The sequence below is a fragment of the Alicyclobacillus kakegawensis NBRC 103104 genome, assembly GCF_001552655.1.
Classification (GTDB): Bacteria; Bacillota; Bacilli; order Alicyclobacillales; family Alicyclobacillaceae; genus Alicyclobacillus_G; species Alicyclobacillus_G kakegawensis.
Window position 1 is genome coordinate 1 of sequence record NZ_BCRP01000015.1, and the last position, 57,671, is coordinate 57,671.

Sequence of the window (57,671 nt, forward strand, 5' to 3'; positions counted from 1 at the left end):
TTTTTTCTAGGCGGCAGATTGACATATTGGATACTGCCTCGTTGCCTAATTTTCCCGGTGGCGATATCGCCACAGATAGGCAATACACGCGACGATGACTAACCCAACTACAAAATCTTTAACAAATTCCATCTCACACACCTCCTCATCGCATAATTCTACAATGACCAAGCGGTTTCCTTCGTATCTTTCTGACACTCGTATACGCTGTTGTCACGTCCATTGTCCTAGGCTTATTCGCGTCAATTTGCGCTCCCCCCAATCCGGTCAAGATACGTGCTGAATTAGTTGCAATAGCCCCTTCTTGTAGGTATTCTACTAATAGTTGCAATAACATCCTATTTTCGCGGTGTGAGGACATGGAAACTAACCAAATGCCAATGTCGAACCTAGAAGTTGAGTCTTTTGGCAAATATATTTCAGCAATTTACCGCCATTCACAGATTCTCGTAAGTTCCAGGCTTAAGCCGTTTCAGATTGGTAGCGGTCAGTACATTTTCTTATTAACAATTGCCGCGAACGAGGGTATATCACAGAAGGCCCTGAGTCAGCAGCTCGCAATTGATAAAACCACCACGGGAAAAGCAATAGACAAACTGGAGGCACAAGGGTATGTGTGGAGAAAAGCCTCATCCTTAGATAATCGTTATAAGCTACTTTACCTTACCGACTCCGGTAAATTGGTAGTGCCAAAGGTAAAGGAAATATTAGATGAATTGACTAGTTTGATCTTGGCAGGGATAGACGATACGGAATATACGGTCATGATGAATATTCTACGGAAGGCACTTTTCAACATTCGCGAACTGGCTCGTACGGGAGGATTGGAATCCGTTTAGCAGGCCGGATGAACAAAGCTGTTTGCTCCATTCGTTCAACAATCATAACCTTTGCGAGGAAAGAAGGTATCCCCATGGCTCGTATTCGAGGAGTCTCAGCTCGCCAAGCAGGACCGTACGTGAAACTGGTTTACTTCTTTACTCGCCGGAATCTTCGTCGGTTGACTGGGCGTGAAACAGAGCAAATGATTGAGCCTCTTCAGATGTACGCGCACGTGCCAAGTTTTCTGAAAGGGTATGCCAAGCTAGAACAAGCTACGGCCAGAACGCATCGACTCGACAAGCGGTTGCGTGCCCTTGCAGAATTGAAGACCGCGTCCCTCACTCAATGCGAGTACTGCATCGACCTGGGCTCGCAAATCGCGCGACAGTGGGGTTTAAGTGACGATGAGCTACTGGCTCTACCGAATTACCGAAAAAGTCCTCTGTTCTCCGAACTAGACAAACTGGTTCTCGATTATGCTGTCGCCATGAGTCGCACGCCCGTCGCTGTGACCGATGATCTCGTCGCCAAGCTTCGTGAACACCTTGACAGCGAGCAACTGATCGAACTGACCCACCATATCGCGTTGGAAAACATGAGAGGTCGGTTTAATTTGGCCCTTGGCATTGGGGCGGCTGGTTTCAGTAAAGGAATGGTCTGCGCCATTCCGACCACAACGGATTAACACCAACTAACTCGACAAGTGAGGCATGGCAAGGGACATTCATGAAATTTGGCTAACGTAAGCGATTGTCGATACACTATGGCTTTTGGAAGAAGATGAATGATGTGCAAGCGATGCGGAACTAAGGGTAAGGGGGCCATCGTAATGGCTGACACGGAGAAAACGGAAGGGCAAAGGCCAGGCTTTGAGACATCGAACCGGATGAGATCACTACAGTAACAGATGAGGACGGGAAGACATATCTAGTTGAAGTCATATATGACGAGGAAGATGCGTTGGAAGTCATAGCTGACATCATTCGTCATCATTAATTGCCAAAATCAGTAATCAGGAAGGTGAATCAGAGTATCTAAATCCGAACTTGTCACTCGCGTCGCTGACGGTGAAGAATGGCCGGACCAAGAACCTATTCCCCTAACGTATGTCGATGACAAGGGCAAGGAATGGGAATTTGAAATTTAGAGGACTTGATTGAGATACTCGCTGAACTTGCTACAAGACTGTATTTGTAATTGTTAAACTCATAACCCGGGGCATGATAAATATGTCCCGGGCCTTATTTTGTCACACGGTTATCTGCTTAGATGAATCTACCCTACTGCTTTGCTTACCCACTTTCCAAAAGTAAACCGCCACGGCGACTTGTATGAAGACCATGATGAGATCGATGGGGATACCTTCATCGAACGGATCGGATGTGTTCACGAAGAACGAACCACCCTGGTAAAAGAAGAAGTTCAGATTCATAAATGCGGAGACAATCCCCGTAAAGACTCCCAGTTTCACCATTGCATTGTTTAATCGACCGGTTGCAGTGAGGAACGCCAAGAACAGGAACGAAAGTCCAACCAGAATCTCTCCAGTTTCGACTAATGCAGCGACGATTTCACAGTGTAGCATGCAGTACTTTTGCAACAAGCGAGCATAGAAGTGATATTGCATGTCTGGAATGGATTGCATCATTTGATTGTGCATGTCACGAACAAAGGTTCCGCTCAAGAGCTTGTCCAGTCCAGATACCAGCCACTCGTATGCGAGGATCACTAGGATCACGGGAAAAAAGAACCGCGTAGATTCTTGTGCCATCTCCATCCCCTCCTCATCCGATATCGTACTTCTATTGTTCATTAGTGGGACATAATCTAGATTCGTGTTCGTGAATCATTTTCGACACCCTTGGGGGCATTTATTTCCTTCTGTTGCGGCGGAAAGCTATTACAAAACGCCCAGGACAATCACCTGTCCTGGGCTTAGCGGCATGCCAACCCGTGAAAAACCGCAAGCCGGGCCACAAGCCCGTTCGGGTTCGAATCCCGCTCTCGCACCAAGCAGGACGCGGCTTTCCGGGTTTTCCGGAGAGCCTCTTGTTATCGTGAAACATTCGATTGCAAACGAATAGCTAATCTTTGTTTCTCAAAATGTTTCATCTCCGCCCATCTTCTGTCACCGTCAACACTGGTCTCAGCTCTGCTGCCACCGTCCGAAACACCTTGAAGGCATTGATGTTCATCTCGACCTCTCCTGTTGTTAATCACGAATCATGCTTCATTTTATTATTTTCATATGAAACTTAGAGTAGCATTAAAATGGAGAACAAGTGACAGGAGAGTGTCATCGATGAGAAATGTGAAAGTTTACCATGTAGATGCGTTCACGACCACCCCATTCAGCGGAAACCCAGCCGGCGTGGTGCCTGATGCTGCTGGTCTCACCAACCAGGAGATGCAAAGTATTGCCAGAGAATTGAATATGTCTGAGACAGCGTTCTTGCGTCGTGGCGACTCCGACGCTGATTTTCGCGTACGCTACTTCACACCGACCTCGGAAATCGACTTTTGCGGCCACGCGACGGTAGGTGCTTCGTGGTTATTGGCGACAGAATTCGGTTGGGCCCAACAGAAAGCTCAGTTGGTTTTCAAGACTAATGTCGGTATCGTCCCAGTGGAATGGACCACAAAGGAAAATGGTGATGTAGAGACAGTGTTCATGCGGCAAAGTTCACCCCGCGTTCAGCACATGGATTTAAGCGCCGAGGAAGTCGCTCGTTTGTTGGGAGTAGATGTGACTAGCCTAGACCGGAACCTTCCAATCCGACTTGGATACACGGGTAACTGGCACTTGCTCGTCCCGTTAACGTCACGTAAAGCGATTGACGAGGCAAGACCTCTTTTAACAGAACTAGCAGAGGTAAACATACGGCAGAACGCAGTGACCACCCATCTGTTTACATTTGATTGTAATCCTGATTTTTACGACCTATATACTCGAGATTTCGGCCCTGCGGTCGGAATTCCAGAGGATCCAATCACAGGTGCGGCAAACGGAGCCTTAGCAGGTTATTTAGTTCTTGAGGGTATACTTGATCGTGCACAACGGCACAAGCTGCGAATAGCACAAGGGGACGTGACGGGACGACCTGGGACAGTTCATGTAGATATTCTACCTGGAATGGAACCGGAAATTCGTGTCGGCGGATCAGCAGTCGTGACTATACAAGGTGAACTTCGACTGTGATGCTTGCCCAGAAGATGGCGTGGGCATTAGACTGTGGAATAGTTATGGACTTTGGAGGAAATGAATGATGTGCGAGCGATGCGGAAAAGAGCGATGTTGCTGCGCCGACGTCTGCGGATGTGATGATGAAGAAGTGCCGATATGCCCTGTCTGCGGCTTTGAGATGAAAGAAACGCGCGGCTGCACTCCCTTCTGCAGGAACTGCGGATACAAGGGAGTATGTGGGGATCCGACATCTTGAGCGAGTGCACCATTCTCCCGAATTGGCGCCATGCCGAAGAGCCATCCGGAGGTCGCAGGACGGACCGTGACCTTTTGACCTCACGCATGAAAAGAGGGACCAGAGGCCCCATCTCGACCCGAGCGTGGGCGGCGGAGCGAGCTTCGCCGCCGCCGACCTCTCATCACGGCTCATCCATCTACCTGGATGACACCGTGTGCGACGAGCCAGTCCACCGCCTCCCGGACCGCTTGCAGCGATTCGTAACGCGGCGTGTATCCGATGAGGCGCTCGGCTTTGGCAATGCTGCAGTTCGGGCTGTGGGCGATATGATCCCACGTCGCCTGCGCCTCCTGCGGGGAAACGGTCTTACGCCACTCTTCCCACGGCAGGTAGCGCAAGTTTGCTTCGCGGCCGAACCAGCCCGCCACCCCCTCCGCGTAGCCGCGCAGTGTCACCGCGGCCGGGGAAACAACGTGAAAGCTTTCGCCGACCGATGTGTTCCAATGGCGGATGGCCTGCTGGAACGCCTGGGCGACGTCGTCCGCGTGTACGTGATGCACCGTCTCCATCCCGAGATTGGGCAACACCACCTCTTCGCCGCGCGCCAGGCGGCTGAACACTTCCGGATTGAAGTGGCCCGCCGGATTGAGTGGCTCCCATCCTGGACCTACGATGTGCCCAGGATGCAAGACAGTCGCTGGCAACCGGCCTCTGCGCGCCTCTTCCAACAAATACTTCTCAATCTTCGCCTTGTGGATGCCGTATTCACCGAACGGCCGGCGCGGCACGTCTTCCGTCGTAGGCACGCGCACGCTCGGCCCATGCACCCAGATGGTGCCGCAGTGCAGAAAGTGCTGCACGTGCCCGCGCAGCGCCTCGGCCAGTTGCTGCGCGCTCGCGAGCGTAAAGCAGATGAGATCGATCACGATGTCCGGCTGCAGGTTGCGGATACACTCCCCGAACTGGCCTTGTGCCTCGAGGGCAGCGCGATCAATCTCCACCTGCCGCACCGACTTCCAGGCGCCGTGCGGCTGATACGGATCGCGCCGGCGGCGGCTGACGTTGATGACTTCGTGCCCGTCTTCCACCAGGCGTGGCACCAAGTAGGTGCCGATGTGTCCCGTGCCTCCGATGATGACAACGCGCATCCCGAAATCCTCCTTTATGGTTGTTTCACCTGGATGGCCACCAGCGGCAGCCGAATGAACCTGGACTTCATGCCTGCTCTTCTTGTCCCGATCCGCCCGCGACCTCCGACAGCATCCCGCTCAGTTCCGCTTTGCCCAGTTCCTCCATGTCTGTGCTCTCCCCCAATCACAACACCCGCGAACGGATGAACAGGTAACGAATCGCACTGGCCAGAGAATGACAAGGGATCCGTTCTCTCCACAGATTCCATATTCATACGTCATTGACCAGGATATATCATGAAAGATTTTCGTTAAATCTGTATATCAATCCTTTCTTCTTTGTTCCCGGTGACTTCTACGTATAGTGATTTTGCGGGATGTCCCGGTGCTGTAATCATCAAACTATATTTTCCGGTTGGAAGTTCTGTAAAGCGAAACTCACCATGTTCGTCGACTGAGACCATCTGCAACGTTACCCAGGATATATCCATTAAATGAATGGTTCCTCGCGTCACCTGTTCTCCTTCAGGGGTGCTCACGCGGCCGACAATTATCCCATTAGAGTCGCATGAAATCTTTACTCCTTTCCATTTGCTGATGAGCGGCTGTAACAACTCTGTATCCGGGATCGAATGATCTGCCGGTATATTCCTGTCCTGATTTAGAACTTGGCGATAGACTTTCAAAGTCTCGGAGACCATTCTCGTCACCGACCAACGTTTGACGGCCCACCTTTTTGCTGACAAGCCCATTTTGGTTCGTCGGCTGGGAAATTTCAATAAGTGGGCCAATACATCGGCCAACTCCACACTGTTTCCAGGATCAACAAGCCATCCAGTTTTCTCGGATTCAATCATTTCCGGAATTCCGCCTACTCGGCTAGCAACAATCGGTTTGCCCGCCAGCTGTGCCTCCATGACGGCAAACGGCAGTGTGTCATGAAGAGTCGGCAGAACGACAATGTCCGATTGCACCAGTAGATTGGGGACGTCGTTCCGATTCCCCAAGAAGCAGACGAACTGTTCCAGTCCCTTCTCTCGACAGAGTGCCTCCAAGTGGTTTCTCAGCACACCATCTCCAATGATCCAACATCGAAATGTGTATCCTTGAAGTTTGAGCATATATAATGCGTCCAATAGAGTAGAATGACCTTTAATCGGCACCAAGCGAGCGGGACAAACAATCAGCGGAATATCCTTATCTGTCGATACTTTTGGTGTCTGATCAAAGGAAAGATGAGTCCCATAGGGAATCACATGGGCATGGTTTACCGAAACATGCAGCCCGTCAAACGTGTCTCGTATCCACATACATGGAAAAATGACGGCGTCGGCTGCCCTAGCGCTCTCGGCTTCCTCGTGAACAACATATTCCATCTCGAATGGGTGCTTGGAAGGTTGGTTTACAAGCCATTCCTGCGATTTCACATTATGATACGTCACGACCAAAGGAATGTCGGGAGGCTTCACCCGGTATAAGCAACGAGCTGACAGAATGTCCTGTGCATGAATCAGATCGTAACCTTGTAACGGGAACTGTTGCAAAGCCAGTTCGATGGAATACCGCTCCATCTCCCGCCATCGCACCCAGTTCGTCACATGTGGAAAGTACTTATCAAAATAGCTGTTCACTATCGGCTTCACCTGTTCTCGCATGGCTTGTTTGTTTACTCTGTGCCCTGAAGAATGATATACCTCGCAGAGCCCCGGAGCGTGTGCCACTAGATCTACTTGGTGCCCTCGGTGCTCGAGTTCTTCCTTCAATCCTTGGATATACGTAGATCGTCCACCGACCCGTGGATAAGCTGAATACGTAGCGATTAATATTTTCATCAATATTCTTCCCCTTTCGCGACGCGGGTAACGGTTTCTGAAATCGTTACGTTACTATATGCAACGGAGACAAGCTCGGTACATGCATGCGTTTAGCATCCGCGTCTTGCTAAGTACACCGTTCACCCCAGGATCGACAGGGAGGCGTTGCGGCCATCGTTCAGAAGAATGCAACTTGCTAGTCAAAAGACGCGCAAGAGTCTACCTTGGAGAAGACTTGGGCACACTCATGGCACATCCATTTCCTGATTTCTGGGAATGCAGGAAACTACGGTGGATACCCGTGTACGAGAAATCCGCTCCTATTTATTCGCTAAGGCCGTGACTCAATGACGAAATAGGGCAAGTTCCCCAGGACATACACCCTTCAACAGGACAACCCCTCAGACATTATATGGACATCGGAGAAGTGAATACCGACGAGGAGGGAGTTTAATGTACGGAGTCTTTGGTGGCTTTACTCGTTGGGCCGTGGTGTTCCTCATCATCTTTGTCCTGTTCTTCCTGTTGGTCCCTGGATACGAGTATGGAGCAGGAGCAGCGACGGGTCCCGTGTGCTAACAGCCAGCCTGTGCAACAAAAGGGCGCCCATGTATCGGCGCCTTTTTCTTGCAAGTTGATGGACTGTGCTCTGCCTATCAATGAAGGAGGGAGACTGTGATTACACGTGCTCCTTGCCAATGACACGAACATCCATACGGCAAACATTGACGTATTACAGAACGTGCTCCAGCCCACGGATGACGTTCATGAGGTCTGGTTCCCATTTTTATTCTTTCCATTTTTCACACTCGAGGCACTCGGTGCATGGGACTGGTGGTGGTAAGCTGCGCAAGCAAGCCAAGCGGCAATCGAGTGTATAACCTGCACAGTACGGGCCAAACTCCATAAGTCCGATGTCACCGGCCCCACCTTCGCCGATGACCATGGCGGCCACGCTTGCCGCCCTACCCACGTTTAACTTTACGGAAGGTGCATTGATTTATGCTGAAAGACACACACGCTATCGTCGAGTCTCTGTGCTGCGGCCGGTGCATCACGGTGTTCCACGTTTCCAGCCGACCGCGGCCCCGTCCAATCCGCCCGATTCACCTTTCATCCCATAAATGGGCAGAAGACTTGGTCACGATGTCCAATTCTCTCGAACTTGTCCCTGCGTACCCTGGAAAACATCACGACCCGGGGGGATGAGCATGAACTGGTTGTCTTCGTTTATGATTGCCAACCTCATTGGAATCGGATCGAACCTCGACAATTGTGGCGTTGGTCTCGCGTACGGAACGAAAAACATCACGATACAAGGTTGGGTCAACGCCGTGATCAATGGAATCGGTTTTGGCACCACCCTCCTTGGGACGTACTCAGGCAGCTTGATTTCCCGCTACATTCCCGAAGCGGGTGCCAAGTGGGTGGCGTGCCTCGTGCTGTGCGCCATTGGCATATTCTCGCTCTATTCAGCTTATCTACAGCCTAGAATGGCATCACGCCCTGCCCCGTCTGTGAAGCTTTCAAGACCCGGCCTCAAACAGGCGGTCATGCTTGGACTGGCCCTTTCTTGTACGAATATCGCGAGTGGATTTAGTGCGACAGTTGCCCATTCTGCCTCTATCTGGACAACCGCGCTGAGCATCACAGGATGGGGATATATCATGATTTGGCTCGGAAACTCGGTAGCGATTCGATTCTTTTCACATTTATTGGGGAAATATTCCTCGCTCGCCGCTGGAGTCTTGTTGATTGGTGTGGGTATCCATCAGGTCATATGAGCAGCATGGAAGCCCGAGGATTTGATTGTTCAGACATTTTTCAGCGAGTACACCGGAGAATGTGGCTGTGAGATGATCGCAACCGCAGCCGTCTCCATTTACCTATTCCAATCGCTAATGTGTGGGCGCCAACGATGAGGCGGTCGGCATCAACGGCGAGGACGTGGCGAGATAGATGGGCTGCTATCCCCGCCGCCGAGTCGGACACTTGTCATGCCCATAAGCCGTTTTTTCGTCGCCAGGCACTGCACTAGCTGTGTCATTTCCAAGGGCGACTTGGACTGTGCCGCGAAGAGTGACCCTGCACAGACCATCCCCTACGCCTGGCGGCGTATACTCAACCCATGCTCGTGCTGGATGTGCTCCAGCAGACGGTCGCAGCCTCTGGTCACCAGCGCATATACCTGCTCAAAATTCCCCGTATAGTACGGGTCTGGCACGTTTTTGTTGTCCAGGTCGTCCACCAGGTCGAGCAGCCGCAACACACGTGCCTTGGCTCGGCCAAGGCGCCGGATTCCGGCCAGGTTTTCTTCGTCCATGGCCACGACATAGTCAAACTTGTCCAGATCCGCCCGTGACAGCTGGCGGGCGCGCAGTCCATCCGCACGAATCCCCTCCCGCGCCAGCACAGCCAAGGTGCCGCGATGGGGTGGATCGCCCACATGCCACCCGCCGATACCGGCCGAATCAACAGTGACCTGATCTGCCATTCCCTTCTCCTCCAACATGTGACGAAAGACGGCTTCCGCCATCGGAGATCTGCAGATATTCCCAAGACAAACAAACAACACCCGGATCAATCCCCATCACTCCCCCCAGTCCTTTCCGCTGTCAATCGCCGCCGAACGGACGCAGCATGATCTGAGCGGCTTCCAACCGCTATCATGGCACAAGCAGCAACTCCCTTGCAAAGGGCAATGATGGTGGCGTATGTGCAGCCTCTTCGCAATCACGGTGGCCCCCTGCCCCGGCCACAGGACAAGCCACGCGTGCGGCGCCGGCGGTTCATGAACCCGCTCCTTATGCATCCTATGCAGACACGGGTGGACAAGCAACGTCGCCGGGCGGTGGCTGAATGTCCCATGGATTTCTAGCATATTTCAAGCATCGTGCGTTATCGTTGCTGTCGGCAGGGCATCCTGCCCTTGCCTTATCCCCCAAGAGCTACCCTTTCCCTGATGGCCCGCGGTCCGCCGCGGGATTTTTGTGTTCAGACCCAATTTGCATCAAGCGAGGACGGCGTGGCAACACTAGAGCAATCAGGAGCACACAGCACGAAAGGCAGGGAGAGACCCGATGGCACGCAAAGACCACCCACTGCACGAGGAAGCCGCACAGGAAACTCGCGAAGCCGCCCGCACAGACGACACACGGCTGCAAGAGGAAGGGTTGTCCATCATTCAGCAGCAGCTGCGCGATGCCTACACGTCGGGTACAAGCGATGAGCTGTCTCCCGATCTCCCGGCGCCGAAGCAAGATATGAAGTAGCCCTCAGGGTCAGTCTTCTCCTCTGGCCCCTCCTCGGGCCCGTCCCTTATGCTCGCAGTCCAGAAGGGCCTGCCGGGCAGAACCCTCCTCTTGACACACAGCTCTGTATTGATTATAGTTTTGGGTGTTCCGCTTAACTGGCTCGGTAGCTCAGTCGGTAGAGCAGAGGACTGAAAATCCTCGTGTCGGCGGTTCGATTCCGTCCCGAGCCACCATATTCCTCGTGCGGTGCGGAAGTGGCTCAGGGGTAGAGCATCGCCTTGCCAAGGCGAGGGTCGCGGGTTCGAATCCCGTCTTCCGCTCCAGAGTGGCGCCATAGCCAAGTGGTAAGGCAGAGGTCTGCAAAACCTTCACCGCCGGTTCGAATCCGGCTGGCGCCTCCATATCCATTTGAGAGATTCATCGGCTTCCAGTCACGGAGGCCGCTTGTTGATTTGTCCCCGTCCTTTTCAGCCGCCCGTCGAGACGCTGAATCAGGATTTTCGTCTGCGCGCCACCGTCTCTTTACGGCGCGTTTTCCCATTCCGCAGGTGAAAACGAATGTACGACCCCGCCTTTTCCGCAGCCGCTCTCGCGTCACGCTCGGTCTCGGCTTCAGCAATGACATAGGCATACCGTTTTCCCATCGACAGCGGCGGCGTGAGGTACGCGTTCTTGCGCGGCTTGACAAACACCTCCCGCACGCCGGAGACCTGCCTGGCACGCCGACGCCCGGTCACCTTCTCCAGATACCCTGGTTTGTTCACCGTCAGGTAGCAGGCATAGATACATTTGCTGTTTCGAGACGACACGTCCGGTGTGTCACCAAACAGAGAGCGAAGGGTTTGCTCGGCAAGGTTGAAGCCGTGGGCGTACTCAATCAGGCGATTCATAGCCGCCCCGGAGATGCGTGGGTTGACCTCGATGACCCGGCAACCACCGCCACTCCAACGAAACTCAGTGTGAAACGCGCCGGTCTCCATGCCTGTGCGCTGGCAAATATCGGCCATCATGTCCTCCACCGCCGCCGCCAATTTCTCCGGGATGGACGGGCGTAGGGAGTAACCGGTGACAATGAAACGCTGCCCGAAGGTCACCACCTGTTCGACGATGGCTGCCACGTGCACCTGCCCTCGGTGCACCACTGCCTCGACTAAATACTGCGTCCCAGGCACGTACGCCTCGACGAGGACATCTCCATCTGGATAGCGTGCGCGCAACCTGGCCACATGCCGCTCAAACTCGTACCGGCTCCCGGCAAACAGGACATCCTTCGATCCGGTCGACCGAGGCGACTTGACCACAATGGGCAAATCGAGCTCAAGCGAGGGCACGTCGTGATGAGCCTGCACAATCTGGAACGGCACCGAGTAAGGGGCCTCGCGCAGACATTCGCGCAGGGTAATCTTGTCTTGCATCCGCTCTATCGCTTCCACAGTCTGGTAGGGCATGCCCAATTTACGAGACAGGCGGGCCGCCTCCCCCACGTGGGCGTCTGTGAAGCTCACGATCGCGCTGACATCCAGACCTGTTTCCATGAGGTTCCGGACCTGGTCCTCCACTCGCCGCGGATCTTTCAGGTCGACCAGCACCATGCGGTCCACGTGCGGGAAGTCGTCGCGCCTGTGCAGAAAACTGCGGCGGTCTGTCAACAACACAGTCGTAAAACCCAACCGCTTGGCCGCTTCGACGGCGTCCTTGCTGGAGCCAGACTGACTGCATCCTAGAAAGACCAACGACTTCACTTTTCCACCCCCATCCGCGAGTAAACTGGGCCGACTGGCGACCGCCCTCACCCCCCTCGTCCGACACCCACGTAGCGAAACCCAGCCTGCGCAACCCGCGCTGGATCTAGCGCATTGCGGGCGTCGAACAACCAGTTGCCCCGCGTCAGGGTCCTCAGTCCAGGCCAGTCCGCATCGACCAACTGTGGCCATTCGGTCACCAATACCAGTGCGTCCGCGTCCGTCACCGCTGCGGCCAAGGTGGCAGCCGGAATCAAGTCCGGGTGAAAGGGGGCGGCGCGCGCGGCCCCGGTCGGATCGTACGCGGACACCTCGGCGCCCTCAGCCGTCAGCTCAGAGGCCAGGCGCAACGCGGGGGCCTCGCGCAGGTCGTCTGTATGCGGCTTGAAGGTCAGGCCAAGCAGGGCGATGCGCCGGCCTTGCAAGTCGCCCATACGCCGCCGCATCACGGAAAGAAACCAAGAGACCTGCGTCTCGTTCACCGCGGCCGCTTCCGCCACGATAGATAGTTGAACGCCACAACCATCGGCCTGATGCAGCAAGGCGCGCACATCCTTGGGAAAACAGGAACCGCCGTAGCCGATGCCTGCCCGCAGGAAATCGCCGCCGATGCGAGGATCAAGCCCCATGCCGTGCGCCACCGTCACCACATCCACTTGCATCTGGTCGCACACTCGCGCCAGTTGGTTGATGAACGAGACCTTGCTGGCCAGGAATGCATTGCTGGCGTACTTTATCATCTCCGCGTTGCGCGGTGTCGTCACGACCCATTTACTGGCGAGGCCTTGATACACCGTCTGCAACAGGGCCAGCGCCCGCTGGGAATCAATCCCAAGGACGATCCGCTCGGGTGCAAGGGCGTCTGCCACAGCCTGGCCCTCGCGCAGAAACTCAGGGTTGGAGACGACGTCAAACGGAATCTGCAACCTGCGCCGCCCCAGCTCCCCCGCAATTTTGTCCCGCACCTGCTCACAGGTGCCCACCGGCACCGTGCTCTTGATGACGACGACCGTGTACCTGTGCATTTGCCGTCCAATCGCCTCCGCGACACTGAGAACAGACGATAGGTCACAACTGCCGTCGGCAGCCGCCGGCGTGCCGACGGTGACAAACACCACGGGACAATCATCCAGCGCATCGGCCAGCGTCGTCGTGAAGCGCAGGTGACCCGTCTGGCGGTACTTTTGCAGCCGCACCGCCAACCCCTGTTCGTAGATGGGTGGCCGGCCGGCCTGCAGTTGGCGGATTTTCCCCTCATCGATGTCGACGCCAACCACCTGGTGCCCATGCGCGGCCAAAGCCACCGCCGTACATACTCCCACATAGCCCATACCGACAATCGCCATATTCATCGCCCGCACCCCTGCTTTTCTGCCAAGCTCACGATTGCCGCCCATACAAACGCCGCATGTCCGCCACCTGCCGCTCGACACCTTCCGCCAGACCGACCCGGGGACGAAACGCAAGCCGCTCAGCCGCCTGCTCCACATCGGCATAGGTGCGCTGCACGTCGCCCGGTTGCGCGGGCCAAATCTGCCGTTGCAGGGTCACGCAGCAGACAGCCTCTATGGTGGTCAACAAGTCGTTGACGCTGGCACGATTGCCACCGCCGATATTGAACACATCCCCCGCCCTGCCAGACTCCGCAGCCGCCAGGTTGGCGTCCACCACGTCGCCGACATAGGTAAAATCGCGCGTCTGCTCCCCGTCTCCGTAAACGGTCACCGGCTGACCGCAAAGGGCGGCGCGAATGAACCGGTGCACGGCCATGTCCGGGCGCTGACGAGGCCCGAACACGGTGAAGTAGCGCAACGATACCGCCTGGATTCCGAATTCCGATGCGTATACACGGCACAATTGCTCGGCCGCCAACTTGCTGACCCCGTAGGGAGAGCGTGGGTAGGTGGGGGCGTCCTCCGCCAGCGGCCCCTCCATGTCACCGTACACGGACGATGAGGAGGCGTAGACGACTGTGGGCCGACGCGCGGCATCCAGGCTTTTTACGGCCTCAAGCAGCCGCTGTGTGGCCAGGACATTGCTGCCCAAATAGTCCGCGAAGGATGGCCCCCAACTGCTGCGTACCCCGGGCAACGCGGCCAGATGAAAGACCACGTCCGCTCCGCGCACAAGTTCCTCAAGCTGGTCCGCGCACAGGTTGACCTCCATGAAATGGAATTTGGGATGCCCCGCGGCAGAACCCAGGTTCCGCCGCTTCATCCAACGCGGGTAATTCCCGGTCATGGCGTCCAGGCCGATGACCTCGTGCCCTGAGGCGAGCAGCCTGTCACACAAGTGAGACCCGATGAAGCCGGCGCAGCCCGTGACGATGACGGTGCTCATGGTGTATTCTCCCAGACATCCAGGATCTCTTGGGCCACCCGTCGCCACCGGTATCGGCTTTTGGCCAAACGCCAGCCGTTTTTACCCATCCTTTGGCGGAGACTTGGATTCGCCAACAGCCGGCCAACCGCCTTCGCCATCGCACGCGGGTCTTCCGGACGCTTCAGAAGCAGCCCGTTCTCCCCGTGCACAATGACCTCCGGATTCCCCCCGCGGGCTGTGGTAACAATCGGCAGGCGGGCCGCCATCGCCTCGTAATGCACACGCGCCAGAGGTTCCTCCCACTGGGACGGGCAGACAAACACATCCCCCAGCCAAAACCAGCGATGAATTTCGTCGGCGGCCACAAACCCGGTTGTGACAACCGGAAGGGGGCATCTGTCCGCCAACGCCTTGACGTACGCCATGTAATCGCTCATCCCGTTGTCGCTGTACCACTTGCCGCCCACGAGCACCAAGGCTGCCTCGGGATGCCCCTGGGCCAGATGCCACATGGATCTCACCAGGACGTCCGCTCCCTTTTTCGGCGACAGACGGCCGACAAACAGCACCACATTGCGCCCTTCGATGCCGTACCGACCCTTCAGTTCCCGGCGCGCCTGCTCGACTTGATCACGATGACGCCGCGGATTATAGCGCTGCACGTCCACTCCCGAATAAATGGTGCGCAACCGCGACTCAGCCTGCGGATAATCCTGCACAACCCGCCGTCCCACGTAATCGCTTACGGTGACGATCCGTTCACACGCTTGTATCGCCGTATCAGCCTCTTCGTGAGATATCTTGCCAGGCAGAAACATATCGTTGTGCATGCTGAGGATGATGCGGGCCTGAGGCGCCTTCTGATGCACCCCCTGAACGAGACGCGGCCGGTTGAAGATGTGAATCAAGTCGTAACGGGATGACGCCTTGGCCAAGAACGTGAGGACGTGTTTTTCGTAGACCCCGAAAATCTTGCCCGGCACGCGCACATAACGCACATTGCCCACCCGTTCGTCTGCTGCCAATTCAGGGTCCTCCACGCCGAGCACAGTCACGTCGTGGACACGCGCCAGATAAGGCAGGACACCGTCGATGTAAGTCTGAATCGCCCCGCCGCGCACGGCTGGAACGGGCAACTTCTCGGTGACTATCAACAGCACCTTCATGCCTTGCCCACCCCCAGCGCCTGGGCAAGTTCTTGGAGCGCCTGCCACTTGCTCGTCTCGGAGGCCTCCACCTGGGCCAGCACCGGCTCTAATTCCGTCCCCATGAACTCTACCGGGCGGAAGACCATCTCCTTCACGTTTTTGTAGAACTCGTTGGGCAATGAAAAGTCCACCAACAAGACCTCCAACACCTGTCGTCGGACCGGGTTCGCTTCACGGTAAGCCTCTATCATGCCGCGCATCCATTCCACGTCCCAACGCCCCGCGTCTTCCATAGTCGAACTGATCAACTTCCTCAGGTCGCGGATAGGGAGGTCGTACGCCACCCCGTCTAGGTCAATAATCCACAGTCCACCCGGACCGCGCTGGCCGTTGGACCAACCGTAATCCTGATGGGCCAGACCCCAGGCAGACTCGCCGCGCTGGACCAGCTTATGATACGGTGATGCCTGAAGCCGTTGATACGCCTTGCGGGCCTGTGCCTCGAATTTGTCCACCACGTCGAGCAGCGCTTGACTGCCCGGGACGTCCCGGTACACCTCTCCCAGGTTGCGAAACCAACCAATCTTCACCGCCATCTTCCGGTACGCCTGTTCCCACTTGTACAGGCGAGATGCGTGCCGCGCGCGGCGCGGCACGAGGAATCCCCGAGAGCGGCGATGGAACTCTCCCAACCCGTAGCAAAGTTCCTGCGCGCCCGCCAAGTCCACCTTGGAGACAGGCCGCAGCGGTTCAATCCAGTCCGTGACAATCCACAGTTTTCCGCCCGCCTGGCTGTACAGCCGTCCTTTTTTCGACCTCACGAGCGCCGGGACCCGCGCCTTGCGGCGGACCAGATAATCCTGTGCTGCCACCGCAAAACGACTGCGTTCCGGGGCGCGGTGCAACAGCTTCAAGCTGCGTGGCCCCTGGTCGGTCTCCAGCTTCCATATCGCTCCGCCTTTGTCCGATTTCGCCGTTATCAGCGTCATGCCGGCCACGTTCATGTCATAGCGGGCCATCACACGTTCGGCAGCCGCTTGCACCTCCGGGGGAACCATCTGGTCTGGATTTGGGTATCCCCTGTCCGCCCATGGCCCAACTGGCATCGCCATTCCTGTCCCTCCTCCCTATGTTGCCACAGTGTATTGGCCGACAGGACGAACAGTACAGGACAAGGGACCAGTGCGCACCATCTATGGGCCGGAACCTGGAAAAAAGGCTGATGCGAGTCGAGAATCAACACTTGTCCGCGCCTCGGCCGTACAGCGGCAGTCTCCTCGCAAGAGAAAAGCGCCCTCGCCTTGCCATACGGCAAAACGAGGGCGCCGGCTCCTTTTAGATATACGTTCCGTCGAACCTCGGGCGCTCAACCAACCCATTCATTGAAGTAACCCAGAGTCCGCGCAAAGGCGTCACGGCTGGCAGCCGCATTGTAAGAACGGCGCGTGTCATTGAAGAAGGCGTGATGGGCGCCCGGATACACCTTGTATTCGAAATCCTTCCCGGCCTTGCTCATCGCCTCCGCCAGCGCGGGCGCGGTCGCGGTCAGCTGCGTGTCCAACTCCCCATAAAACGCCCGGACCGGGCATTGAATGGCGGCGATGCGCTCGTCTTTGGGCGAACGCCCGTAATACATGACCGCACCTTTCAACTCTGGATCATGGCTGGCCAAATGAGCCGCCAGCGCCCCGCCCAGACAATAGCCCACAGCAACCACGCCCTGGCCCTTGCTCAACTCGCATTGGTTGCGCAAAAAGTCAGTCGTCGCCCGCAGTTGATCCGTATAGTTGTCCACATCCAGACCGCTGAACAAGGCAGTCATCGTCTCGCTCACGCGCTGGGGCTCGTCCCCCGGCAGCTTCGCCAGCTCTGCATCGCGTTCAGCCGGATTGCCCCACGCGGTGGGCGGCAGCTTTTCCATAAACGCTTTCACCGCCTCCACCCGATCACGATGCAGGCTCTCCGGGCGTTCACCGTCAACCGCGTACAGGTCCGGGGCAAAGGCGACATATCCGGCCTTGGCAAACCGCTCGGTGACGTCCTCAATGTGCGGGTCCACCCCCCAGACTTCCTGCAGCACCACAACTGCCGGCAATGGCGTCTGCGCGTGATCCTGCACGGCCAAATAGCCCATGTAACGGTCGTCCGCGCCGTAGCGCACCCAGCGAGTATCCAGTCCCATGATGAAACCTCCTTCAGCGTTCAAATGTTTCGGTTGCAGAAACAGAGTACAAGATGAAGAGACAGGAATCAACCAGCAGTCTCGGTGCACGGATAGCCAAGCCCCATTTTCTCTTTCCAGATCTTCCTACAATACAAAAATATAAAAAGACCTGCCGCCAAGCAGGTCTGTCATGGTGGAACCGATGGGACTCGAACCCACAACCCCTGCGCTGCCAGCGCAGTGCTCTCCCATTGAGCTACGGTCCCTTACCGCAGCGAATCGGGAACTCCGGCGGCCTTTGGCCATCCGTTCCGAATCGGACAATGGCTATTGTAGCCGATGGTGACGGCGGAGTCAAGCGGATCATCAGAATACATAATTTGGAATGCGATGGGCAACGATAACGGTGTAGCCGTAGAGGAGGATGTTCACTATGAAAAAGTGGCTGTTGGCAACCAGCGTCGTCGTGATGATGGGCAGCGCCATCCCCATCGCCTGGGCAGGTGATGGACTTTGGCGCCACGTCCCCTCCACCCACACACAAGGGAGCGCTCGGGCTGTCGCGGGCGGACCGTTTGCGGGACCCGTTGACGTTCAGCATGACTGGCAACTCCGCTCCAGCGTACGTGTCAGCCGTCAGGTGCTGCGCGAAGCCTACATGGCCAGCCGCGCCGTGTATACAGAAAAGCTGCAGAAATACGCGAAGGTTACACCCAGCCAGGCCAAAAAAGCGATTGCCCAAGCCCATCCAGGCATGAAGGTGGAAGACGTGCAATTGCGCAACATTCGCACCGACTTGGTCTACACAGGTCTCGCCCGGGATGACGAAGAACGGTATTTGGTCATCGTGGATGCGGGCAACGGCAAACTGCTGTTGGACAGGCTGCTGCCCACCCATCACGAGCGCGTGTTCTCGGGCGGTTGAGTGCCTCGGGAAAGGCCCCCGCTCGGCGGAGCGGGGGTGGCCTCCCCAAATAAAAAATAAAAAAGCCGCGCTCCTGGCGCGACCCTGGTTCGACATGGCGATGCCTTCATTCAAATCGCATATAAACGTCTATGGGATACACGTGGGTCCCATTGGCCATGCGGTCCCTCACACGGAGACCGCGCGCACCTTCACATCGTCCAACGCGATGGGCCCAATGCCCCGCGGAACCTCGATGGCGTCCCGCTTGGTGGCCCCCAGCGCCTCTGTGATGTAGTCGCAGGCTACATTGGGATCTATGCGGTCCCCACATGTGTACACATCAATGCTTGCGTATCCGTGTTCAGGAAAGCTGTGAATCGTCAGATGAGATTCCGAGATGATGACCACCCCGCTGACTCCCTGTGGGGCAAACTTGTGAAACGCCACTTCCCGGATCTCTGCGCCCGCCTCCAGCGCCGCGTTGACCATAATGCGTTCGATGCTCTGCAAGTCGTTCAGGCTTTCGGGGTTACACCCCCACAGTTCCGCAATCACGTGACGTCCAAAAGTGTCCATAAAAAAATCCCCCTTTTAGCGCAAATGCCATGCCATTACGGCATGTGGAGCCCTGACCGTTCACCACGGGGGAAAGTTAGTCCTTCGAGGTCCTAACCCTTTAAGTGAAGGAGGGTTCCAAGTCTGCGGTTGTATCCTGTGGACGCGGCCAAAGATTACGAGTGACAGTATACGATGCAGCCTGTCATTTTGCAACCAGAACTTTCACCAACCGCGGAAAACAGTGCCGCTTACGCCGCGTCCCCCGATAGACTTGCATCAGGATTTATTTCTGTATATTCTTACATCCATCCCAGAGTTCACACTTGGAGCCCAAGCAAGGCCTGAAACCCACGCTCATAGGCCGCCAGCAGGCGCTGGGGTGTGTGGCTGGGGACCACCGTCTCTTGAAAGTGGACAGCCAGTTGCCGGGCGGTCGCCGGGTGGTCCAAAAGGCGGGTGATGCAGGCCGCGAGCGCATCCGCATCACCCACGGGAGCCAACAATCCGGTGGCACCGTCGGTGATCAATTGCCGGATGCCGGGAACATCGCTGCCGATGTTGGGAACGCCGTAAAATCCGGCTTCCAGGATGGACAGACCGAACCCTTCGCTCCTGGAGCAGAGCACGTGGCAATCGAGTCCGGCGTAAAACTCGGGCATCCAATCGCAATAGCCGAGAAAGCGAGTGCGCGAGGACAACTGCAGTTCACCGACCAAGCGTTTGAGTGCAGACTCGGACGGCCCCCAACCCGCCACCGCCAGGTACAGACGCGGTCGTTCGATGCGCGCCATGGCCCGGATTAGGGTGTCAATGCTCTTGCTGGGATGCAGCCTGGCGCTCACACCCACGACCGTGGCGTCCGTCGGAATGCCGAGCCGCTCGCGCAGCAACCGGCGGTAATGGCTGCGCGGCTGGGGCAGCGGGGTCAGAACGGCAGCGTTGGGGACATGATAGGAAGGGCGGTCTGGGCAGAGGGACTGGTAGTCGGGATTGACCGTGAACAGACCGTCCGCGCGATGCAAAAAACGGGTGTTGACGTGTGTCCACAGCCTGCCGCGCAGGCGCCGATGGGAAAAGTCATGGCGCGGATCGGAATGAACCGTCGACGTCCAGCGGCAGCCGCACCTGAGGGCGGCCAGAGCGGCCAAGGCATTCATACGCGGTCCGTGCGCGTTGAGCACCGCGTGTGGTTGCTGCGTCAACAACCTCACGAGCGCGGTGAGGGCTCGCAGGCGCCTGTCCGGCAGATCGATGACGGGGACGTCGATGGCTTGCAGACGTTCCCTCAGGTATCCTGAACCCATCAACACAAAGCGGTAGGCCATACGCTGCGGGGTTTGACGGACGGCACTGGCCAACGCCAGCAGGTGGCTGGCCGCGCCGCCTTGCTCCGCCCCCTTGGCCAAGACGAGAACGGTTGGGGTCGGCGGTGCATCAGGAGGGGCGATGCACCTGTTTGGTGTGTTCCATGACGTAGGTCGAAAGGTCGTGGTCGTCAAAGTGGATGCACTCTCGATGCAACAACAGATAATCAATGGAAGCGCCGGTCAGTTCGGCCGCAAAGGCGAGCACATGGTGGCGCCGCTGCGTAGGTTCGGGCCAGGCGGCCTGAAAGTACTCGTCAATGCGGCGAAACTGGTCAAAATTCAAGCTCGGCACCAAGTGCACAAACGCCTCAGGCGGTAGTTCTAATATGTCGTAATTCTTTCCTTCGTATTCAATCGTGAGTCCTAACCGCATGATTTTATCCACCCTCTCCGCTGCCAGTATAGCGAATCCCGGAACGGCAGACAATTTGACTGCCGCCCGGCCCCCTTGGGGCCGCTTTGTGGCTGAAATGCGACAAATTCGTCACGGAACCTTGGGACTTCCCCCTTTACACCCAATTTCCGCGACCGTTACCATGTATCTAGACGTGATTTCATCACATATATGGGGAAGGATTGAGGAAATGAACTCCATCAAGACCTGGTTCCTGATGGGACTGTTGACCGTCATCCTGGTGCTGATTGGCGAATGGGTCGGCGGCCACACCGGTATGCTGGTGTTTCTCTTGATTTCCATCGTCATGAATTTCATCGGCTACTGGAAGAGCGGAGACATGGCAATCCTGATGACCCGATCCTATCCGGTTTCGGAACACGAGTATCCGGAACTGTACGCCATCATCCGCCGGCTGGTCAACCGGGCCGGGCTGCCGATGCCGAAGGTGTACATCACCCCGTCGCCACAACCCAACGCGTTTGCCACCGGGCGCAACGCAGAGCACGCCAAGGTGGCCGTGACGGAAGGTATTTTGCGCACGCTGTCGGCGCGGGAATTGGAAGGCGTACTGGCGCACGAGATTGGACACATCAAGAACCATGACATTTTGATTGGATCCCTGGCCGCGATGATGGCCGGATTGATTACATCTATCGCGAACATGCTGCAATGGGCGGCCATCTTCGGTTTCGGGCGCCGCGACGACGAGGACAACGGAGGCATCTTGGCGGAGTTGGCGATGATCATTGTGGCGCCGATTGCCGCCACCCTCATCCAGTTTGCCATCTCGCGCGCTCGTGAATTTAAGGCGGACGCGACGGGCGCCGAACTCGTAGGGGACCCGAATCCGCTGGCAGACGCGTTGGAACGCCTGGAAGCATACGCCCAGCACATCCCCGGCGGTTTCTCGCCGGCCACATCTCACCTGTTCATCGTCAACCCGCTGCGGGCTGAAGGATTAATCACCCTGTTCAGCACCCACCCGTCGACGCGGGAACGAGTGCGCCGCCTGCGGGCGATGCGGGTGCTCGGTTGACCTGACAGATGACACAGAGGAGCCCCGAAACCGCGGGGCTCTTTTTGGTTTATTCGTACCGCAGCGCATCAATGGGGTTGAGGCGGGCGGCTTTGTTGGCCGGGTAGATGCCGCAGACGAGCCCAATGAATGTGGAGAAGACCAAGCTGACGGCAATCGCCCAGCCGGAGACGGTGGTGGGAAGTCCCGTCACGGCGCGCAGGACCAACGACCCCATTACGCCGAGCAGCACGCCGAGCACCCCGCCAATCAGCGTAATCAACACGGATTCAATGAGAAATTGCAGCAAAATGACTCGTTGGGTGGCGCCCAAAGAGACGCGGATGCCGATTTCCTGGGTGCGCTCCGTCACCGATACCAGCATGATGTTCATCACCCCGACGCCGCCCACCACCAAGGCAATCCCGGCGATGGACCCGATGACCAGGGTGAGAATCCGCGTCACCTGCCCTATCGTCTGTTCCAGCCCGGCGTAAAAGCGGGTGCTCTCCTCGAACGCGTTGCTGTCGTGCACGCGAATGTTCAGCGCGGTGACGATGCGGTTACCCAGATCGACCTTGTCGATCCCGGGCTTGACCTCCACATCCATCTCACTGATGCTCCACCAGGGAAACAGGTCGCGGCAGGTGGTCGCGGGCATGTATACATAATCGGTTCCCAAAAAGCTGCCCAATAGGTTGAACTGCGCAGGCGCCGCGATGCCAATCACCTGCAGCGGTTGCCCGCCAATCTGAACCGTCTGCCCAACACGGGGCGCTCCAGTGAACAGCTTCTCCGCCAACGAAGGACTGAGCAGCACAACGCGCCGGTGCGCCAACACGTCCGCATCCGTGAACATCCGTCCCTGCACCACCGTGAAGTGGGCAATCTCGTTCAAGTATTGCGGGCCGGCATCGAGCTCCGCGTTGACCACACGGCCGTCGCTGGCCACCGTGGCCTGACCGTACAGTGTATAATAAACGTCCTCCACGCCCGAAAACTGGCGCGCCAACTGGAAATCTTGGTCGGAAAATGAGAGAATTTGGTCCGGCTGCGGAAGTCCTGGCTCCAGTGTCTCCTTGGGCAGAATCTGTATCGTGTTTTGCAGCCGCGGACTCTCGATGGTGGCGATGACTGCCGCCTGGCCGCCTTGCCCTAACGCGACAATGGTGATGATAGCCGAAACGCCGATGAGAATGCCCAGCATGGTGAGAAACGAGCGCAGCTTATTGCTGCGGATGGCCGTCCACGCGGACAACAGCATCTCTCCCAGATTCATGGCCGTCCCTCCTCGCCAGCACCGGTCACCAACCGGCCGTCCTGGATGCGCACGATGCGCCTCGCACGTCTGGCCACATCGGGGTCGTGCGTGATCAAGACGACGGTCATGCCGTCCGCGTTCAAAGACAAAAACAGGTCTATGATCTCCTGACCTGTCGCTGAGTCCAACGCCCCCGTGGGCTCGTCGGCGAGCAGCAGCGCGGGGCGGTTGGCCAGCGCACGGGCGATGGCCACGCGCTGTTTCTGTCCGCCCGAGAGCTCGTTCGGCAGGTGATGGGCCCGGTCGGCCAACCCCACCTGGCCGAGCAGTTCGAGCGCTCGCCGATGCCGTTCACGGCGCGGCACCCCAGCATACATCATCGGCAGCTCCACGTTCTTCTGCGCGGTCATGCGCGGAAGCAGATGAAAATTTTGAAACACAAACCCGATCTCCTGATTCCGCACCCGCGCCAATTCCTGCGCCGACAGCCGCTCAATCGGCCTGCCGAACAACCGGTACGATCCGCTCGTCGGCACGTCCAGGCAGCCTAGGATGTGCATCAAGGTAGATTTGCCGCTTCCCGAGGGGCCCATGATGCTGACAAATTCCCCAGCCGCCACCGTCAGGTGAATGTCGTCCAGGACCGTCAGCCACTCCTCCCCGGAACGGTAGCGCTTCGTCACCCCAGACAGTTCAATCACCGGACGGTCACAGCCTCTCCATTATGCAGGCTGCCAGGGTTCAGCACCACCTGGTCCCCTGGTCGCACGCCCTTGGTGACCTGCACCTCGGTGTCATTTGACTGGCCCAGTTGCACCGCTGTCTGGCGCACACGCCCCTGGCTATACACGTAGACTGAGTAACCGTTGCCGGTCTGCACAAGAGCCTCGTACGGCACCACGACAACCTTTCCGGCCGTCGTGCTGGCAATCCGAACGTCGACTTGGTACCCGATGGGAACCGGGAAGGCCGCGGCAGGCGCAATGTCCACTTCCACTTGTCCGCCGCCCGAGGTTTGACTGGTCGCATAACCGGCCACCTGCGAGACGGTGCCCCGCCACTGTTGGTTGGGGTAGGCGTCACTGGTCAACGACGCGGTCATTCCCTTGTGGATATGTACGGCGTCCACCTCCGAGACGCTGGTGACTACTTGCTTGTCCGCTCCAACCACCTCGACCACCGGCACTGTTGTGCCATCCGTGGTGACGCCCGTTGGGTTCACCGCAAGCACCGTGCCCGAGAACTGGGCGCGCACGATGGTCGCATCATAAGCCGCCTGCGCCTGCGCCAGCTGCCCCTTCGCCTGCGCCAACGTGGTGCTCGCCTGGTCCAAGGTTCCCTTGAATTGGGGTTGTAACCCGGGCGGCGCAGAATCGTACTGCTGCTTGGCTTGTTCATACGCCTGTTGGGCGTTTTCCACAGCTGTCTGCGCCGCCTCCAATGACGCGGCTTGGGTTTGATTCTGACACGTAAGCAGGATATCCCCCTTCTGGACTCTCTCCCCGACCTTGACGCGGATCTGATCAATCGGAGCCGGCAACGCCGACGCCATCACGTCCTGCTGGTCGACCGGACGGACCGTACCGCTGGCGAAAATTTGATTGCTGAGCATCTTGCGTTCGACTTGCACGACCTGCACCGTGGGTTGACGCGGCCACGCCAGAGAGGTGGCGCAGGCCGCCGCGGCAAGGACGAGGACCCCTGCCACCCACCACCAGCGTCGAAAACGGCGTTGCGTCTCCTGTTTCACCCACGTCACTCCTCATTCGTCCCAGAAACGCAGATATCTCAACAATACATGACAACAGCGGATCGGAAAAGGGGGCCGCGCCATCCCATCCGTGGCCTCAAAGACACCCAGCGCACCGGTGTGTGTCGTCACACGGACGGATGCGGCCGCATGTAGTCAACATGCTCCGATTGTCTCCCGATGGCCCCGGAGGGGCTTACTGCGCCTACCGCAGTCCCCCGGGCACCTGCGTCCGTCGGCAGACCGGGCTTTGGCCAGGAGAGGTAGCGAGCCCCATAATCGGCGACGGAATGGGTCTGCCACGGCGTCCCGGATGCTGGCGCGCTGTGGCTTTCTGCCACCCCGGCATTCTGCAAGTACCGGCTCAGCCTCGCCTCCACCGCGGCCAATTGCGCCTCCACCTGGCGCAGCTCGCGCAGCACCGCCATCAGCTCCAGGTCCGTACCTCTCTCCCGCATGCCCATCCCTCTCTCGCATCAGGTTCACCATAATACCCATATCCTGCCCACACGCTCCGGGCCAATGCGCTAGGCATAGTTTGTCCGCGGGCCGCATAGCCATCATGGTGAGACCACGGCGGAGTGGCCGGAAAGCCGCGCCAAGCAAGGGAGGGCTGCCTGTGTACGCACGGGTCTATGACCGTCTCGTCGGCTGGCTGTGTCTTGCCTCCGCCGCCGTCGGCTGGCTGTCCGGACGTATCGGCGATTATATGCACATCTGGCCGCTGGAATCCTGCATCCTGTTGGGCATCGGTGTCCTGGCCCTGCTGGGCGCGCGTGCGCGGCTGCGCTATACCGTCGCCGTCGCGTTGGTTCTGGGTCTCGCGCTGTTCTTGTGGGGCGTGACTGGAAGCGTGCACCCCCACCTGCCCGGCGCCACGGCAGAGCCGTTGGAATGCGCGTTGCGCATCGTGGCCGGAGCCTGGGGAGTCTATACAGCGGTTGAAGACACCTTGAGCTGGCGCCGTCACCGCCAGACAGCATGAAGCGGCGCAACGGGCGCATACTAACCGGGCGGACCTGTCCGCACACTGCACCAAGGGGGCGATTGCATGAAAGTCCGGGACTTGATGACGGCCAACGTTTCGTATGTCCAGGAGTCCGACCCTGTACAGAAAGCCGCCCAAATCATGAACTCGGTCAACTGTGGATCGGTTCCGGTGTGCGACGCCAACAAGCGCGTCGTCGGCATCATCACCGATCGAGACATCGCCTGCAAGGCTGTGGCCAACGGTCAGTTCAACGCCCAAGTCCGCGACTGCATGAGCCGCCAGGTGATTACAGCCACCCCGGACACAGACGCACACGAAGCGGCTGACCTGATGGCCCAACACCAAATTCGACGCCTGCCGGTGTGCGACAGCGCGGGCACCCTCCAGGGCATTTGCGCGATTGGCGACCTGGCACGCCAAAACATCCACATCAACGAAGCGGGCGACGCGCTCAGCCGGATCTCGCAGCCGACGCAGGCACAGAGCCAGCTGCAATAACGGTTTTCCATTGGCCCGTGGGCGCTTCGGCCCGCGGGCTGTTTTATGGCTTTTGGAACCATCACTCAAACAAAGAGCCCCACGCCTGCGGCGTGGAGCCCTTTACCAACACAACCATTCGTTTGTCAGCCGCGGCCAGCCAGCTGCTGCTCCGCCAGCGCCACCAGTTTCCGCGTGATATTTCCCCCGATAGCACCGGTGTCGCGAGTGGCCATCGTGCCCCAATAGCCATCAGAAGGGGGCTGAATGCCCAACTCGGAGGCCACCTCATACTTCAACTGGTCCAACGCCTTCGCCGCGCTCTGCACGACCAGCGTGTTCGACTTCTGTCCTTGTGCCATGTTTATCACCTCCCTGGTGTAGGCATAGTGTGCCCGCATCAAGGAGGGATACGCTGTTACATTCTGGCTCACCCACGTTCGGCGAGCGGCACAAAGCGGCGATCCGTCTCGCCCGTGTACTCGGCGCGCGGGCGAATCAAACGGTTGTTCTGGTACTGTTCCAGCACGTGCGCGGTCCAGCCGGAAATGCGGCTGCACGCGAAGATGGGCGTGTACAGGTGGATAGGCAGGCCGATGCTGTAGTACATGGAAGCCGAATAGAAGTCCACGTTCGCGTTAAGCCCTTTCTTCTCGCGCATCAACTGCTCCATCCGCTGCGACATCTCGAACCACTTGGTCTCGCCGGCCCGTTCCCCGGCCTGTTTGCTCAACTGGCGCAGGTGCGTCGCGCGCGGATCCTCCGTGCGGTACACGCGATGGCCAAAGCCCATGATCTTGCGCTTGGCCGCCAACGCTTCCGTCAGCCACGCATCCACGTTATCTATCGAGCCAACTTCCAGCAGTGTCCGCATCACCCGCTCGTTGGCTCCGCCGTGCAGCGGCCCCTTCAGGGTTCCGATAGCCGAGACGATGGCCGAGTAGATATCCGATAGCGTACCCGCGGTGACACGGGCAGAGAACGTGGAAGCGTTCAGTTCATGATCCGCATGCAGGATGAGTGCCGTGTTGAACGCCCGTTCCGTAAACTCGTCCGGTTTCTCCCCTTTCAGCTGATACAAGAAACTGGCCGCCATACTGAGACTCGCGTCCGGTTCCACCGGCGCCAACCCCTGCCGCAGACGCTCTGCCGCCGCGACAATCGTCGGCACCTGGGCCACCAAACGCGTCGCCTTGCGGACGCTGGCCTCATACGAGTCGTCGGCGGCGTCCGGATCGAACAAGGCGGCGTAGGAAACGGCCGTCCGCAGAACGTCCATCGGATTGGCGTCCTTCGGCAGGCCGCTGAGCAATTCCATCACTTTTGGGTGCAGCGCCCGTTGACTCGCAATCGCTTGCTTCAACTCGGTGAGCTGGGCTTTGTTGGGCAAGTCCCCATGCCACAGCAGATAAATCACTTCTTCAAACGAAGCCCCGCCGTTCACCAAGTCGTGAATGTTGTACCCGCGATAAATCAATCGGCCTTCCCGGCCGTCCAAGTAGCAGATCTCGGACGTGTTCGCTACCACATCCTCTAACCCGGCTTTGAACGCAGCTTGCTGGCTCATACGATTTCCCTCCCAAATCACGCCACATGTGGCCACAGGGTCGATTATACTACAACCTGACGAGCAGGGAAAAACGCCGTGTCAGCGGCCCCAAACGTCGATGCGCCGTATCCGGGGCCGCGTGTCCTGCCGACCACTGGCGGTCCAGGGTCAGGATGGAAAGCGTGTGACCCCCTCCCGGCCATTAGCTTGTCTGGGAACACAGGTGTGCTATGATGAAATTGTGCCCACTAGTCGGGCAAATTCATCACCCATCTTTAAGAGAGGAAGGGAATATATGGAGCAGGAGCGCGCCGGAGTTGTGACCTTTGCGGGCAAGCCCGTTACCTTGATTGGCCCGGAAATCCGCGTGGGCGACAAGGCCCCGGACTTTGAAGTTCTGGCCAATGATCTGTCCCCGGTCAGGCTGGCGGATACCCGTGGCAAGGTCCGCATCATCAGTGTCGTGCCGTCGCTGGACACGGGGGTCTGCGACGCGCAGACGCGTCGATTTAACCAAGAGGCTTCCGCGCTGGGAGAAAACGTGGTGGTCCTGACCATCAGCGCCGACCTGCCGTTTGCACAAAAGCGCTGGTGCGCGGCTGCGGGCATCGACCGCGTGCAGACCTTGTCTGACCACCGAGACATGTCCTTCGGCCGGGCCTACGGAACCTACATGAAAGAACTGCGCCTGAACTGTCGAGCCGTCTTTGTGGTCGATTCCAATGACATGGTCACCTACGTGGAGTATGTCCCGGAGGTCACTCAACACCCGAACTATGAGGCCGCGCTCAGCGCCGCCAAAGCGGCCCGCTGAACCTCCGGGCGCGGGAATCCGCTCAACCCGCCCAGGGTGCTCCGACAGGCGTCCGCGTCCTACGGGCGTCAGGCCCCAAGCAGCGGGCGTTTGTATCCCCCAGACTGGCGCGGGTGGCCTCTGGGCGTGACAGGTTGGCCGCCAGTGTCTCGTGTTGGCGGCCAACCTGGGTCAGCAGGGTCGCCAAGGCGCTGTCCAAATCCTCGGTGTGCCAGGCTGATTCGGCCGGACGGCGAACGCCCGCCGCCTCGGGACGGGCGCACCTCGCGAAGCTCTATTCCGCTAGCGCCAGCGTCGAAACGGACGGAAGTTCACCTTTCTTTTCTCCGTGAAGGCGCGATTGCCCTCCATCGCTTCCTCGGTTCCATAATAGAGACTGACCGCGCTCATGGCAAGCTGGGCGATACCGCCGATGTGGGCCGTGTCGGCGTTGAACGAGTATTTGGCCAGCTTCAGCGCGGTCGGGCTTTTGTCCAAGATTTCCTCGCACCAAGACCGCACCTCGGTGAGCAAATTGGCATGCGGGACCACCTTGTTGACCAGACCCATCGCGTACGCCTCGGCGGCGCTGTAGCGACGGCATAGGTACCAGATCTCGCGCGCCCGTTTCTCGCCGACGACACGCGCCAAATAGGCCGTGCCGTAGCCCGGATCGACCGATCCGACCCTGGGCCCGACCTGGCCAAAGACCGCCCGGTCGGAGGCAATCGTCAAGTCGCACACCACATGCAAGACGTGCCCACCGCCGATGGCGTAGCCATTGACCGCCGCAAGCACCGGTTTCGGCATGTTGCGGATGAGCGCGTGCACCTCCTCGATGTCCAGTCCCAGGTCGCTGCGGCTGCGCCCACCGTAGCCGCCGCCGGCAGCGCTGCGCTCCTTCTGGTCACCGCCGACGCAAAACGCGCGGTCTCCTGCGCCCGTCAGCACCACCACACCAATTTCACGATCCGCCCAGGCATCGGAAAGCGCCTCAATCATCTCCTCGACGGTGCGCCACCGAAAAGCGTTGAGGACGTGCGGGCGGTTGATAGTAACGGTCGCGATTCCCGCATCCTTATGATAAAGGATGTCCTGAAAAGCCAACTCCCGCGCCCCCTAACACATGGTAAGCCCGCCGCTGACGCTCAACGTCTGGCCGGTGATGTAGCCGGCGTCCTCCGAAGCCAAGAAGGCCACCGCCGCGGCCACATCTTCCGGCTGCCCGAGCCGCCGCATGGGCACGGCTTTGGTCATGGCGTCTACGAGGCGCGGATGACCGGCCGCCACCTGCGTGAGCAGTGAGGTCTGCGTCGGACCGGGGCAGACCGTGTTGGCGGTCACGCCGTGCTGCGCCACTTCTCGAGCTATCGTCTTGGTAAAGGCAAGGATGCCTCCCTTGGCCGCTGAATACACCGCCTCGCCTGAGGACCCAACACGGCCCGCGTCGGAGCCGATGTTGACAATGCGGCCATACCCGGCCTTCATCATGATGGGGAGTGCCTGGTGCGTAAAGCGAATGCTCCCCAGCAGGTTGACCTCCAGAATCTTCCGCCATGTCGGCTCGTCGCTGTCCACAAACGGCTCCACCTTATCCCAGCCGGCGTTGTTGACCAATACGTCCCAGCGGCCATAGCGATCCATCACCACATCGCGGGTGCGCACCACGTCCGCTGTCTTGCAGACGTCGCACGCCTGCGCGACGGCTTCGCCGTCCGCCGCCCGGATTTCGGCGGCGGTCGCCTCCGCCAACTCGCCCTGGATGTCTGCGGCGACCACGCACAGCCCCGCTTGCGCCAACCGCAAAGCGATAGCCCGACCGATGCCCTGGCCGGCCCCCGTGACCACCGCCACCCTCTCCATCACACTCCACCTCCCGCCCTGCCGGAGTGTTGCGGACACCCCTGACGGCTGTTAATCGCCTTCCGCCAACAGCTGTTCACGCAGCTTGAACTTTTGAATCTTGCCGCTCGGCGTCCGCGGCAACTCCTCGACGAGCCGCAAAAATTCCGGCCAGTAGTGGTTTGCCACCCCCTTTTCGCGCAAGAACGCCTGCAGGCGCGACAGCGTCAACGGCTCGCTGCCCGGTTTTTGCACGATAAAGGCGCAGACCCGCTCCTGCAGCCGCGGGTCCGGCTTGGCGACCAACGCCGCCGCCTGCACGTCCGCATGCTCATGCAGGACGTCCTCCAGGTAACTGACCGGAATGTTTTCACCGCCGCGGATGATGATGTCTTTCGTCCTGCCTGTGATCTTGATATACCCGTCCTCATCCATCACGGCTCGGTCACCGGTCCGAAACCAACCGTCCTCCGTAAACGACTCCTGCATCAATTCTGGCTGATCTAAGTATCCGACAAACAGGGTGGCCCCACGGCACTGCAGGTCTCCCTCTTGCCCGGGCGGACACAGGCTGCCATCGCGGGCGACGACGCGCACCTCCAATCCGGGAAAGACAACGCCGTCGGTGGTGGTCAGCTTCTCTAGCGGATCGTCCGGTCTGGTCACGGTCACGAGAGCGTTCTCGGTCTGTCCCCAGCCGGCCAACACCTTGCAATTCGGAACTACCGCCAAGGCCTGGCGGATGACCGGACGCGGAATGGGCGCGCCGTAGCAGCCCCAGATGCGCAGCGACGAGACGTCGTATTCCCGCAGATTGGCGGCGTGAATGAAGTCGTACAAGAACGGCGTCGCTCCGTTGGTGACCGTGATGCGGTGAGCGGCGACCAGCCGGACGAACTCCTCCGGGTCCCACACGTCCTGATAGACCGCCGTCGCCCCGAGCATGGTCGGCAGCAGCACCCCATACAAGAACCCGGTCTGGTGCCCGAAGGTGGAGGCCATGTGAAACACATCGTCCACACCGACCTGCATCCGCTTCGCCCATGCCACGATGGGCCCGTTGAGCGTGTTGTGAGTATGAATCACCCCTTTGGGCATGCCGGTCGTCCCGGAGGTGAAGATGAGTTCTGCGGGGTCATCCGGGGAAGGCCGGAACGCGTCCAGGTCTGCGTCGTCTCTGCCCTCCTCAAAAGCGTTTTCCATGAACGATTCCCAGCTGTCGGGCTGCGTTCGGCCGACCACCAGGACGTTGTCGCCCAGTGGCACGCGCCCGGCGACCTCGCGGAGCATGGCTGGGTAATCAAAACCGCGAAACTCTCTCGGAATCACGATGAGCTTTGGCTGCGCCTGGCGGAGCATCACCTCCAGCTCGCGGCCGCGATAAATGGGGATGAGCGGATTGGATATGGCGCCGATGCGGGAACAGGCGTAATGCAAGATGATCCACTCGCACCAATTGGGCAATTGGAAGGACACGACATCCCCCGCGCGGATGCCCATTTCCAACAAGCCGAACGCGGCGCGGCGGACCTTGTCTGCGAGTTCCCGATACGTATACCGATGCAACGGATCCAAAATCGCGACCTTGTCTGGCAATCGCTGCGCCGCCTCGGCCAGAAAGTCGGACACCGTCTTGTCCGGCCAATGGCCTTCGCGGCGGTACACGTCCCGCTGCGCGGGCGGATGATGGAACCACCACGTTTGCACGTGCGCACACCTCCGTATGATGCTGCAAATTGCAGACCGCGAGATCGCCCGCCGCTGGGCATGCGGCCCGCTGAGGGCAATTGTTGGCGCGACCTCACAGGTTCACATCGGCAACGATTGCGCTTCTAGTGAACCATACACCCCATTCTCCCGAATTATGACGAAAAAATGAAGAGAGACAGGAGAAATTCTCCTGTCTCCCGCTCATTCCCACAACGGCCGACGCTCAGGAAGGGGCGTCCCTGTGTCTGCGTCCAGACGGCCCGCGGCGCCCGTCCAGCCAAATCACAGGCCCTGCGGTCTCCGCTCGCGGCCTCGGCGGCGGTGCGTCCAACGCCGATGGGGCCGCTTCTGCCCCTTGCTCATCGGCGGCCTCCTCAAGCCACACCCACTCGGGATCCACGCCCCGCCGGAGCCCTTCCAGCACGGCCACCGACTCCGGCGCCACGTCGCCGAGGTTTAGCTTCGTCCCCAACTCCGCGAGCAGGCGGAATTGCAGGAGCCGACTGGGGGTTTTCAGGATCAGCCGGTTCTGCAACGGACCGACGCCCTCCAGGATATTGGCGAGGCGACGTTTTTGCCGCCCCCACCACATATCGTCGGCCCCCCTGGGCCCATACGGCAGCGGCAGCAAAATGTAATCCGCCCCCGCCTGCAGGTCGGCGTGCAGGTGGCGGACGACCGTGTCCACGCTCGCGCCGGCCGCGCGCCGCGGCACCTGCGACAGCACCAACAGTCCCAGCGCGTGCGCGCGGCGAACGACGTCCCGGCGCTGACGCGGGCCCATACGCTCCGGTTCATCCGCCATGATCAGCGCCCGCAACCCTGCCTCAGCCACAGACTGGATATACGCGGGCAAAGCGTCCTGATCCCAGGCCGCGGCGAACGCCTGGCCGCTGGGACAGGCCAACACCCCGTACTCCTGGCACAAGCACACCTTATCCATAACCCATTCGGGCGCGCGCATCACGGCGTGGCACCCGGACAACAACCAGAAATCGATGCCTTCAGCGGCTGCCTGCAAGCAGTCGCGCATGCCCGCCGAGGTCATCCCATCGTCGAGCACCACTGTCAGCCCGGCAATCCGAGGTTTCCCGACTCGTTCGCGCAGCGACTGGCGCATCCAATCCGTCCAATGTGCACGGTCCACCGTCACACCTCCCGAGGCCCCAATTTGCCTACACCAGCATATGGGCGGGAAAAGGGGAAGGTGTCATTCCTCCGGGCGCCAGATGGTCCGCGTGTCGACAGCAAAGTGCTGCATCACGTCGGCCACAAAGGACTGGGTCCCCAACAACAGCAAGCCGTCCGCCGGCTCAACGCGAGCCCGCGCTGTGTCCAGCGCACGCGTCACGTCCGGCACCCACTCGCTGCGCATGCCGAGGGCGCGCGCTGCGCGGCAGAAACGGTCATCAAACCGCAGGTGCGGGTTGCTGGCCCGGGTCCACACCACCCACTGCACGTGCTCCCGGAGCACGCCCAGCACGCCCATCCCGTCCTTGTCCACAGGAATGGCGAGCACGGCCCCAAACCGCTGCACCGAGCCGCGGCGCTTGGCCGATGCGGCCCAGGCTGCGACGTGCACAGCCGTTTCGCGGTGTACTGTGCCATCCACCAGCACCAGCGGACGCCGGTCTATCACTTCCATGCGGCCCGGCAACCGAATGCGCCTCAGGTCAATCTCTTCCGGCAGCAACGCTCTCAGGCCCTGTCGCTGTTTCACCACCCGCCTGGCCGCTGCCGCGGCCACAGCGGCGTTGCGGGCGAGGAAATCGGGAACCACCGGCAGGCGGATGCAGGTTTCGTCTCCGGCGGCAAAACGCACCCGCACCCGTACCTCGTCCCTATCCGGCGGCACATCCACGCCGGCCGAAAAGTCGCGGCCCAGCAGCTGCACATCCGTCCCCTCTGGCCAACACCGGCGCCACACCGCCTGCACCGTCTCCGACTGAGGGTGGCTGACCAGCCAACGGGTCTCCGCCCGCAGGACCCCCGCCTTTTCCCGCGCCACGTCGGGCAACGTCGGCCCCAGCTCCCGCGCGTGTTCCAGGAACACGGGTGTCAACAACGCGCCTTGATGACGGACCTGATTCACATCGTCGTGCAACGCCCCGCGCCCGAGTTCAAACACGTTGACATCCGTCTGCTCGTCAGCAAACCACAGCGCGGCCACGCACGCCAACAGGCCCACCGGCCCGATGTATTGATTGGGAGGCACAGGCAACCGTCTCGCTTCGTCGTACACCTGTGTCATCCAGTGTACAAACGCCGCTTCCGGCATCACCTGTCCACCCAGACGAATCCGCTCCATGAAGTCGATCAGGTGCGGGCTGGTAAACAGCCCCACGCGCAAGCCCAGCAGCTGGAGAATGGCCGCCAGAAGAATCGCATTCGATCCCTTGCCCTTGCTGCCGGTGACAGCCACGTTGAACGCAGCCGCATCCGGATTCGCCAACTCCGCCAGGAGGCGTCCGGTCCACTCTGGATGGCGCACCACCCTGTCGGGCCCATCTGGCAGCAGCGGGCGCGCCCGGTTCAACCATTCGTAAATCAGCGCGATGGCTTCCCGTGTTGTGTATCGTTGCCCTGTTTCCAATCCCATCTGTTGTCTCCCCGTTCGTCTCGGCTGCGGTCAAATCTCCCGCCAGTGTACCACAACCTGCCGCGCCTGCCGCCCGCTGCACACAGTGGGCACACCCGCACCCGGGCAACTGCATGACATCTATCTATAAAGTCGTATAATACCTATAAACGGATCTTGACGAACGGCGGATAGGGGATCTCTCCCTGGCTGCGCCGTCCAGATAAGTGAGGAACGGGTGGAATGGTAAAACTGAAAGACTGGCATTGGCCGACTCACGGCGCGCGTGCCGTGGCGCTGCTGGTGCATGGAGCCGGCGAGCACTGCGGCCGCTATGAGTGGTTGGCTTCGCAATGGCAGCGGCGACGATACGCCGTCCTCGGCACCGACTTGCCGGGCCTGGGCCGATCCGGCGGTCGCCGCGGACACATCGATTCCTTCGAACAATACCTGCACGTGGTCGACAGGCTCGTCCGCCGGGCGGACGAACTGTACCCCAACGTCCCTCACATCCTGTTTGGCCACAGCATGGGCGGTCTGATTGTGGTGCGCTACCTGCAAACGCGCCCGCAGGCGCAGCACAGCCTGCGCGCCGCCGTCTTGTCCTCCCCCTGCCTGCAGCTGTCCATGACTGTACCCCGCTTGAAGGCGCGCATGGCCACCGTGTTGGACCGAGTCTGGCCGCGCCTGCAGCAACCCAACGGTATTCAGGCCGATGCCATCAGCCGCTCTGCGGATGTGGTCCACTCCTACGCCCGCGATCCGCTGCTGGTGCAAACCGTCAGCGTACGCTGGTTCATGGAGCTGCAACGCGCCATGGCGGCCGCGACCGCCCACCCAAGCCGCTTTTCCATACCGGTATTGATTCTCCAGGCGGGTGCGGACAAACTTGTCTCGCCGGAGGCGTCCCGGCGCTTTGCCGACCAGCTGCGGGCCCCCAACAAGCGGTTTCTCTTGTTCGAGGCGTGCTATCACGAGTTGTTCAATGAACCGGAGCGCGAGCTGGTGTTTGCGGAAATGGTCAAGTGGCTGGATGAGGTGATGGCCACGCCGCCCGCTGAAGCGGTGCAAACGTAGCGGCCGCTGCGAGGGGACGGGCGGCCGCTTGGGTGCCGTGCCATCCCGGCCGCAGCCGACGCCTCAGAACCGTCCGGACCTCAGGATGGACCAGATGAGCCAAACCAGCATGGCGAAAATCAGAATGAGGCCCACGTCCGTGGCCGGCACCCCGAGTACGGGGAGCTTCGGATCGGTCAGCGAGGAGGCAATCATCCAGGCTGCCACGAGGATACTGATAGCCAGAACCATCAGGCTGAACGAGAGTCGATTGCCAATCCTGTCCAGATTGCGCAACACCTGTTCCAATTCGGGCACGCGCAGGTTCAATTCAATCGGGCCGCGCCGCAGTTGCTGGAGCACGTCCTGGAGGACGCGGGGCAGCTCGACAGCCCATTCGGAGAGCACTCCCGCGCCACGCAGCAACCGTCTCGCGGCCGCCGCCGGGTTGGTCCTTTCCCACAGCAGCCGGCGCCCAAACGGTTCCGCAATGTCCATGATGCGGAAGCTCTCATCCAGGTTCTCCACCACACCTTCAATGGTCAGGAGCGTCTTGCCGACCAAGGTGAGGTCGGCCGGGATTTCGATGCGGTGCTTGTACGCCACCGTGAAGATGTCCTTGACAGACTCTCCCAAGGAAACCTCGGACAAGGGCACGTCGTAATACTTTTCCCGCAGGTCGTCAATGTCGCGGCGCACCTTCACCATGTCGACGTCCGGCGGCACCACCCCCATGCGCGTGAGCGCCCGCACAATCTGGTCGGTGTTGCGGCGCATCAGCGCAATCACAAGCGAGGTCAGGTGATCCCGCATCTCAGGCGTCAACCGGCCGACCATGCCGAAGTCCAGAAACAGGATGCGGCCGTCCGGCAGCGCTGCCAGGTTGCCGGGGTGCGGATCGGCATGGAAAAAGCCGCGAATCAGCAACTGCTCGAAAACGGCCCGTGAAGCCCGCGCCGCCAACTCCGATAAATCGAATCCCTGCTCGCGCAATTTTGCCACGTCACCGAGCTTTGTCCCCTGCACGTACTCCATCACCAACACGCGCGAGGTGGTGTAAGACCAATACACCTTTGGAATGTAGACCTCCGGGTTACCACGGCTTTCCCGGGCTATGCGTTCGCAGTTGCGGGCCTCCGCGCGGTAGTCCAACTCTTGCAGGACGGTGCGGGAGAGCTCTTCCACCATGTCGCTTACGCGGTAGTGTTTGGCCACACTCAGGTGCCGCTCCGCGCGCCAGGCGAGATCCGCCAAAATCTCAAGGTCGACACGAACCTGCTGCTGAACCCCGGGCCGTTGTACCTTGACCGCCACCACCTCGCCGCTCCGGAGCACCGCCCGGTGCACCTGACCCAAAGAAGCGGCCGCGACAGGTTCAGCCTCGAACATGGCAAACACGTCTTCCAGAGGACAGGAGAGCTCGTCCTCCACGATGGCCTTGGCATCCGCGAAGGAAAACGGCGGCACCTGATCCTGCAGCTTCTCCAGCTCGAGAATCAGCGGTTCCGGCAACAGGTCCCGGCGCAGACTCGCCACCTGACCCACCTTGATGAACGCGGGACCGAGCTCCTCCAGCATCCTGCGCACCCGCCGCGGCATGCTGGGCCGGGGCGTGGGCGGATTGTCACCGGAGGCAAACCATTTCCCGGGCAGCCGCAGCACGTCGTGTAGACCCAGGCGCGCCACCAGCCAAGCGAACCCGTTGCGCACCAGGATCTGCGCGATCGTTCGATAGCGGTTGAAATGCCGGACCTTGCGTGGGACCATGCTCTCCCTCCTCGACCCTCCCATTGTACCGTATCTTGCACAATCGCGCGGTGTGGCGCAGTGGACCATTCGGAACCAAAGCGCTCGCGTCAGTAGGCCGTCAGGAGATACGCAACCATGGCCAAGAGCATCAGGACGAGACACGCGCTCAGGAGGATGGGGAAGCGAAAGGCGGATTGAAACTGACCGGAGTTGATGCCGCGACGTTTATGAAGGTAGCTCCAACACGCGTAGATCGCGGCCACCAAGGCGATGAAAATCGTGAACAATCCGATCCCGCGAACCAGGGCATCGGAGAACGGATGCATCTCGCGCGCGAGTTCAAAGTGCAGGCTCGTGGTCACGAAGCCAATGCCCAAAATCGCGATGATGGTGCGAATCCAGGCCAGAAACGTCCGCTCGTTGGCCAAATGCTGCTGGACGTATTTGGATTCCTCAGGCCGTGGCACGCCATACCCTCCCATCCTCTGGTCGATTGTGGTATAAAAGAGAAGCAAGAGCGCAAAACAACGCGCCAACGCACGGTAATTCCGACTGCGGCTCACACAAGCCGAAAGGAGAAATTGCGTGGAAAGTCACGTCCTGCCCGTACTTCTCATCGTCATCCTCGTCGCGTTCGGCCTCTACCGGCGCGTCCGCCGCACCGTCACGTTCCAACCCATCCAGCGCCGGCGAATGATCATCCGCTCCCTGCTGTTCGTGCTCCTGCTCGTGTTGTTTGTGGGGACGGCAGCCAAGACCGACCTATCCTACGGGGTGATGGGCATCGGCATCCTGGCCGGGCTGGCCCTGGCCTGGGTCGCAGCGGCCACCACCCGTTTTGAAATCCGGAACGGGATATGGCATTATCGGCCCAGCGGCTGGGTGAGCGGTGTGGTGCTGCTGCTGTTCATCGGCCGCCTCGCCTACCGGTTGTTGGAATTGTACCACAGCGAAGACCTGGCCGCCGCGTCCAATGGCCAGCCCGCTCACTTGCAGGCGAACAACTATACAAGCGACCCTTGGACACTGCTCGCCTTTTTCATCTTATTCTCGTATTACGCGGCCTACTTCGCGTATCTGCTGTGGAAGGAGAGGCGGCTGGAGACGTCGGGGCAGGAGACCGGCGGATAGGCTGCGGCAGCACGCCCAGGCTTTCGCCCGGCGTGGCCTGCGGAATCGGCGCCGCCAATGCCAGACGGCATACAGGCCAAGAGGCGGCACGCGGACGATTGGTCTACCGAGTGGAAAGCGCCGCAGGTCAATCCTGCGGCGCCACTCGTTCTACACGGGGCTTGTTCAACCAAGGCCGAAGCACCATCGATACGCACTCCACATTGTATTCCCGCCAAGCGAGGGTCATCTCGTCGGCCACCCGCAAGGCCACCTTTTCGTTGTCGCACCAAGCCAGCAGCGAAGGTCCGGCCCCGCTCAACGTGAGTGCCTTCGCTCCTTGCCGCACCGCCGCGCGGCGCACATCCTCAAACCCGGGTATCAGCTGACGGCGGTACGGCTCATGCAGCCGGTCGCCAAAGCCAGCCCGCAGCCCGTCCAGTTCCCCGCTCGCCAAGGCCAGCATGAGGCGCGCGGCCTGCGCCACGTTGTACACCGCATCAGCCATGGAGACTTGCTGCGGCAGCGCTTTGCGCGCCTTTTCCGTCGGCAATGGAAAGTTGGGCACGCCGACCGCAAACACCAGCTGCTCCGGTATGGGTAGAGGCGTGTACGGTGGGCCGTAGCCATCCGCCGCACACAGGCACCCTCCCCCAAACAGCGCGGGCGCCACGTTGTCCGGGTGGCCTTCCAATTCTGTCGCCAGTTTCAGCAGAGCCGCGTCATCCAGCGCACGCTCCGGGTCAAAGTGTTGGACCAAGCCATTGCCGAGCAGGAGGCCGCCGACAATCGCGCTGGCGCTAGAGCCCAATCCCGCCGCGATAGGGATGTGGTTGTGCGCGCGGATGCAAAACTCGGCAGGTACGCGTGTTGCCCCCGCCCGCTCGAACAAAAGCTCCATCGCCTGCACGATCACGTTCTCACGCGTGAGCGGAAGCTGGTTTGCCGCCTCTCCTTCCATTGTGATGGCAAACGGGCGGCCGGTCTCCACCTCGATTTCATTGAACAGGGCCAGCGCCAGCCCCATGCAATCGAACCCAGGCCCCAGATTGGCCGAGGTGGCAGGAACCCGTACGCGCAGGCGCAGGCGCAGGGTTGAGCTGGCTTGATCCCGTGCTGTCATCGCTGCATCCATGTCTACCGCCATCCTGCCCTTCTCACAACCGCTTTTCCAAGACCCGCCGCACGGCCGACAATTCTGCATCCACGACTTGCGCCGACGCCGCCGCGATGCGGGTGGCCGAATCGGGGTCTTTCAGTCCATTGCCGGTCAGCACGCACACCACCGTCTCGCCCGGGCTCAATTGGCCGGTGCGCGCCAACTTCAGCAGCCCGGCCACGGACGCCGCCGATGCTGGTTCCGCAAACACGCCTTCTCCTGCAATCAGACGGTACGCTTCGCGAATCTCGTCGTCGCTGACGGAGCCGATGGCGCCCCCGGATTCCTTGGCCGCGTTCAGAGCCAGTGCCGCGGACGCTGGATTGCCAATGCGAATGGCGGTGGCAAACGTCTCCGGGTGCTCAATCGGGTGCCCCACCACCAAAGCGGCAGCCCCTTCCGCCTCGAACCCGTTCATCTTCGGAGTCGAATTCACCACGCCCGCCCTGTGGTAAGCCGTGAACCCTTGCCAATAGGCGCTGATGTTGCCCGCGTTGCCAACCGGAATGCACAGCCTGTCCGGGGCGCCGCCGAGCGCGTCGCAAACCTCGAAGGCGGCCGTCTGCTGGCCCGCCAACCGGTGCGGGTTGATGGAATTGACCACCGTGACCGGCAGAACATCAGAGAGTTCCCGCACCAGCTGCAGCGCTTCATCGAAGTTGCCCCGGATGGAGACGACCTCGGCCCCGTAGATGGCCGCCTGCGCCAGCTTGCCGAGCGCCACCTTGCCCTCGGGAATCAGCACAATCGCGCGCACCCCGGCCCGGGCCGCGTAGGCCGCCGCGGAAGCCGACGTATTGCCGGTGGAGGCACAAATGACCGCTTCCGAACCCTGCTCCAAAGCCTTGGCGACGGCCAGCACCATGCCCCTGTCCTTGAACGATCCGGTCGGGTTAGCGCCCTCATACTTCAAGAACACGTCACAGCCCGTGCGCCGGCTGAGGAGAGGCGACGGAATCAATGGTGTATTGCCTTCGCACAGGCTGAGTTCCGGCGTCTGCTCGGTCACCGGCAACCACTCCCGGTAGCTCGACAGAATCCCCGGCCAGCGCCTGTGCTGTGTCTGCGGGTTGATCATCAACAGGCTCCTCCCCTGTCCGCACGGTGTATAGAAAGTCGCGGTCTTTCTTCACCCATCCACAGCCAGCGGCAACATGGCGGCCCCGCTTGTCTCCTGATGGGCCGTGGCTTCGCCTTCTGAGTCCCCCGGCTCCACAGGCATCACGCTGCAGACCTTCCGTACGCTGGCCAACTGCCGCAAGGCGGCCAACACCTCGCGCAATCGCCGCGGCGGCGTCCGGTGCGTGACAATGACAATCTCGGCGCAGTTGTTATCGACCCGTTTTTGCAGCACCGACTCCATGCTCACGTCCACTTCGCCAAACAGGCCGGCAATCTGCGCGAATACCCCCGGCTGATCGGCGACCAGCAGCCTGAGGTAGTGGCGCGCCGGTTCCATGGAAGACGCGTCCACCCGCTTGTGCGACAGACAGACCTGCGGCGCCATCTGCACGACACCCAGCCGCAGGTTGCGCAGCACCTCAATCAGATCGCCGACCACGGCGCTGGCGGTCGGCAGCGAACCCGCGCCGCGACCGAAGAACATGAGGTCACCGGAGGCGTCGCCGCGTACGAACAGGGCATTGTACGAATCGGACACGCTGGCCAAGGGATGGTCCTGCGGCACCAGTGTCGGCCGCACCCGCAGGGCCAACTGTCCGCCGCGGTCGGTGGCCGTGGCCAGCAGCTTGATCACGGCGCCCAGCTCCTGCGCGTACTGGACGTCGCGCGCGGACACGGAGCGGATGCCCTCCACCTCGACATCCTCCAAGCGCACCTGAGTGTGAAACGCAATCGAGGCGAGGATGGCCAGCTTGCGCGCGGCATCCAGGCCATCCACGTCACTGGACGGATCGGCCTCGGCGTATCCCAGGTCCTGGGCCTCTCTCAGTGCATCCGCAAATTCGGCGCGGGTCTCCGTCATGCGCGTCAGGATGTAGTTCGTGGTTCCGTTCAGGATTCCCTTCAGGTCGGTGATGTCGTTGGCCGTCAGAGATTCCTTGAGCGGGCGAATGAGCGGAATCGCGCCGCCCACCGCCGCCTCGTAGTACACGTCCACCCCCGCCTTGGCCGCCGCCTCCCAGATCTCCGGGCCATGGCCGGCAATCAGGTCCTTGTTGGCCGTCACGATGTGCTTGCCGGCCGCGATGGCGGCCAACAGCATCCGCCTGGCGTCCTCCACGCCGCCTATCGTCTCGATGACCACGCGCACATCCCCGTCCTCCAGGATGTCCTCCGGCCGCGTGGTGACATGGATGCCGGCCAGGTCCACAGCCCGCGGTTTCGTCACATCGCGCACCAAAATGTGCTTCAAAACCGGGCGCATGCCGGTCAAAGCCTGAATCTTGCCGGCCCGGCGCCGCAGCAGCTGCACGACGCCAGATCCGACCGTTCCACACCCGAGCAATCCAACCTGTACGTCCATCAGCCGACCGCCGCCTTGCTGCGCCGTTGCTCGTAATCCGCTATGGCGGCCTCGTGCTGCAGGGTCAAACCGACATCATCCAGACCGTTCAGCAGCTTGTGTTTGCGCTGTGGATCGATGTCGAATGGGTAACTGTTTCCATCCGGCAGCTCCACGCGCTGCTTCTCCAGGTCCACCGTCAGGCTGTACGGATGACCCGCACCGACAGTGAACAGGTGCTGAATGGTTTCGGACGCCAAAACCACCGGCAGCAGCCCGTTCTTGAAGCAGTTGTTGTAAAAAATGTCCGCAAACGAAGGCGCCAAAATGACCCGAATCCCGTAGTCGGCCAACGCCCAGGCGGCGTGTTCACGGGAGGACCCGCAGCCGAAGTTGTCGCGCGCCACGAGGATGCTCGCCCCCGCGTAATCCGGGTGGTTGAGCGCAAACTCCGGATTGGGGGAGCCATCGTCCAGGTACCGCCAGTCGTAGAACAGGAACTGGCCAAAACCACTCCGCTCAATCCGTTTCAAAAACTGCTTCGGTATAATCTGGTCGGTATCGACGTTCACCTTGTCGAGGAACGCCGTTTTTCCTTCATGCCGGACGAGCGGCTCCATGACCTGCACCTCCTGTGTTTGATCCGGCCGCCGACGGCGACGGCGACCCATTGAGAAACTCGCGCACATCGACAAAGTGACCCGCGATGGCCGCGGCAGCTGCCATCGCCGGACTGACCAGGTGCGTACGCGCTCCCTTCCCCTGACGGCCCTCGAAGTTGCGGTTGGACGTCGAGGCGCACCGCTCCCCGGCCGGGACAAAGTCCGGATTCATGGCCAGGCACATGCTACAACCCGGCTCCCGCCATTCAAAACCAGCCGCGCGGAAGACCTCGTGCAGCCCCTCCGCCTCCGCTTGTTCCTTGACCCGCTTCGAGCCGGGTACCACCAGGGCCCGCACCCCGGGCGCCACCCGCCGGCCTTTGGCGACCGCCGCCGCCAGCCGCAAGTCCTCAATCCGGGCATTGGTGCACGAGCCGATGAACACGTGCTGCACGGACACATCGGTCAAACGCGTGCCCGGGGTCAACCCCATGTAGGCGAGCGCCTGCTCGGCCGCCTGGCGCGCGACGGGTGAAGCGAAGCTGTCCGGGCTCGGTACCACATCGTTCACACCCAGGCACATGCCCGGGTTGGTGCCCCAGGTGACCTGCGGTTCCAAGTCCGCCACATCCAATTCAATCACCTTATCAAACTCGGCGCCCTCGTCCGTGCACAGCTGCTTCCACGCCTCGACGGCCCGCTCGAACTCCGCTCCCTGCGGCGCGTAGGGCCGGCCCTGCAGGTAGGCAAAGGTCTTCTCATCCGGCGCGACCAAGCCGGCCCGGGCGCCAGCCTCAATCGCCATGTTACACATGGTCATGCGGCCTTCCATGCTCAGGCTCCGCACCGCCTCGCCCGAAAACTCAATCACATAGCCGGTGCCAAAATCGACACCGTAACGGCCAATCACCGCCAGGATCACGTCCTTCGCCGTGACCCCGGCTGGAAGCTGCCCGTTCAGGCGCACATTCAGCGTCTTCGGCCGCACCTGCCACAGACACTGGGTGGCCAGCACATGTTCGACCTCGCTGGTCCCGATGCCGAACGCCAGGGCGCCGAAAGCGCCGTGGGTGGAGGTGTGGCTGTCGCCGCAGACAATCGTCTTGCCGGGCTGTGTCAGGCCCAGCTCCGGACCAATCACATGCACGATGCCCTGATCGCGGCTGTTCAAATCGGCCAACGGAATCCCGAACTGCCGGCAGTTGTCCGCCAACGTCTGGATCTGTTTGGCGGCAATGGGATCGCGCACGTCGAAAGGATTGTCCGTCGGCACATTGTGATCCATGGTGGCAAACGTCAAATCGGGCCGGCGCACCTTGCGACCTGCCAAGCGCAGAGCCTCAAACGCCTGCGGCGACGTGACCTCGTGGACCAAGTGCAAGTCGATGTAGATGAGGCTTTGACTGCCTTCCTCCACCACTACGTGTTGTTCCCAGATTTTATCGAACAGCGTCTTCGGCCGCGCTGTGGACATCGATGATTCCCCTCCCTTGCCCTTCCAATCGAGTCTTCAAAACGTCCAGCACCTTGTCGGTCATCTCGCCGGTACCCAGCGGACCCCGCGCCGAATTTGTCACGCCCCCGCCCATCAGGTCGGCCGTCCGCCAGCCGGCGGCGAGGACGTCACGCACAGCCTGCTCTATCGCGTCCGCAGCCTGCGGCAGCTCCAAGGAATGCCGAAGCATCAAGGCCGTCGACAAGAAGGTGGCCAGCGGGTTGGCCTTGTTCTGACCGGCGATGTCGGGGGCCGATCCGTGCACGGGCTCGTACAACCCGGGCCCCCCGCTGCCCAGACTGGCCGACGGCAACAAACCAATGGACCCCGTAATCATGGCTCCTTCGTCGCTCAAGATATCACCAAACAGGTTTTCCGTCACCAGCACGTCAAACTGGCCCGGGTTCTGAATCAACTGCATGGCCGCGTTGTCCACCAAGAGGTGATTGAGCTGCACGTCCGGATACTCTGGAGCCAGCCGCTCCGCCGTCTCTCGCCAAACCCGGCTCGATTCCAACACGTTCGCCTTGTCCACGGAGGTCAACCTGCCGCGGCGCTGGCGGGCGAGTTCAAACGCGAGACGCAAAATCCGCTCAATCTCCCCCTGCGTGTACACCAGCGTGTCGACCACTTCCAGTCCACCATCCACCTGCCGGCGTTCCCGCGGTTGACCGAAATACAGACCGCCCGTCAGTTCGCGGACAATCACAAAATCAGCGCCACGAACCACCTCTGGCCGCAACGGCGACGCGTCGACCAGACTGGGGAAGACCGTGATGGGCCGCAGGTTGGCGTACACCCGCAGCGCCTTGCGAATGCCCAGCAGACCCGCCTCCGGGCGCTGGTGCCCAGCCCCCTGATCCCACTTGGGTCCGCCAACAGCCCCCAGCAGCACCGCATCGCTGTCTTTGCACAGTTCCACCGTCTCCTGCGGCAACGGTTCGCCCGTCTCGTCAATCGCCGCGCCGCCGATGAGACCGTGCCTGAACTCAAACCGCTCCCCGGTCCAAGCTGCCACAGCGTGCAGAAGCCGTACCGCCGCCGCGGTCACTTCCGGCCCGATGCCATCGCCCGGCAGAACCGCAATCCGTTTCGTCATCCGACTTCCACCACCTTGCCGCGGCTGGGCAGCTGCAACCGATTCACGGCGTCCAGGAACGACTTGGCCGACGCCGCCAACACATCGTTGTCAATCCCGCGTCCGCTCGTCTCCCGTCCGCCCGACTCGACACGCACGTACACCTCGGCCAACGAGTCCTGGCCGCCCGTCGTCGATTGGATGCGGTAATCGAGAAGGGTCACGGGACTCGCAACAATCCGCTCAATCGTGTTGAAAATCGCCTCGACGCTGCCATTGCCGGTGGCCGCTTCGCAGACCACGGAGCCGTCCGGACAGCGCAGACCCATGGTCGTCGTCGTCAAGGCCGATCCGTACGACACCTGCAAGAACTCCAGCTCAAACCGCGCCCCCGTCGGCTCCGCCTGCGCGTCCAGGGCGAGCGCCAGGATGTCATCGTCCGTGACCTGCTTCTTTTTATCGGTCAGCGCCTTGAACGCCACAAACAGCTCGTTGAAGCGTTCTTCGTCCAGTTCCAGCCCCAACTCCTTGCACCGCTCACGGAACGCGTGCCGCCCGGAGTGCTTGCCCAGCACCAACGAGTTGGAGGACAGGCCCACCATCTCCGGCTCGATGATTTCATAGGTCAGCGTGTTCTTCAACACGCCATCCTGATGGATGCCCGACTCGTGGGCGAAGGCGTTGGCACCGACCACCGCCTTGTTGGCCGGCACCGACATCCCGGTCAGCTTGCTGACCAGTCGGCTGGTACGCACAGTCTGGCGCAGGTCCAGCCGGGTGGCGGCTTGATACGCGTTCTTGCGGATGGCCAATGCCACCGCCACTTCCTCCAAGGCGGTGTTGCCGGCCCGCTCACCGATGCCGTTGATGGTGCCCTCAATTTGGTCCACGCCCGCTTCAATCGCCGCCAGAGTGTTGGCCACCGCCAGCCCCAGGTCATCGTGGCAGTGGGCCGACAGTTTGACCCTATCGATGTTCGGTACGTGCTCACGGATGTAGCGGAACAACCGCCCGTACTCCTCCGGCGTGGAGTAGCCCACCGTATCTGGCAGGTTGATCACCTTGGCGCCAGCGTCAATCACCTTTTGAATGATATGAACCAAAAAGTCCCAATCGCTGCGCGTGGCGTCCTCGGCCGACCACTCCACCAGCGGGAATCTCTGCGCCCCATAGCGCACGCAGGACACCGCCGCTTCAACGACCTCTTCCGGCTTCATCCGCAGTTTATATTCCATATGAATGGGCGAAGTGGCGATAAAGACATGCAGGCGCGGCTGGCTGCCCTCGCGCAGCGCCTCCCAGGCCGCATCAATATCCTTCAAGTTGGCGCGCGCCAACCCGGCCACCGAACATCCCTTGACGGCGCGGGCAATCTGGCGCACCGCCTCCAGGTCACCCTGGGACGCCGCCGGAAATCCCGCTTCGATGACATCGACGTTGTACTTTTCCAGCTGCAGGGCGATTTCCAGCTTCTCGTGCGGGTGCAGGTTTACACCGGGCGACTGCTCCCCGTCCCGCAGCGTGGTATCAAAGACCTCAATGTTCCGCATCGGCCGCCACCTCTGCTTTCGCCATCGGCACTCCCGTCGTCTGCCGACGAATGAACGGCATCATCTCGCGCAAGCGGCGTCCGACCACCTCCACCGGATGCTGCTGTTCACGCCGGTTGATGGCGTTGAACTGAGGACGCCCCACCTGGTTTTCCAGAATCCACCCTTTAGCAAAAGTTCCGTCCTGGATTTCCTTCAGCAGGCGGCGCATTTCCGCTCTCGTCTCCTCGGTGACAATCCGCGGGCCGGCGGTGAAATCCCCCCACTGCGCCGTATCCGAGATCGAATAGCGCATGTATTCCAATCCGCCTTCGTAAAGCAGATCGACAATCAGCTTCATCTCATGCAGACACTCGAAATACGCAACTTCCGGCTGGTATCCGGCCTCGACCAGGGTCTCGAATCCCGCCTTGATGAGCGCCGAGAGCCCTCCGCACAACACGGCCTGTTCACCGAACAAATCCGTCTCCGTCTCCTCGGCGAAGGTGGTCTCCAACACGGCCGCGCGCCCGGCGCCGATGCCTTTGGCATAGGCCAACGCCAGCTCGCGCACGCCCCCTCCGGCCACCTCCTGCCCCACCGCAAACAGGGCAGGCACGCCGCCGCCTTCCACAAACACGCGCCGCACCAGATGGCCGGGCCCCTTGGGAGCGACCATAAACACGCCCACCCCATCGGGAGGAACAATCTGGCTGAAGTGAATGTTGAACCCGTGCGCGAACGCCAGGCACTTTCCAGGCGTCAAATTGGGCTCAATCTCACTGCGGTACACCTGCGGCTGCCGCTCGTCAGGGAGCAGAATCATGACCACATCGGCCCGCTTGGTCGCCTCAGCGACCGAATAGACCGCAAACCCATCTTCCTCCGCCTGCTGCCAGGAGCGGCCCGGGCGCAGCCCGATGATGACATCCACTCCATTGTCCCTCAGGTTCTGCGCGTGAGCGTGCCCCTGCGATCCGTACCCTACAATCGCCACCGTACGTCCGGACAAGGCGTTCAGTTCCATATCTTTGTCGTAATACACTTTCACCATGATGCCACACCCTTTCTGTTTTGCTGGAATTAGACCCACAAGGCGTTGCTCTTCGCGAAGCGGGCAATCTCCTGCACCGTCTCGCTGTCGCGCGTCATGCTGGTCAAGCCGGTCCGCGCGAGCTCCTTGATGCCGTACGGGCGCAACAGCGCCAGCAAGGCGTCAATCTTCTCCGGCTTGCCAGTGGCCTCAATGGTCACCGAATCACGTCCCACGTCGATGACCGAGGCCCGAAACGGTTCAATCAGGCTCGTCAGCTCCGCCCGAGTCGGGATGGGGCTGTGCACCCGAATCAACACCAGTTCACGGGCGACAATCGGCTGGTCCGTGATGTCCTGGACCTTCAACACGTCAATTTGTTTCGACAACTGCTTAATCACTTGTTCCACAATCCGTTCGTCTCCGGTGGCCAGGACAATCGTCATCCGCGACTGACCGTCGATTTCGCTTGGGCTGACCGTCAGGCTCTGAATGTTAAAGCCCCGTTTCAGGAACAGGCCCGTGATGCGGTTGAGGACGCCGGTGCGGTTGTTGACCACCACGTTCAAAATCCGGGCATTCATGGTTTCACCCCTATCATCTCGTGCAGGCCACTGCCCGGAGCCACCATCGGGTAGACGTTCTCCTCCGATGTGACCCGACACTCAATGAGCACAGGGCCAGGCTGCGCCAACGCCTCGCGCAGGATAGCGGCGCAACTTTCCTCGTCCTCCACCCGGTATCCTGGAATGGCGTACGCCTGCGCCAGCTTTACATAGTCCGGTTGGAATGAGAGCAAAGAATGGGAATAGCGCCCCTGGTAAAACAGTTCCTGCCACTGTCTGACCATGCCCAACGCCGAGTTGTTCAGCACGATCACCTTGATCGGCAGCTGGTACTGGGCCACCACGGCGAGCTCCTGCACCGTCATCTGAAACCCGCCATCGCCGAGCACGGCGGCCACCACCCGGCTGGGATCCCCGAGCTGGGCGCCGATAGCAGCAGGCAGACCGAATCCCATGGTTCCCAAACCGCCCGACGTCACAAAACGGTTGGGCTCCGCAAACGAATAGAACTGCGCCGCCCACATCTGGTGTTGACCGACGTCTGTCACGACAATCGCCTCCCCGCGGGTGGCGCGGCAAATCTCCTCCACCACCCACTGAGGCTTGAGCCCGCTGTCGTCCCGCTCGTACCAGAACGGGTAATCCCGCTTGAGCTCCAGGAGATGCGAAACCCAGTCCTCATAGTGGCCCGGGCCGGTACACTCCTGCAGCAGCACTTCCAGGGCGCGGCCGGCGTCTCCGACCACCGGAATGTCCGTTTCGACGTTTTTGCCGATTTCGGCCGGATCGATATCAATGTGGGCGACCTTGGCCCGCCGGGCGAAGTGATTGAGATTGCCAGTCAGGCGGTCGTCAAAGCGAGCCCCAAAGTTGATCAGGAGGTCGGTTTCGTACAGCGCGTGGTTGGCGGCAAACGTGCCGTGCATGCCTCCCATGCCCAGGAACAGCTCATGATTACCCGGAAAGCCTCCCAACCCGAGCAGGGTGTGGACCACCGGAATCCGCGTCCGTTCGGCAAACTGGCGCAGCAGAGTGTGCGCGCGAGCGTGCAGAATACCGGCTCCGGCGAGGATTACGGGCCGGCGCGCTGTTGCCACAGCGGCGGCCAATTTGCGCAGTTGCAGCCGGTTGGGCTCTATGGTCGGCTGGTAGCCGGGCAGGCAAACCGGCGCGTCATAGTGAAACACGCCTTTGGCGCTGGTAATGTCCTTGGGCAGGTCGATGAGTACGGGCCCGGGACGACCCGTGGTGGCAATGTGGAAAGCCTCTTTAATCACCCGCGGCAGCTCCGCTACATCACGCACCTGATAGCTGTGTTTGGTGACGGGCATCGTGATGCCGAGCACCGAAGCCTCTTGAAACGCATCCGTGCCGATGACCGCGGTCGCCACTTGACCGGTGAAGACGACCAGAGGCAACGAATCCATCATCGCATCCGCCAGACCGGTGACCAAATTGGTCGCGCCCGGCCCCGACGTCGCGAGCACGACTCCAGGCCGCCCGGTCACGCGCGCGTAGCCCTCGGCCGCGTGAATGGCCCCTTGCTCGTGACGGGGCAAGATGTGCCGAATCCCACACTGGTAGAGGGCGTCGTATACGGGAAGCACCGCCCCTCCGGGATAGCCAAACAGAACCTCAACTCCCTCCCTGCGCAGTGCTTCCACCAGCATCTCGGCACCGGTCAGTTCCAGCGCACTGTGCACCTGCCGCCCCTGCGCCTGCGGACTGGGCTCGGCACCCGATTTTTCCGGCATCGGTTTTGGCGCTGCGGCTTCCGCTCCCGTACTCATAATTTCTCTCCCTCCATCTCTGTTTGTCGGCCCCGCTGCAGCGGGGATCCCGGAATTGCACGCGATTGCGCTTTGTCCATGCGGGCGGCAGGTGTCGCCGCCACCCGCCGCATCGGTCTCAGCCGCGCAACACCGCCCCCGTGTTGGCCGACGTCACCAACTGCGAGTAACGCCGCAAGTAACCGCTGCGCTGTTTCGGCTCCGGCGGCGACCACTGTTCCTTGCGCCGGGCCAGTTCAGCGTCATCCAACAATAAATCGATGGTGCGGGCGTTCATGTCAATGCGGATGCGGTCACCGTTTTGCACCCAGGCAATGGGGCCCCCTTCAGCGGCCTCCGGTGAGATGTGCCCGACACAGATGCCGCGTGTGGCGCCCGAAAACCGGCCGTCGGTAATGAGGGCGACCTTCGTACCAAGCCCACGCCCGACGATGGAAGAGGTGGGTGCCAACATTTCCGGCATTCCCGGACCCCCTTTGGGCCCCTCGTAGCGGATGACCACCACATGCCCTTCGCGGACCTCGCCGCTGTTGATGCCGCGCTGAGCGTCCTCTTGCGATTCGTAGACGATGGCTTCGCCTTCGAATTCCGTAATGCCATCCTGCACCGCACCCACTTTGATGACCCCGCCGTTGGGCGCCAGGTTTCCGAACAAGATCGACAACCCTCCGACCGGGCTATAAGGATCGGTGCGCCGGCGAATCACCCGTTCGTCCAGAATTTCGGCATGCTGGACGTTTTCCCGAATCGTCTTCCCGGTGATGGTGATGCGCTCCGGATGAATGGCCTCAGCTTCAATCAACTCCTTGATAATGGCCGACACGCCGCCCGCTTTGTGCACATCCTGGATGCTGTATTCGGACGCCGGGCTGATCTTGGCGATGTACGGGACGCGTTTGGCGATCTCGTTGATTCGCTCCAGGTCGTAATCAATCCCCGCCTCGTTGGCAATCGCCATCAGGTGCAGGACGGTATTGGTCGATCCGCCCATGGCCATATCGAGGGCAAACGCATCATCAATGGCTTCGCGGGTGATGATGTCGCGCGGACGCACGTCTTCTTGAATCAGTCGCATGAGGTGGCGGGCCGCCTCGTAGATGAGTTCTTCCCGCTCTTTGGAGGTGGCAACGAGCGTTCCGTTGCCGGGGAGGGCTATGCCGAGCATTTCCATGATGGTGTTCATAGAATTCGCGGTGAACATGCCTGAACACGATCCACACGTCGGACAGGCGTTCCGCTCCAAATCCATAAGTTCTTCCTCGCTGATGCGCCCGGATTGATAGCTGCCAACGCCTTCAAACACAGATACAAGCGACAGCGGCTTGCCCGTCCGCGAACGTCCAGCTTCCATCGGACCGCCGGAGACAAACACACAGGGGACGTTGGTGCGGACGGCCGCCATCAGCATACCGGGGGTGATTTTGTCACAGTTCGGGATATAGAAGACACCGTCAAACCAGTGCGCGTTGATCATCGTCTCCGCCGCATCCGCAATCAGTTCACGGCTCGGCAGGGAATAGCGCATGCCGATGTGTCCCATGGCTATGCCGTCGTCCACGCCAATGGTGTTGAATTCAAAGGGTATGCCGCCGGCTTCTCGAATGGCGGCCTTGACCACTTCACCCATCTGTTTCAAATGGACATGACCGGGAACAATGTCAACATACGAATTGCACACCCCGATGAACGGTTTCGGCAGGTCAGCCGGTTTCACCCCGGTCGCATACAGCAAGCTGCGGTGAGGCGCCCTGTCCACGCCCTTCTTTATCATGTCGCTGCGCATGCAGGCACCTCCTTGATGGTATCCGTGAAACTTCAGACACGAGATGCGACCGATGCCGCCCGGTCGGGGTAGACCTGCACTCCATCGACAAGCACACGCCGCCGGAAAGTCTCATGCACCTGCTTGGTACAGAATCCGGGTTCCCCCGTGCCGATGACGCGCCCATCCACCTTAACCACCGGCACAATCTCAGCCGCCGTACCCGTCAGGAACACTTCATCCGCCACATACACATCATGGCGGTGGAACGCTTCTTCCTTCACCATGTAGCCCAGTTCCTCGGCAATCTCCATCACCACTTGACGTGTGATGCCCGCCAGGGCGCCGAGATACGTGGGCGGTGTATAGAAAACGCCGTTCTTTACAATGAACACATTCTCGCCCGACCCTTCTACCACATAGCCCTCCGTGTTCAATACCAGGGCTTCGCTTGCGCCTGCGACCCGGGCGTCAATTTTAATCAAAATATTATTAAGGTAATTCAATGATTTCACTCTCGGGTTGAGAATGTCGCCACGGCTGCGCCGCGTGGCCACCGATACGACGTCAATTCCCTGCTCGTACAACTCCTTCGGGAACATAGCCAGTTCCTCTACGATGACGAACACCGCTGCGGTCTGGCATTTCCATGGATCAAGCCCCAAGTCTCCCGTGCCGCGTGTGGCGACCAGGCGAATATAAGCGTCATCCAAGGCATTCCGGCGCACCGTCTCGACAACGATGCCTTCCATTTCATCCAAACTATAGGGAATCTTTAACATAATCGACTGCGCCGACTCGTACAGGCGGACCAGGTGTTCACGAAGTCGGAACACGTTCCCCCCGTACACACGAATGCCCTCGAAGATCCCGTCCCCGTACAAGAGCCCATGATCATAAACGGAGACCTTCGCTTCGTCACGGCTGACATAATCGCCGTTGAGAAAGATGGTTTGCCCCATGTTCTTTCACACTCCCGAAGAAGAAATCAACAAAGCCGCACGTGCCCCATAACCGGGACCCGTTCGAATCGTCCTACTATTTTCTGTAAGCCAAATACAGCTAGTGAAAAAAGTGAGAACGATGAGGCGAGAAAGAAGTTTGAAGGACATTGTAGACTCCAGGGAAGACGAGTGTCAATAGTCACAACTTTCCTTATTATACATGTAAGCGTTTACCCGTTCTTTCTCGTAAACGCTTACTATAGCATTGGGATTGAGACTCAAAGAGAAAATGAATTTTTTTTGAACACCGCTCACATGTCGGGAAAGGTCGAACAAAGAGGGCGGCTCCATGGCCGCCCAACTTCGATTCAGGGTTCGGAGGGGATGTATGTAGACCGGCGCCGGAACGCGACGGAAAGGCGCACGACCGATCCGAATTCGCGTCAGGCACCTTCGCATCAGACACCGACAGACAGTGCATTGACCGCCCGTTTCAAGCGGTCCATCGCTTCCCGCACGTACGCACGGGGGCAACCGACATTCATGCGCATGAAGCCCTGGCCGCCAGTGCCGAAAATGTGCCCTTCATCGAACGCAATGCGCGCCTGTGTCAGACAGAACTGGTCAAGCTCAGACTGAGCCAGCCCCAGCTTACGAAAGTCCAGCCAGACAAGATACGTCCCCTCGGGCACCACCACCGACAACGACGGGATCTCGGCCTTCACTGTGGATACCACGACATCGACATTGCCCTGCAGGTATACAAGCAACTCATCGAGCCAGTCGTCACCGTACCGATAGGCTGCTTCCGCCGCCACCAAGCCCAGCACGTTCGCTCCGGCCTGAGAGCGGCGGCGCTGCGCCGCCAGGTAGGCCTCGCGCAAGCGCGGATTGCTGGCCACCACCAACGCCGTTTGCAATCCGGCGAGGTTAAACGTCTTGCTCGGCGCCAAGCAGGTCACCGTCCGCTCGGCAACGCGGTCTCCGAGTGAGGCGAGAGGGGTATGGCGGTGTCCAGGAAGAATGAGGTCGCCGTGAATTTCGTCGGCAATGATGAGCACGTCGTGACGCTCGCAGACCTCTGCAAACTGACGCAGTTCCTCTCTGTCCCAAACGCGGCCGACCGGGTTGTGCGGACTGCACAGAATGACCAGCTTGACACCCCCGGACTGGAGTTTCACGTCAAGGTCCGCCAAGTCCATCACGTATCGGCCGTCCTCCAGCCGCAGCGGGTTTTCGACGACGCGGCGCCGGGTTTCGCGAATGACGCGCATGAACGGGTAATAGACCGGAGGTTGCACCAACACCCCGTCCCCCGGATCTGTGAGTGCCTCGATGAGGATACTGATGGCCGGGACCACTCCCGGGGCGTGCGCCAGCCATTTTTCCTCTATAGGCCAACCCTGGCGACGGCGGTACCAGTCTGCCGCCGCCTGCAGGTAGCCTTGGGTGACCAGCGGATACCCAAACACCCCGTGCTCCACACGCCTGCGCAACGCCGCGAGCACCGGTTCCGGGGACGGGAAATCCATGTCGGCCACCCACATCGGCAATACGTCTGTGGTGCCAAACCGTTCTTGCAGTCCATCCCATTTCGAGCAGCCGGTGCCCACCCGCTCAACGATGGCATCAAAGTCATACTTCACGTGGTATGGCGTCTCCTTTCTCGGCTCCAAGGGACACAGGAGCTGTGTTGGAATCCCGCCATTCCATCATACCGAAAGTTGACTCGGACATCCTCACTCCGGCTTAACTTCCTCATCCACCACTTCGTACTTCTGGGTATCGTGTGGAATTTCCGTGGCCACGCCACCCTCATTGGACATGCGCTCCACGCTGGCTTCCACCGGCTCCGGCGTCTCCTTTGGGTCTGGCAGCATCGGATCGCGGGGCGCGCGGCGCTGTCTGGAATCCGGCCCTCCCGACACAGGACTCACCTCCCTCCTGTCGGCCAGTGGGCGCCGCCCGAAAAGAAAGGGACCACGCCTAGTCTGTCCGAGCGAGGTCCCAGGTCATGCACCCATCCGGCGGAGGTCCGGCTCAGGCCGTACAGTGGCAAGGCGCACGCCGGCCGCCACGCTGGTCTGGAATCCCCCAGGCCTAGCGCGCGCCCTCGGTCTCCTCTGCCGCTTCCACAAAACGGTTGGTCAGGCGGCCTACGCCTTCAATCTCGACGGTGACCTCGTCGCCGGCCTGCAGCCACCGCTGCGCGTGCGGAGGCATGCCGAGGATGACCCCCTCCGGTGTGCCCGTCAAAATAATGTCTCCCGGCCACAGCGTCATGTGCCGCGACAGGTAGGACACCAACTCCGCGCACGAAAAGATCATGTCGCTGGTGTTGGAATTCTGACGAACCTCTCCATTCACATACGTGCGAATGGGTAAAGCGTTCGGATTGGGAATCTCGTCCGCGGTCACGAAATACGGCCCGATGGGGGCAAACTTGTCGCACGTCTTGCCGAGGAGCCACTGCGGTGTACGGTTTTGCAGGTCGCGAGCCGACACGTCGTTGGCCACTGTGTACCCAGCCACCGCCGTCAACGCGTGCTCCGCATCCACGCCGCTGACCTTTTGCCCAATCACGATGGCCAGTTCAGCCTCATAGTCCACTTGGCGGGACGCCGACGGCAGCGGTATGGGCTCTCGGTGCCCGGCCAGGGTGTTGTTGAACTTGCTGAACACGACCGGACTTGTCGGCACGGGGGAGCCGGTCTCCGCCGCGTGCTTGCGGTAGTTCAGACCGATGCAGATGATCTTCTGCGGGTTCAGCACGCACGGTCCAAACCGCACCTCGTCCTCCGCCAGGGTCTGCCAGCGCGCCTGCTGCAGCCCTTCCCGGCAGATCTCCTGCAGACGCTGCCGCTGCGCCGGCCGCGCGATGAAATCGTCCACCGTCTGGGGCAGAGAATTGACCGATTCGCCCGCGGCCTCCGCAATGTCGAACACCGTCGCCAGCCGCCCCTCGTATGCAACAGCCAGCTGCCAGCGACCGTCTCTGCGTAGATTGGCAATCTTCACGCTCCCGTCTCCCTCCGCTGGTCTGCGCCGTGGCGCTCTGTCCCGTCTTGAATGGAACACAATGAACACTAGCTATCGTACAAATTGCTAGGCGGCCTGTACAGACACTCTGTGGGAAACCGTCCGCCGCACCCGCCCAGGCCCTGTCATGTGACGGACTACAGCAGTCGCTCGTACCCCGGAAGGGTGAGAAAGTCGACGAAGTCGTCCGCTGTGGTCAACTCGTCAAACAGTCGCGCCGCCTCGGCATAGTGTCCGACCTCAAAGCGCCGCTCCCCGACGGCCGTCCGGATTTTCTCCAATTCTTCCGCCAACACCTGGCGGAACAGGTCGATGGTCACCTTGCGACCGTCCGCCAGCACGCCTTTGGGGTGACGGATCCACTGCCAAACCTGGGCCCTGGAGATCTCCGCGGTGGCGGCGTCTTCCATCAGGTTAAAAATCGGCACGGCACCGGCTCCGCCGAGCCAAGCCGCGATGTACTGCACCCCCACGCTGATATTGATACGCAGTCCGTCCTCGGTGATGGTGCCCTCCGGCACCTGCAGCAGGTCCGCGGCAGTGGCCTGCACGTCTTCCCGCTTCTTGTCCACCTGGTTGGGCTGCGGCATGTGCTGGTCAAACACCTCAAGCGCAACCGGCACCAATCCCGGGTGCGCCACCCATGTGCCGTCGTGCCCGTCTTTCGCTTCCCGCTCCTTGTCGGCCCGCACCTTGGCCAACGCGTCTTCGTTGGCAGCCGGATCGTTCTTGACCGGGATCTGCGCCGCCATGCCGCCGATGGCCAAAGCGCCCCGGCGATGGCAGGTGCGAATGGTCAAGAGCGTGTAGTGGCGCATGAACGGTACGGTCATTGTCACCTGAGCCCGGTCTGGCAAAATGAACTGGGGCAGGTTGCGAAATTTTTTGATGTAGCTAAAGATGTAATCCCAGCGCCCACAATTGAGCCCCGCTGCGTGCTCGCGCAACTCGTACAGGATCTCCTCCATCTCGAAGGTGGCCAAAATCGTCTCGATGAGGACCGTGGCTTTGATGGTTCCGCGGGGGATCTCGAGCTCCCTTTCGGCGTGCACAAACACATCGTTCCACAACCGAGCTTCCAGGTGGCTCTCCAATTTCGGCAGGTAAAAATACGGGCCGCTGCCCCGCGCCAGGAGTTCACGCGCGTTGTGGAAGAAATAGAGCCCGAAGTCAAACAGCGCGCCGGCCACAGGCTGCCCGTCCACCTGGACGTGTTTTTCCACCAGGTGCCAACCGCGCGGCCGAACGATGAGCGTGGCCACCCGCGGCTGCAACGCGTAGC

Annotated in this window: 55 protein-coding genes and 4 tRNA genes (1 of these 59 running past the window's edge); 16 read left to right on the plus strand and 43 right to left on the minus strand. The window is 60.3% G+C overall.

Annotated features, from left to right (window positions below):
- Positions 1-359 precede the first annotated feature (359 nt).
- Entirely contained in the window at positions 360-839 is a 480-nt protein-coding gene (locus AK2_RS11565; RefSeq protein ID WP_067934536.1) for a MarR family winged helix-turn-helix transcriptional regulator, read from the plus strand.
- Between the two features lie 119 nt (positions 840-958).
- Positions 959-1,507, plus strand: coding sequence for a carboxymuconolactone decarboxylase family protein (locus AK2_RS11570; protein WP_217994696.1), 549 nt, complete (start codon positions 959-961; stop codon positions 1,505-1,507).
- Positions 1,508-2,071: 564 nt separating this feature from the next.
- On the opposite strand, the gene AK2_RS11575 is transcribed toward AK2_RS11570, so the two are convergent.
- Positions 2,072-2,593, minus strand: a complete 522-nt coding sequence (locus AK2_RS11575) for a hypothetical protein (RefSeq protein ID WP_067934540.1) — start codon at positions 2,591-2,593, stop codon at positions 2,072-2,074.
- Between the two features lie 531 nt (positions 2,594-3,124).
- Between AK2_RS11575 and AK2_RS11580 the strand changes: the two genes are divergently transcribed.
- Positions 3,125-4,021: a PhzF family phenazine biosynthesis protein gene (locus tag AK2_RS11580; RefSeq protein ID WP_067934541.1), complete on the plus strand. Its 897-nt coding sequence runs from the start codon at positions 3,125-3,127 to the stop codon at positions 4,019-4,021.
- Positions 4,022-4,432: 411 nt separating this feature from the next.
- Here the strand turns inward: AK2_RS11580 and AK2_RS11585 are convergent, their stop codons facing one another.
- The gene (locus AK2_RS11585) at positions 4,433-5,392 is read right to left on the minus strand and encodes an NAD-dependent epimerase/dehydratase family protein (RefSeq protein ID WP_067934543.1); all 960 of its coding nucleotides are present in this window, start codon (positions 5,390-5,392) and stop codon (positions 4,433-4,435) included.
- A 293-nt stretch (positions 5,393-5,685) separates the two neighbouring features.
- Positions 5,686-7,206 (minus strand): glycosyltransferase, encoded by a 1,521-nt coding sequence (locus tag AK2_RS11590; protein ID WP_083521141.1) that lies wholly within the window; start codon positions 7,204-7,206, stop codon positions 5,686-5,688.
- Between the two features lie 435 nt (positions 7,207-7,641).
- On the opposite strand from AK2_RS11590, the gene AK2_RS17665 reads away from it, so the two are divergent.
- A complete protein-coding gene (locus tag AK2_RS17665) occupies positions 7,642-7,767 on the plus strand; it encodes a hypothetical protein (RefSeq protein WP_281180655.1) in 126 nt (41 codons plus the stop codon).
- 632 nt (positions 7,768-8,399) lie between these two features.
- Positions 8,400-8,972, plus strand: a complete 573-nt coding sequence (locus tag AK2_RS11595) for a manganese efflux pump MntP (protein WP_067934549.1) — start codon at positions 8,400-8,402, stop codon at positions 8,970-8,972.
- Between the two features lie 317 nt (positions 8,973-9,289).
- Here AK2_RS11595 and AK2_RS11600 read toward each other — a convergent pair whose 3' ends face one another.
- Positions 9,290-9,763: a low molecular weight protein-tyrosine-phosphatase gene (locus AK2_RS11600; protein WP_439645100.1), complete on the minus strand. Its 474-nt coding sequence runs from the start codon at positions 9,761-9,763 to the stop codon at positions 9,290-9,292.
- Between the two features lie 505 nt (positions 9,764-10,268).
- Between AK2_RS11600 and AK2_RS11605 the strand changes: the two genes are divergently transcribed.
- The 4 genes from AK2_RS11605 (at position 10,269) to AK2_RS11620 (ending at position 10,843) form a co-directional block, all read left to right on the plus strand.
- On the plus strand, positions 10,269-10,460 hold the full coding sequence (locus AK2_RS11605; RefSeq protein WP_067934554.1) for a hypothetical protein: 192 nt from the start codon (positions 10,269-10,271) through the stop codon (positions 10,458-10,460).
- Between the two features lie 139 nt (positions 10,461-10,599).
- Positions 10,600-10,675: transfer RNA gene (locus AK2_RS11610), tRNA-Phe, on the plus strand.
- 15 nt (positions 10,676-10,690) lie between these two features.
- A tRNA-Gly gene (locus AK2_RS11615) sits at positions 10,691-10,765 on the plus strand.
- Between the two features lie 4 nt (positions 10,766-10,769).
- Positions 10,770-10,843: transfer RNA gene (locus AK2_RS11620), tRNA-Cys, on the plus strand.
- Positions 10,844-10,933: 90 nt separating this feature from the next.
- On the opposite strand, the gene AK2_RS11625 is transcribed toward AK2_RS11620, so the two are convergent.
- From AK2_RS11625 to AK2_RS11655, 7 genes are all read right to left on the minus strand, one after another.
- The gene (locus AK2_RS11625) at positions 10,934-12,184 is read right to left on the minus strand and encodes an ATP-grasp domain-containing protein (protein ID WP_067934557.1); all 1,251 of its coding nucleotides are present in this window, start codon (positions 12,182-12,184) and stop codon (positions 10,934-10,936) included.
- 47 nt (positions 12,185-12,231) lie between these two features.
- Positions 12,232-13,536 (minus strand): UDP-glucose dehydrogenase family protein, encoded by a 1,305-nt coding sequence (locus tag AK2_RS11630; protein ID WP_083521154.1) that lies wholly within the window; start codon positions 13,534-13,536, stop codon positions 12,232-12,234.
- Positions 13,537-13,564: 28 nt separating this feature from the next.
- Entirely contained in the window at positions 13,565-14,524 is a 960-nt protein-coding gene (locus AK2_RS11635; protein ID WP_067934563.1) for an NAD-dependent epimerase/dehydratase family protein, read from the minus strand.
- Entirely contained in the window at positions 14,521-15,672 is a 1,152-nt protein-coding gene (locus tag AK2_RS11640; protein WP_067934568.1) for a glycosyltransferase family 4 protein, read from the minus strand. The genes AK2_RS11635 and AK2_RS11640 overlap by 4 nt, the downstream gene beginning before the upstream one ends.
- Positions 15,669-16,766 (minus strand): CotS family spore coat protein, encoded by a 1,098-nt coding sequence (locus AK2_RS11645; protein ID WP_067934570.1) that lies wholly within the window; start codon positions 16,764-16,766, stop codon positions 15,669-15,671. Before AK2_RS11645 ends, AK2_RS11640 begins: the two co-directional genes overlap by 4 nt.
- Positions 16,767-17,020: 254 nt before the next feature.
- Complete coding sequence (locus AK2_RS11650; RefSeq protein WP_067934572.1) at positions 17,021-17,836, minus strand: dienelactone hydrolase family protein; 816 nt, start codon at positions 17,834-17,836, stop codon at positions 17,021-17,023.
- Positions 17,837-18,009: 173 nt separating this feature from the next.
- Positions 18,010-18,084, minus strand: a tRNA-Ala gene (locus AK2_RS11655).
- Positions 18,085-18,251: 167 nt separating this feature from the next.
- Here AK2_RS11655 and AK2_RS11660 point away from each other — a divergent pair.
- On the plus strand, positions 18,252-18,743 hold the full coding sequence (locus AK2_RS11660) for a PepSY domain-containing protein (protein ID WP_245632889.1): 492 nt from the start codon (positions 18,252-18,254) through the stop codon (positions 18,741-18,743).
- 168 nt (positions 18,744-18,911) lie between these two features.
- Here AK2_RS11660 and speD read toward each other — a convergent pair whose 3' ends face one another.
- From speD to AK2_RS11675, 3 genes are all read right to left on the minus strand, one after another.
- Entirely contained in the window at positions 18,912-19,301 is a 390-nt protein-coding gene (gene speD, locus AK2_RS11665; RefSeq protein ID WP_067934574.1) for an adenosylmethionine decarboxylase, read from the minus strand.
- A gap of 299 nt (positions 19,302-19,600) precedes the next feature.
- Positions 19,601-20,689, minus strand: a complete 1,089-nt coding sequence (locus tag AK2_RS11670; protein WP_067934576.1) for a glycosyltransferase family 4 protein — start codon at positions 20,687-20,689, stop codon at positions 19,601-19,603.
- 28 nt (positions 20,690-20,717) lie between these two features.
- Positions 20,718-21,023: a hypothetical protein gene (locus AK2_RS11675; protein WP_067934579.1), complete on the minus strand. Its 306-nt coding sequence runs from the start codon at positions 21,021-21,023 to the stop codon at positions 20,718-20,720.
- 211 nt (positions 21,024-21,234) lie between these two features.
- Between AK2_RS11675 and AK2_RS11680 the strand changes: the two genes are divergently transcribed.
- Entirely contained in the window at positions 21,235-22,083 is an 849-nt protein-coding gene (locus AK2_RS11680; protein WP_067934581.1) for a zinc metalloprotease HtpX, read from the plus strand.
- Positions 22,084-22,132: 49 nt separating this feature from the next.
- Here the strand turns inward: AK2_RS11680 and AK2_RS11685 are convergent, their stop codons facing one another.
- The 4 genes from AK2_RS11685 to AK2_RS11700 form a co-directional block, all read right to left on the minus strand.
- Complete coding sequence (locus tag AK2_RS11685) at positions 22,133-23,341, minus strand: ABC transporter permease (RefSeq protein ID WP_067934583.1); 1,209 nt, start codon at positions 23,339-23,341, stop codon at positions 22,133-22,135.
- The gene (locus AK2_RS11690; protein WP_067934585.1) at positions 23,338-24,024 is read right to left on the minus strand and encodes an ABC transporter ATP-binding protein; all 687 of its coding nucleotides are present in this window, start codon (positions 24,022-24,024) and stop codon (positions 23,338-23,340) included. The genes AK2_RS11685 and AK2_RS11690 overlap by 4 nt, the downstream gene beginning before the upstream one ends.
- A complete protein-coding gene (locus tag AK2_RS11695) occupies positions 24,021-25,073 on the minus strand; it encodes an efflux RND transporter periplasmic adaptor subunit (RefSeq protein WP_067934587.1) in 1,053 nt (350 codons plus the stop codon). Before AK2_RS11695 ends, AK2_RS11690 begins: the two co-directional genes overlap by 4 nt.
- Before the next feature lie 128 nt (positions 25,074-25,201).
- Complete coding sequence (locus AK2_RS11700) at positions 25,202-25,531, minus strand: hypothetical protein (protein WP_067934589.1); 330 nt, start codon at positions 25,529-25,531, stop codon at positions 25,202-25,204.
- Positions 25,532-25,692: 161 nt separating this feature from the next.
- Here AK2_RS11700 and AK2_RS11705 point away from each other — a divergent pair, with 161 nt between their 5' ends.
- Together AK2_RS11705 and AK2_RS11710 are read left to right on the plus strand one after the other, a co-directional pair.
- The gene (locus tag AK2_RS11705) at positions 25,693-26,058 is read left to right on the plus strand and encodes a hypothetical protein (RefSeq protein WP_067934591.1); all 366 of its coding nucleotides are present in this window, start codon (positions 25,693-25,695) and stop codon (positions 26,056-26,058) included.
- Positions 26,059-26,124: 66 nt separating this feature from the next.
- Entirely contained in the window at positions 26,125-26,562 is a 438-nt protein-coding gene (locus AK2_RS11710; RefSeq protein WP_067934593.1) for a CBS domain-containing protein, read from the plus strand.
- 125 nt (positions 26,563-26,687) lie between these two features.
- Here the strand turns inward: AK2_RS11710 and AK2_RS11715 are convergent, their stop codons facing one another.
- Positions 26,688-26,903 carry an alpha/beta-type small acid-soluble spore protein gene (locus AK2_RS11715; protein WP_067934595.1) on the minus strand — a complete coding sequence of 72 codons (216 nt, stop codon included), beginning with the start codon at positions 26,901-26,903 and terminating at the stop codon, positions 26,688-26,690.
- 68 nt (positions 26,904-26,971) lie between these two features.
- Complete coding sequence (locus tag AK2_RS11720) at positions 26,972-28,108, minus strand: citrate synthase (RefSeq protein ID WP_067934597.1); 1,137 nt, start codon at positions 28,106-28,108, stop codon at positions 26,972-26,974.
- 277 nt (positions 28,109-28,385) lie between these two features.
- Here AK2_RS11720 and tpx point away from each other — a divergent pair, with 277 nt between their 5' ends.
- Positions 28,386-28,904: a thiol peroxidase gene (tpx, locus tag AK2_RS11725; RefSeq protein ID WP_067934599.1), complete on the plus strand. Its 519-nt coding sequence runs from the start codon at positions 28,386-28,388 to the stop codon at positions 28,902-28,904.
- A 282-nt stretch (positions 28,905-29,186) separates the two neighbouring features.
- Here tpx and menB read toward each other — a convergent pair whose 3' ends face one another.
- The 5 genes from menB to AK2_RS11750 form a co-directional block, all read right to left on the minus strand.
- Positions 29,187-29,990: a 1,4-dihydroxy-2-naphthoyl-CoA synthase gene (menB, locus tag AK2_RS11730; protein WP_067934600.1), complete on the minus strand. Its 804-nt coding sequence runs from the start codon at positions 29,988-29,990 to the stop codon at positions 29,187-29,189.
- Between the two features lie 12 nt (positions 29,991-30,002).
- Complete coding sequence (locus tag AK2_RS11735) at positions 30,003-30,746, minus strand: SDR family NAD(P)-dependent oxidoreductase (RefSeq protein WP_067934602.1); 744 nt, start codon at positions 30,744-30,746, stop codon at positions 30,003-30,005.
- A 51-nt stretch (positions 30,747-30,797) separates the two neighbouring features.
- Entirely contained in the window at positions 30,798-32,432 is a 1,635-nt protein-coding gene (locus tag AK2_RS11740; protein WP_067934604.1) for an AMP-binding protein, read from the minus strand.
- A 226-nt stretch (positions 32,433-32,658) separates the two neighbouring features.
- Positions 32,659-33,582 carry a phosphosulfolactate synthase gene (locus AK2_RS11745; protein ID WP_067934605.1) on the minus strand — a complete coding sequence of 308 codons (924 nt, stop codon included), beginning with the start codon at positions 33,580-33,582 and terminating at the stop codon, positions 32,659-32,661.
- A 63-nt stretch (positions 33,583-33,645) separates the two neighbouring features.
- Positions 33,646-35,034, minus strand: a complete 1,389-nt coding sequence (locus tag AK2_RS11750; RefSeq protein ID WP_067934607.1) for a folylpolyglutamate synthase/dihydrofolate synthase family protein — start codon at positions 35,032-35,034, stop codon at positions 33,646-33,648.
- Between the two features lie 222 nt (positions 35,035-35,256).
- Here AK2_RS11750 and AK2_RS11755 point away from each other — a divergent pair, with 222 nt between their 5' ends.
- Positions 35,257-36,090: an alpha/beta hydrolase gene (locus AK2_RS11755; protein ID WP_067934610.1), complete on the plus strand. Its 834-nt coding sequence runs from the start codon at positions 35,257-35,259 to the stop codon at positions 36,088-36,090.
- Between the two features lie 63 nt (positions 36,091-36,153).
- Here AK2_RS11755 and AK2_RS11760 read toward each other — a convergent pair whose 3' ends face one another.
- Positions 36,154-37,836: an ABC1 kinase family protein gene (locus AK2_RS11760; RefSeq protein WP_067934611.1), complete on the minus strand. Its 1,683-nt coding sequence runs from the start codon at positions 37,834-37,836 to the stop codon at positions 36,154-36,156.
- An 89-nt stretch (positions 37,837-37,925) separates the two neighbouring features.
- Positions 37,926-38,285, minus strand: a complete 360-nt coding sequence (locus tag AK2_RS11765) for a YidH family protein (RefSeq protein WP_067934614.1) — start codon at positions 38,283-38,285, stop codon at positions 37,926-37,928.
- A gap of 118 nt (positions 38,286-38,403) precedes the next feature.
- Here AK2_RS11765 and AK2_RS11770 point away from each other — a divergent pair, with 118 nt between their 5' ends.
- Entirely contained in the window at positions 38,404-38,949 is a 546-nt protein-coding gene (locus AK2_RS11770; RefSeq protein WP_067934615.1) for a CcdC protein domain-containing protein, read from the plus strand.
- Between the two features lie 127 nt (positions 38,950-39,076).
- Here AK2_RS11770 and thrB read toward each other — a convergent pair whose 3' ends face one another.
- The 16 genes from thrB to aceB all read right to left on the minus strand — a co-directional run.
- Complete coding sequence (gene thrB / locus AK2_RS11775) at positions 39,077-40,063, minus strand: homoserine kinase (protein WP_245632890.1); 987 nt, start codon at positions 40,061-40,063, stop codon at positions 39,077-39,079.
- 22 nt (positions 40,064-40,085) lie between these two features.
- Complete coding sequence (gene thrC, locus AK2_RS11780) at positions 40,086-41,165, minus strand: threonine synthase (RefSeq protein WP_067934616.1); 1,080 nt, start codon at positions 41,163-41,165, stop codon at positions 40,086-40,088.
- Between the two features lie 51 nt (positions 41,166-41,216).
- Entirely contained in the window at positions 41,217-42,572 is a 1,356-nt protein-coding gene (locus AK2_RS11785) for a homoserine dehydrogenase (RefSeq protein ID WP_083521145.1), read from the minus strand.
- Entirely contained in the window at positions 42,572-43,171 is a 600-nt protein-coding gene (leuD, locus tag AK2_RS11790) for a 3-isopropylmalate dehydratase small subunit (RefSeq protein WP_067934618.1), read from the minus strand. Before leuD ends, AK2_RS11785 begins: the two co-directional genes overlap by 1 nt.
- The gene (gene leuC / locus AK2_RS11795; RefSeq protein WP_083521146.1) at positions 43,149-44,627 is read right to left on the minus strand and encodes a 3-isopropylmalate dehydratase large subunit; all 1,479 of its coding nucleotides are present in this window, start codon (positions 44,625-44,627) and stop codon (positions 43,149-43,151) included. Before leuC ends, leuD begins: the two co-directional genes overlap by 23 nt.
- A complete protein-coding gene (leuB, locus tag AK2_RS11800; protein WP_067934621.1) occupies positions 44,593-45,747 on the minus strand; it encodes a 3-isopropylmalate dehydrogenase in 1,155 nt (384 codons plus the stop codon). Before leuB ends, leuC begins: the two co-directional genes overlap by 35 nt.
- Positions 45,744-47,276 carry a 2-isopropylmalate synthase gene (locus AK2_RS11805; protein ID WP_067934623.1) on the minus strand — a complete coding sequence of 511 codons (1,533 nt, stop codon included), beginning with the start codon at positions 47,274-47,276 and terminating at the stop codon, positions 45,744-45,746. The genes leuB and AK2_RS11805 overlap by 4 nt, the downstream gene beginning before the upstream one ends.
- A complete protein-coding gene (gene ilvC, locus AK2_RS11810) occupies positions 47,263-48,309 on the minus strand; it encodes a ketol-acid reductoisomerase (RefSeq protein ID WP_067934626.1) in 1,047 nt (348 codons plus the stop codon). The genes AK2_RS11805 and ilvC overlap by 14 nt, the downstream gene beginning before the upstream one ends.
- 29 nt (positions 48,310-48,338) lie before the next feature.
- Positions 48,339-48,872 carry an acetolactate synthase small subunit gene (ilvN, locus tag AK2_RS11815; protein ID WP_067934628.1) on the minus strand — a complete coding sequence of 178 codons (534 nt, stop codon included), beginning with the start codon at positions 48,870-48,872 and terminating at the stop codon, positions 48,339-48,341.
- A complete protein-coding gene (gene ilvB / locus AK2_RS11820) occupies positions 48,869-50,524 on the minus strand; it encodes an acetolactate synthase large subunit (protein ID WP_067934671.1) in 1,656 nt (551 codons plus the stop codon). The genes ilvN and ilvB overlap by 4 nt, the downstream gene beginning before the upstream one ends.
- A gap of 238 nt (positions 50,525-50,762) precedes the next feature.
- Complete coding sequence (gene ilvD / locus AK2_RS11825; RefSeq protein WP_067934630.1) at positions 50,763-52,427, minus strand: dihydroxy-acid dehydratase; 1,665 nt, start codon at positions 52,425-52,427, stop codon at positions 50,763-50,765.
- Positions 52,428-52,459: 32 nt separating this feature from the next.
- On the minus strand, positions 52,460-53,368 hold the full coding sequence (gene ilvE, locus AK2_RS11830; protein WP_067934633.1) for a branched-chain-amino-acid transaminase: 909 nt from the start codon (positions 53,366-53,368) through the stop codon (positions 52,460-52,462).
- Between the two features lie 440 nt (positions 53,369-53,808).
- The gene (locus AK2_RS11835; protein WP_067934635.1) at positions 53,809-54,996 is read right to left on the minus strand and encodes a MalY/PatB family protein; all 1,188 of its coding nucleotides are present in this window, start codon (positions 54,994-54,996) and stop codon (positions 53,809-53,811) included.
- 93 nt (positions 54,997-55,089) lie between these two features.
- A complete protein-coding gene (locus AK2_RS11840) occupies positions 55,090-55,278 on the minus strand; it encodes a hypothetical protein (RefSeq protein ID WP_067934637.1) in 189 nt (62 codons plus the stop codon).
- A 172-nt stretch (positions 55,279-55,450) separates the two neighbouring features.
- On the minus strand, positions 55,451-56,368 hold the full coding sequence (locus tag AK2_RS11845; RefSeq protein WP_067934640.1) for a fumarylacetoacetate hydrolase family protein: 918 nt from the start codon (positions 56,366-56,368) through the stop codon (positions 55,451-55,453).
- Between the two features lie 158 nt (positions 56,369-56,526).
- Positions 56,527-57,671 carry the 3' portion of a malate synthase A gene (aceB, locus tag AK2_RS11850; protein WP_067934642.1) on the minus strand. It continues 460 nt past the right edge of the window, so only the last 1,145 of its 1,605 coding nucleotides appear in the window; its start codon lies beyond the right edge, outside the window; its stop codon occupies positions 56,527-56,529.

What these genes read in the sequence shown, in the direction of transcription:
- AK2_RS11565 (WP_067934536.1), top strand. Translation starts at nt 360, where the DNA reads ATGGAAACTAACCAAATGCCAATGTCGAACCTAGAAGTTGAGTCTTTT.
- AK2_RS11575 (WP_067934540.1), bottom strand. Translation starts at nt 2,593, where the DNA reads ATGGCACAAGAATCTACGCGGTTCTTTTTTCCCGTGATCCTAGTGATC.
- AK2_RS11580 (WP_067934541.1), top strand. Translation starts at nt 3,125, where the DNA reads ATGAGAAATGTGAAAGTTTACCATGTAGATGCGTTCACGACCACCCCA.
- AK2_RS11585 (WP_067934543.1), bottom strand. Translation starts at nt 5,392, where the DNA reads ATGCGCGTTGTCATCATCGGAGGCACGGGACACATCGGCACCTACTTG.
- AK2_RS11590 (WP_083521141.1), bottom strand. Translation starts at nt 7,206, where the DNA reads ATGAAAATATTAATCGCTACGTATTCAGCTTATCCACGGGTCGGTGGA.
- AK2_RS17665 (WP_281180655.1), top strand. Translation starts at nt 7,642, where the DNA reads ATGTACGGAGTCTTTGGTGGCTTTACTCGTTGGGCCGTGGTGTTCCTC.
- AK2_RS11595 (WP_067934549.1), top strand. Translation starts at nt 8,400, where the DNA reads ATGAACTGGTTGTCTTCGTTTATGATTGCCAACCTCATTGGAATCGGA.
- AK2_RS11605 (WP_067934554.1), top strand. Translation starts at nt 10,269, where the DNA reads ATGGCACGCAAAGACCACCCACTGCACGAGGAAGCCGCACAGGAAACT.
- AK2_RS11630 (WP_083521154.1), bottom strand. Translation starts at nt 13,536, where the DNA reads ATGAATATGGCGATTGTCGGTATGGGCTATGTGGGAGTATGTACGGCG.
- AK2_RS11635 (WP_067934563.1), bottom strand. Translation starts at nt 14,524, where the DNA reads ATGAGCACCGTCATCGTCACGGGCTGCGCCGGCTTCATCGGGTCTCAC.
- AK2_RS11640 (WP_067934568.1), bottom strand. Translation starts at nt 15,672, where the DNA reads ATGAAGGTGCTGTTGATAGTCACCGAGAAGTTGCCCGTTCCAGCCGTG.
- AK2_RS11645 (WP_067934570.1), bottom strand. Translation starts at nt 16,766, where the DNA reads ATGGCGATGCCAGTTGGGCCATGGGCGGACAGGGGATACCCAAATCCA.
- AK2_RS11650 (WP_067934572.1), bottom strand. Translation starts at nt 17,836, where the DNA reads ATGGGACTGGATACTCGCTGGGTGCGCTACGGCGCGGACGACCGTTAC.
- AK2_RS11660 (WP_245632889.1), top strand. Translation starts at nt 18,252, where the DNA reads ATGAAAAAGTGGCTGTTGGCAACCAGCGTCGTCGTGATGATGGGCAGC.
- speD (WP_067934574.1), bottom strand. Translation starts at nt 19,301, where the DNA reads ATGGACACTTTTGGACGTCACGTGATTGCGGAACTGTGGGGGTGTAAC.
- AK2_RS11675 (WP_067934579.1), bottom strand. Translation starts at nt 21,023, where the DNA reads ATGCGGTTAGGACTCACGATTGAATACGAAGGAAAGAATTACGACATA.
- AK2_RS11680 (WP_067934581.1), top strand. Translation starts at nt 21,235, where the DNA reads ATGAACTCCATCAAGACCTGGTTCCTGATGGGACTGTTGACCGTCATC.
- AK2_RS11685 (WP_067934583.1), bottom strand. Translation starts at nt 23,341, where the DNA reads ATGAATCTGGGAGAGATGCTGTTGTCCGCGTGGACGGCCATCCGCAGC.
- AK2_RS11700 (WP_067934589.1), bottom strand. Translation starts at nt 25,531, where the DNA reads ATGCGGGAGAGAGGTACGGACCTGGAGCTGATGGCGGTGCTGCGCGAG.
- AK2_RS11710 (WP_067934593.1), top strand. Translation starts at nt 26,125, where the DNA reads ATGAAAGTCCGGGACTTGATGACGGCCAACGTTTCGTATGTCCAGGAG.
- AK2_RS11715 (WP_067934595.1), bottom strand. Translation starts at nt 26,903, where the DNA reads ATGGCACAAGGACAGAAGTCGAACACGCTGGTCGTGCAGAGCGCGGCG.
- AK2_RS11720 (WP_067934597.1), bottom strand. Translation starts at nt 28,108, where the DNA reads ATGAGCCAGCAAGCTGCGTTCAAAGCCGGGTTAGAGGATGTGGTAGCG.
- tpx (WP_067934599.1), top strand. Translation starts at nt 28,386, where the DNA reads ATGGAGCAGGAGCGCGCCGGAGTTGTGACCTTTGCGGGCAAGCCCGTT.
- AK2_RS11735 (WP_067934602.1), bottom strand. Translation starts at nt 30,746, where the DNA reads ATGGAGAGGGTGGCGGTGGTCACGGGGGCCGGCCAGGGCATCGGTCGG.
- AK2_RS11750 (WP_067934607.1), bottom strand. Translation starts at nt 35,034, where the DNA reads ATGGGATTGGAAACAGGGCAACGATACACAACACGGGAAGCCATCGCG.
- AK2_RS11755 (WP_067934610.1), top strand. Translation starts at nt 35,257, where the DNA reads ATGGTAAAACTGAAAGACTGGCATTGGCCGACTCACGGCGCGCGTGCC.
- AK2_RS11760 (WP_067934611.1), bottom strand. Translation starts at nt 37,836, where the DNA reads ATGGTCCCACGCAAGGTCCGGCATTTCAACCGCTATCGAACGATCGCG.
- thrB (WP_245632890.1), bottom strand. Translation starts at nt 40,063, where the DNA reads ATGGATGCAGCGATGACAGCACGGGATCAAGCCAGCTCAACCCTGCGC.
- thrC (WP_067934616.1), bottom strand. Translation starts at nt 41,165, where the DNA reads ATGATCAACCCGCAGACACAGCACAGGCGCTGGCCGGGGATTCTGTCG.
- AK2_RS11785 (WP_083521145.1), bottom strand. Translation starts at nt 42,572, where the DNA reads ATGGACGTACAGGTTGGATTGCTCGGGTGTGGAACGGTCGGATCTGGC.
- leuD (WP_067934618.1), bottom strand. Translation starts at nt 43,171, where the DNA reads ATGGAGCCGCTCGTCCGGCATGAAGGAAAAACGGCGTTCCTCGACAAG.
- leuC (WP_083521146.1), bottom strand. Translation starts at nt 44,627, where the DNA reads ATGTCCACAGCGCGGCCGAAGACGCTGTTCGATAAAATCTGGGAACAA.
- leuB (WP_067934621.1), bottom strand. Translation starts at nt 45,747, where the DNA reads ATGACGAAACGGATTGCGGTTCTGCCGGGCGATGGCATCGGGCCGGAA.
- AK2_RS11805 (WP_067934623.1), bottom strand. Translation starts at nt 47,276, where the DNA reads ATGCGGAACATTGAGGTCTTTGATACCACGCTGCGGGACGGGGAGCAG.
- ilvC (WP_067934626.1), bottom strand. Translation starts at nt 48,309, where the DNA reads ATGGTGAAAGTGTATTACGACAAAGATATGGAACTGAACGCCTTGTCC.
- ilvN (WP_067934628.1), bottom strand. Translation starts at nt 48,872, where the DNA reads ATGAATGCCCGGATTTTGAACGTGGTGGTCAACAACCGCACCGGCGTC.
- ilvB (WP_067934671.1), bottom strand. Translation starts at nt 50,524, where the DNA reads ATGCTGGTGGAAGCACTGCGCAGGGAGGGAGTTGAGGTTCTGTTTGGC.
- ilvD (WP_067934630.1), bottom strand. Translation starts at nt 52,427, where the DNA reads ATGCGCAGCGACATGATAAAGAAGGGCGTGGACAGGGCGCCTCACCGC.
- ilvE (WP_067934633.1), bottom strand. Translation starts at nt 53,368, where the DNA reads ATGGGGCAAACCATCTTTCTCAACGGCGATTATGTCAGCCGTGACGAA.